Origin of the sequence: Streptomyces sp. NRRL F-5727, assembly GCF_000719555.1 — a bacterium.
GTDB lineage: Bacteria > Actinomycetota > Actinomycetes > Streptomycetales > Streptomycetaceae > Streptomyces.
In genome coordinates, this window is record NZ_JOGX01000051.1 from 1 (window position 1) to 45,521 (window position 45,521).

The following is a 45,521-nucleotide window of genomic DNA, read 5'->3' on the forward strand; positions in this document are numbered from 1 at the left end:
CCCCCCCCCCCCCCGGACTCCGCCTCCGCTTCCGGTACGCCACCTCCTCCCGCACCGTCGGACGCGGGGTGTACGTGACCGGCCTGCGGGTCCTCGACCGCTCGGGCGGCCCGCTCTTCGACGAGTCCCGGCCGGCGGACGGATCCCGCGTGGAGGCGGACGGCTGGCACCGCTCGGCGGACTGAGGGGACCCGGGCGGCCCCACCGAGGGGATGCGGACAGCCCCTACTGCGGCGGGCCGGCGACCCCGACGCACGCCTCGTTCCCCTCGGGGTCGGCGAGGACCACGTTCGACGGCGCGTCGGCGTCGTTCACGATCCGGCCGCCGGCGGCGACGGCCGCCGCGATCCGGGCCTCGGCCTCGTCGTACGGAACCCAGACGTCGACGTGGATCCGGTTGCGCCCGCCCCGGGGCTCGTCCATGCGCTGGAAGTAGAAGGGCGCGCCACGGCGGCGCGGGTCGATCAGGTCCTCGTCGCTGCCCGCCCGGTTCTCGTAGCCGAGCAGCGCCCGCCAGAACGGCAGCACGTCCGCCACCACGAACGCGTCCAGCGTCACCTGGACGGTCCCGGCGGCGGACGGGTCGGCGGTCAGACCACGGGCGCGGGCCAGCGCCGAGATCCGGCGGGCGAGTTCCAGATGCCGCTCGGTCAGTCCGTAGTACGTGTCGGTGACGGTGATCAGCCGGACGAGGACCCCGTCGGGCCGCAGATCGACGTCGGGCGCTTCCCCTTCGCCGTCCACGAGTTCCGCCAGTTCCGCGACGAAGGCGGCCCCGGCCGCGAACGTCCCCGTACGGAAGGCGGCGCAGGCGCCCTCCCCGACGACCCGCCAGTCCTCCAGGCCGGGCGTCTCGTGGAACCGCCGCGGCCTGATCCGATCCGTCTTCTCGTCCGTCTCACCCATGCGGCCAACATAGCCGACGCGTAGGACGATTGACGGAGGTCAGGGGGCTCCCGGGCCGGAGGCGGCGGCCGTGCGGAGGGCGGTCAGGACGGGGGCGATGAGGGGGTGGTCCTCGCCGCCGCGGCGGACGGCCGCGAAGACGCGGCGGGTGGGCGCGACGCCGTCGACGGGGCGGACGGCGACATCCGTCAGGTCCATGCCGCGCAGCGCCGAGCGGGGCACGAGGGCCGCGCCGGCGCCGGCGGCGGCGAGCGCGACGACGGCCCTGAAGTCGTCCGAGACGTGCTCGAAGCGGGGCGCGAAGCCGGCGTACTCGCAGGCCAGGACGGTCACGTCGTGGCACGGATTGCCCGCGGACTGGCCGATCCAGGCGTCCCTGCCCAGGTCGGCGAGGGCGACGCGTTCGCTGCCGCCGAGGGGGTGGCCGGGCGGCAGCACCACATCGAAGGGCTCCGCGTAGAGCGGCACCCGGGTGAGCCGGTCGTCGTCCTCGCCCGGCGCTCCCCGGTACTCGACCGCCACGGCCACGTCGACCTGCCGGTCCAGCACCATCAGCAGGCTCTCGTCGCCCTCGGCGTCCCGCACCCTGACGCGGATGCCCGGTGCCGTGACGGCGAGGTCCGCGATGGCGGGGGCGACGACGAGGCCGATGCCGGTGGCGAACGCGGCGACCGTGACGGTGCCCGCCTCTCCCGAGCCGTACGCGGCGAGCGCCGCCTCCGCCCGCTCCAGCTGGGCCAGGACGGCGTTGGCGTGGCTCAGCAGGATCTCGCCGGCGGGGGTGAGCCTGGCCCCCCGCGCGCTGCGGTCGACGAGCCGGTGGCCCGTCTCCTGCTCCAGCGCGGCGAGCTGCTGGGAGACGGCGGAGGGGGTGAGGTAGAGCGCGGCGGCCGCCGCCGTGACCGTGCGGTGGTCGGCCACCGCGCGGAGGATGTGCAACCGCCGTGCTTCGATCATGCGTCTAGTCTCCCAGGCCGGGGGCGGGGCTCATGCCGACGGCCGAGGAGTTTGGATCCAAGATCCAGCATCCCGGATCCTGGATCCGGGATGCTGGATCCGGGATGCTGGATCCGGGATGCTGGATCCAGGATGTTGGATCCGGGATCCGGGACTCAGCCGCGGAGTTCGGCGCGCGCCGACACGAAGGCGTCGACCGCGCGGTTCACGTCCTCCGTGGAGTGGGCGGCGGAGAGCTGGACGCGGATGCGGGCCTGGCCCTGCGGGACGACCGGGTACGAGAAGCCGATCACGTAGACGCCGCGCTCCAGGAGCAGCTCGGCCATCTTCCCGGCCTCCGCCGCGTCGCCGATCATGACGGGCGCGATGGCGTGGTCGCCGGGGAGGATGTCGAAGCCGGCCTCGGTCATGCGGCTGCGGAACAGCGCCGTGTTGGCGTTCAGCTTGTCGCGCAGGTCGCCCGCGGACTCCAGCAGGTCGAGGACCTTGAGGGAGGCGGCGGCGATGACCGGGGCGAGGGTGTTGGAGAAGAGGTACGGGCGGGAGCGCTGGCGCAGCAGGGCGACGATCTCGGCGCGGGCCGCGACGTAGCCGCCGGAGGCACCGCCGAGCGCCTTGCCGAGGGTGCCGGTGATGATGTCGACGCGGTCCATGACGCCGTGCAGCTCGGGGGTGCCGCGGCCGCCGGCGCCGACGAAGCCGACGGCGTGCGAGTCGTCGACCATGACCATGGCGTCGTAGCGCTCGGCCAGGTCGCAGATGTCGGCGAGCGGGGCGACGTAGCCGTCCATGGAGAAGACGCCGTCGGTGACGATCAGCTTGCGCCGGGCGCCGCCCTCGGTGGCCTCCTTGAGCTGCTGCTCCAGGTCGGCCATGTCGCGGTTGGCGTAGCGGAAGCGGCGGGCCTTGGAGAGGCGGATGCCGTCGATGATGGAGGCGTGGTTGAGGGCGTCGGAGATGACCGCGTCCTCGGCGCCGAGGAGGGTCTCGAAGACGCCGCCGTTGGCGTCGAAGCAGGAGGAGTAGAGGATCGTGTCCTCCTGGCCGAGGAAGGCGGAGAGGCGGGCCTCCAGCTCCTTGTGCACCTCCTGCGTGCCGCAGATGAAGCGGACCGAGGCCATGCCGTAGCCCCAGCGGTCGAGCGCCTCGTGGGCGGCGGCGACGACGTCGGGGTGGTCGGCGAGGCCGAGGTAGTTGTTGGCGCAGAAGTTCAGCACCTCGCCCGGGCGGCCTCCGGCCGTGACCTCGACGGTCGCGGACTGGGGGGTGCCGATGACGCGCTCGGGCTTGAAGAGGCCGTCCGCCCGGATCTCGTCGAGGGTGGCGCGGATGTCGTCGCGTACGGAATCGAACATGGGTCAGGCTCCCGCAGTCCAGTCGAGGATGATCTTGCCGCTCTTGCCGGAGGCCGCGTCGTCGAAGGCGGCCTCGTAGTCGGTGTAGTCGTACCGGCCGGTGATGACCGGGGACAGGTCGAGCCCGCCCTCCAGGAGGACCGACATGGCGTACCAGGTCTCGAACATCTCGCGGCCGTAGATGCCCTTGACGGTGATCATCGAGGTGACGATCTTCGCCCAGTCGACGGCGAAGTCCTCGCTCGGCAGGCCGAGCATGGCGATCTTCCCGCCGTGGGTCATGTTGGCGATCATGTCGCGCATGGCGTGCGGGTTGCCCGACATCTCCAGGCCGACGTCGAAGCCCTCCTTCAGCCCGAGGGTGCGCTGGCCGTCGGCGATGGTCTTCTCGGCCACGTTGAGGGCGAGCGAGACGCCGGTCTTGCGGGCCAGGTCGAGGCGCTCCTCGCTGACGTCGGTGATGACGACGTTGCGGGCGCCGGCGTGCTTGGCGACGGCGGCGGCCATGATGCCGATGGGGCCGGCGCCGGTGACGAGGACGTCCTCGCCGACGAGCGGGAAGGAGAGGGCGGTGTGGACGGCGTTGCCGAACGGGTCGAAGATCGCGGCGACGTCGAGGTCGACGGGGACGCGGTGCACCCACACGTTGGAGGCGGGCAGGGCCACGTACTCGGCGAAGGCGCCGTCCCGGCCGACGCCGAGGCCGACGGTGGCGCGGCAGAGGTGGCGGCGGCCGGCCAGACAGTTGCGGCACTTGCCGCAGACGAGGTGGCCCTCGCCGCTGACCAGGTCGCCGACGGCGATGTCGGAGACGTCACGCCCGACGGAGACGACCTCGCCGACGAACTCGTGGCCGATGGTCATCGGGGTGGCGATGGTCTTCTGCGCCCAGCCGTCCCAGGAGCGGATGTGCAGGTCGGTGCCGCAGATGCCGGTCCGCTTGACCTTGATCAGTACGTCCCCGGGGCCGGTCTCCGGCTCGGGCACGTCCGTGAGCCAGAGTCCCGGCTCCGCCTTCAGCTTGACCAATGCCTTCAATGCCACGGCTCCCGACGTGCGTGTCCTGTGATGTACGGGTCAGGGCACGCGCGCGTGCCCAAGATCCTCGGAGACGAATCTTCCGTACGGGGGGCTCGCGGTCCATCGAGGTTTTCTTAAGCGCGCTCGCAGTTCAGCTTCACGCCGGGGCGTCGCCGCTGCTCAGGCGGGTGCGCCGGGGCTCGCGGCGGCGACGAAGGAGGCCGGAAGCCAACTCGTACGGACGCGTCCCATGGGGCCCTCGACGGCGACGGCCGCCGCGTGTCCGCCGGCGGTGGGCACGCCTTGCACGGCCCAGCCCTCGGGGAGGGCGGCGGGGTCGCGCTCGCCGAGGTAGTCCTTGTCGAGGGAGCGGGCCACGCCGATGCCGATGCCCTTGAGGTACGCCTCCTTGCGGCACCAGACGCGGGCGAACGCCTCGGGGGCGTGCCCGGCGTCGGCGATCTCGGCCCGTTCCGCCGGGTGCAGGGCCGCGGTCACCTCGCGGACCGTGGTGGCCTCGGGGAAGGTCTCGACGTCGACACCGACGCGGCGGGCCGCGATGCCGATGAGGACCACGTCGCCGCTGTGCGACAGGGAGAAGTGCGGGGCGCCGGGCGGCCCGTCGACGGCCGGCCGGCCGTGGGGGGCGCCGCAGCCGGGGCACGGCTCCCTGCGGTACGCGACCTCGGCCGGCGCGACGCCGAGGCGCGGGGCGAGCAGGCGGCGCAGGGCGATGTGGCCGATGCCGTACCGGAGGCGGTCCGCGACCCGGAGGGGCCTGGTGAGCCGGTCGCGCTCCTCGGCGTCGAGTTCGGAGGGGTCCAGGTCGCCCTCGGCGAGGTGGTCCACCCGGAACTGCCACAGGTCGACGTCGACCCCGGCCGGGCCGGGCTCCGTGTCGGGGGTGGGCGTGCGGGGCTCGGGGGCGGCGTCGCCGGGGCGGTCGATGATCACACGGGTCATTAAATCAGCGCGGCCCGGTCCGACTCAGGGCGTGCCGGGGGCAGTTGGACCGGCGGAGCCTCGACCGTCGGCGGCCGCCGCCGTGCCGCGGCGGACGGCGTCGGCCTCGGTGTGGCGGCCGAGCCGGTCGAGGCAGTGGGTGAGGTCGGCGAGGGCGGCGAGGGTGTCCGGGTGCAGGGGCCCGAGGATCCGGCCGCGGGCCTCGGCGAGGGACCGCAGCGGGGCGAGGGCCTCCTCCCAGCGGCCCAGCCGGCCGAGGAGGACGGCGGCCTCGCGGCGGCTGCGCAGGGTGTCGGGGTGGTCCGCGCCGAGGACCCGCCGGCGGGCTGCGTGCACGGACTGGGCGGCGTCGAGCGCCTCCTGCCAGCGGCCGAGCCGGCCGAGGTGGACGGCGAGGGCGTGCCGGACGCGCAGGGTCTCCGGGGCGTCGGCGCCCTGGGTGCGGGTGCGGACCGCGACCAGGTCGCGGCAGACGGCGAGGGCGTCGGCGGCCCGCCCGAGCCGGCCCAGACAGGCGCTGGTCTCGTAGCGGGCGGCGAGCGTGTCCGGATGGTCGGGACCGAGCGAGGAGGCGCGGCCCTCGGCCACCGCGCGGTACTGGTCGAGGGCTTCCTCGGCGCGGCCCAGGCGGCCCAGGGTGTGGGCGAGTTCGTGGCGGGTGACCAGGGTGTCGGGGTGGTCCGCGCCGAGCAGCCGGGTGCGGGTGTCGGCGACGGCGAGGGCGGTGCGGTACGACTCCTCCAGGCGGCCGAGCCGGGCGAGGGTGTACGCGAGGTTGTGGCGGCAGCGCAGGGTGTCGGGGTGGTCGGGGCCCGCGATGCGCTCGCGGACCGCGAGGACGTCGGCGTAGACCGTGTGCGCCTCCGCGTGCCGGCCGAGCCGGCCGAGGGCGTAGGCCCGCTCCTGGCGGGCGGCCAGGGTGTCGGGGTGGTCCGGGCCCAGGACACGGGCGCGGGCGTCGGCGACGCGCTCGAACGCCGCCAGGGCCTCCTCCTTGCGGCCGAGCCGGCCCAGCGCGAAGGCGAGTTCGTAGGCGCTGGCCAGGGTGTCGGGGTGGTCGGCGCCGAGGACCCGGGTCCGGTCGCCGGCGACGGAGCGGTGCAGCTGCTCCGCCTCCGGCCAGCGGCCCAGCCGGCCGAGGCCGAGGCCGGCGCGGTGGCGGGCGGCGAGGACGGCGAGCAGTTCGGGCGTGGCGTCCGTGGTGGGGCGGACCGGGGCGTCGATCCCGGCGGCGCCCGGACGCGCGGTGGTCCACTCGGTGGTGAGGACGGCGGCGGCCGGGTCGTGGCCGGAGACGCGGGGCGCGCCGGGTGCGACGGGGCGGGGCCCGCCGGTGACGGCCCGGGCCCACGCGGGCGTGCGGTCGGGTTCCGGTACGGGGACGGTGCCGGCGCCGGTTCCGTCGCCGGGGCGCGGCGGGCGGGGCGGCAGCGGCGGCGCGAGCGGTCCCCCGCCGCCGACGGTGCGGCCGTCGACGATCCGGCGGCGCAGGTCGGAGGCGTCGCGCGGGCGCTGGTCGGGCACCTTGGCGAGCAGGTCGACGACGAGCCGGTCGAAGTAGTCGGGCAGCTCGGAGCGGAGGGTGCGCGGCGGGCTCGGCACGGTGTCCCGGTGGCCGACGAGCACGGCCCAGGAGTCGTCGAGGTCGAACGGCGGTGCCCCGGTGGCCAGTTCGTACAGCACGCAGCCCAGCGAGTACAGGTCGCTGCGGTGGTCGATGTCGCCGCCGCCGATCTGCTCCGGGGACATGTAGTGGGGGGTGCCCATGGCGATGCCGGTGCCGGTGAGGCGGGAGGTGAAGCCCATGTCGGCGCCGAGGCGCGCTATCCCGAAGTCGCAGATCTTCACCGTGCCGTCGCGCAGTCGCATGATGTTGGCGGGCTTGAGGTCGCGGTGCACGATGCCCATCCGGTGGGTGTACTCGAGCGCGTCGGCGACCTGGTCGGCGATGTCGACGACCTCGTGGACCGGCAGCGGGCTGCGGGCGTTGGAGGCGAGGAGCTGGCTGAGGTTCTGGCCCTCCAGGAGCTCCATGACGAGGAAGAGCACGCCCTCGTACTCGCCGAAGTCGTGGACGACGGTGATGCCCCGGTGCTGGAGCGCCGCGGCGACCCGGGCCTCCCGGCGGAACCGCTCGCGCACCACGGTCTGCACGCCCGCGTCCTGGTGCGGGCCCAGCGGTTTGAGGCACTTGACCGCGACCCCGCGGCCCAGTGCCTCGTCGGTGGACCGCCACACCTCGCCCATGCCACCGCGGCCGATGACCTCGTGCAGGCGGTAGCGCCCCTGGATCAGTCTGATGTCCCCCATCGTGTGCCGTCGCCCCCGTCGTCTTCGTGCACGCTCTCCGGCCCGTCCAGTATGGCCGCAGCCTCGGACAGTGTGTACGGGTCGGGTCGGGTGTCCGGCCCGAGGCGGTCCATGGCGCGCAGGATGTGGCGGGGCGGCAGCCGCCAGCGGAGCGTCGCCGGGATGCGGCGCAGCAGGCCGGCGGTGGCGGTGAGGCGGCGGTCGACGGTGGCGGCGGGCGGCACGGGGCGGCCGTAGAGCTCATGGGCCCAGTCCGGCAGCGTGTCGTACGCCAGTGAGCTGATCCGCCGCCACACCAGCGCCCGCCCCGCGACCAGCGCCGGCGGTACGGGGGGCCTGCGCAGGAAGTCGAGCACGGCGAACGCGTCCTCGCCCGCCGCGAGTTCGCCCCGGACCGAGACGAAGTACGCGTCCAGTCCGGTCTCGGTGGCCGGTACGGTCGCCGGGTCGAGCCCGACCAGCCGCGCGGAGGTGCGCTGCTCGTCCACGTACCGGTCGGCCGTCCTGCCGGTCAGCGGCAGGCCGGAGCGGCGGGCGACGGAGACGTACGAGTCGATCTCGGCGCAGTGCACCCAGCGCAGGAGGTCGGGGTCGTCCACCCCGAGGAGCCGGTGGATCCGCCGCACCCGCGCGCCGGCCCGCTCGGCGGCCTCCCGCGTCCCGTAGCTGAGCGTGCCGACGAAGCTCGCCGTCCGCATCAGCCGGCCCCAGGGGTCCTCCCGGAAGCTGCTGTTGATCATGACGCCGCGGACGGCGACGGGGTGCAGGGCCTGGAGGTACAGGGCGCGCACCCCGGCGATCCACATCACCGGATCGCCGTGCAGCTGCCAGGTCACGGAGCGGGGCCCGAAGAGCCCGGGATCGGCGTCCTGCCTCATGGGTTCAGGCTACGCGCGGCGGGCACGGACGGACCCCCTCCGTCGTCATCCGATCTCCACCACGCGCGCCCACGCCGGCGGCCGCCACAGGAAGTCGTCCTCCTCGTCGTCCTCGTCCGCGCCGGGCGGGCGCGGGAAGAGGCCGACGACGGTGCGGCAGGAGGGGGCGTGCTCGGGCCAGGGGGTCTGGCCGTCGGTGAAGACGACGAGGGCGTCGGGGCGTGGGGTGAGGCGGAGGGCGCGGGCGAAGCCGGCGCGGAGGTCGGTGCTGCCGCCTCCGACGAGGGGGATCTCGGCGTCGGCGCAGAGGCGGCGGGCGGTGTGGGCGGTGGCGTCGCAGGCGACGACGGTGACGAGGTCACGCCGGCCGCCGAGGGCGTCGGTGAGGGCGGCGACCTCCAGGAGGGCGCTGCCGAGTTCGGTGTCGGAGACGGAGCCGGAGGTGTCGATGACGACGGCCACGTGGGGCGGGGTGCGGCGGAGGCTGGGGAGCACGATTCCGGGGAGGGAGGCGGCGCGGCGGGCGGGGCGGCGGTAGGTGTAGTCGCCGCCGGCGCCGGACGAGGAGACGGCGGAGCGGAGGGCCGCGCCGAGGAGTTCGCGCCAGGGCTGGGGCGGGTGGCAGACCTGCTCGGCCCAGCGCTGCCAGCCCTCGGGGGCGGTGCCGGGGCGGCCCTTGATGCCCCGGGCGACGCGGAAGACGACGGCTTCGCGTTCCTGCGGGGTGAGCCCGTCGGCACCGTCGGGGCCGAGTTCCCACGGGCGGTCGCGGCCGTCGGCGCCGCTGCCGCAGTCGAGCCAGGCCATGTCGGCGGTGCGGGGCGTGATGCGTACCGCGCGGAGGTAGTCCTCCATCAGCAGGCCGGGTGCCAGGTCGAGCATGTCGGGGCGGAGGGCGCCGGCCGGGCGCGGAAGGCCGTCGGCGGGGTCGTCGTCGTAGATGTCGTCGTTGATCTCGAAGTCGCCGGCGATGTTCATGCGGAGCCGTTCGGCCGCGCCGTCGCCGTCGGGGCCGAGGTCGCGGGCGAGACGGTCGCCGCGGCCGTGGTGGTCGCGGAGGAGGTGGGCGACCTCGTGGACCCAGACGCCGGCGAGTTCCCGCATCGGGGTGCGGTCGACGAAGGCCGGGGACACGTACATCCGCCAGTGCCGGTCGACGCCCATGGTGGGGACCGCCCGGGTGGGCACGACCCGGAGGGCGAAGAGGGCGGTGGCGAGGTAGGGCCGGACCCGGACGGCGTAGAGCCGGGCGGCGTACAGCTTGTCGTGGTCGAGGGCCTGTTCGGCCGGGACCACCGGAGCGGCGGGGGCGGTCATCGGCGTCCCCGGGCCGCCGCGGCCGGCCGGGCCGCCCGCCGGGAGAGGCCGATGGTGCCGGCGAGGCGTTCGATGTCGGTGGGCACGTCCCAGTCGTCGCGGCGGAGTGCGGCGAGGGTGGTGGCGGGGACGACGACGAGGTCCGGCGGTCCGGTCTCGGCGGCGCGGGCCAGCAGGGCCCAGGCGGCGTCCCAGCGGTCGCGGGCGGGGCGCTCGCGGACGGCGGCGACGACGCCTTCGAGGGCGGCCTGGCGGCGGTCGCCGCGTTCGGGGAGCACCGCGGCGGCCGGGTCGGCGAGGAGCTCCTCGGGGTCGGGGAGGTCCATCCGGTCGAGCCAGGCGAGGAGTTCGAAGCCGGGCCCGTCGCCGACGGTGCCCCGGACCAGGGAGGAGAGGACGTCCCGGGAGGAGCCGGCGACGGTCGCGAAGGCGACCAGACGCAGGGTCATGTCCCAGCTGCGGGGTGAGGGCCAGGGGCCGCCCCGCCGGGTCTCGTCCCCGGGCAGCCGGTGGACGAGCGTGGGCCGGGCGCCGAGCAGCCCGCAGACCGCCCGGCGGGCGTGGTCGACGGCCTCGGGGAGCCGGAGCGGGTCGAGGCGGGGCAGGGTGGCGCGGGGCCAGGTGCCGCCGAGGCCCCGGACGACGACGTCGTGCTCGTGGGTCCAGCGCAGGTGGACGAAGCGGTTGGCGAGCGGGGCGCTCAGCTCCCACCCGTCGGCGGCGGAGGCCCGGGGGTTGGCGGCCGCCACGATCCGTACCCCGGGCGGGAGGGTGAGGGCGCCGACCCGGCGTTCCAGGACGAGCCGGAGGAGGGCGGCCTGGACGGCGGGCGGCGCGGTGGACAGCTCGTCGAGGAAGAGCAGGCCGCGGCCCTCCCGGACGAGCCGGACGGCCCAGTCGGGCGGCGCCATCGCCACCCCGCGGACGGCCGGGTCGTCGCCGAGGACGGGCAGCCCGGAGAAGTCGGTCGGTTCGTGGACGCTGGCGATGACGGTGGTGAGCGGCAGGTCGAGTTCCTCGGCGAGCCGGGTGAGGGCGGCGGTCTTGCCGATGCCGGGCTCGCCCCAGAGGAGGACGGGCAGGTCGGCGGCGACGGCGAGGGTCAGCGCCTCCAGCTGGTCGTCGGCGCGGGGCTCGGTGCGGGTGTCGCCGAGGAGGGCGAGGAGGTCGGCGGCGACCGCCAGGGGGGCGGTGTGCGGGGTGGTCCGGGAAGTCATGGGTGGCATCACCTGGGTGGGGTGTGGGCGTGCCGGAGCACGGAAGTGAACGGGCGAACGGGGACGGCGGGGTGGCCGCCGTGGGCGGCGGGGCGCGCACGCGCGCGTGCCGGGTCAGCGGGCCCAGGGGGCGCCGGTCGGCGCCCCGTGGGCTCGGCGCGCCGCGTGGGCTCAGCGGGCGAGGGCGTGGCGTGGGTGGTCGCGGCGGTCGAGCGAGCGGGGCGTGGGGCCGGTGGACCGCAGGCGGCGGGTGCGCCGGGGGCGGCCGTGGTCGGGGTCGGGGGCGGCGGCGGGCGGGGGTTCGGCGACGGCGTCGGGGCCGGTGGCGCGCAGGCCCGCCCGGTAGAGCCCGTGCAGGACCTTCCGTTCGGCGGCGCGTTCGAGGGCCTGGCGAAGGGGACCGTCCCGCAGGGTGGCGTCGGGGCCGAGGAGGGTCTCGACGACGACGAGCGCGCCCGCCGTGTCGCCGTGGGCGAGCCGTTCGCGGACGCCGGCGAGGCCCTCGGGCACGCGGTGGGCCTCGTCGATCGCCCGCAGACACGGCAGCGGCGTCCCGGAGAGGGCGACGAGCAGCGCCTCGCGGCGGAGTTCGGCCGGGTCGTGGTCGAGCGGCGTGAGGACGCCGCCGACGAGGCCGATGCGGTGCGGGCGCCCCTGGCACTCCACGACCCGCGGCCCGGACTCCCGCGCCTCCCGGCCGGTGCCGAGACCGCCGCGGTGGCCCGGGACCAGCGCCTCGGCGACGAGCGGGTGCAGGTCGTCGGGGGCGACCAGGCCGGCCCGGAGCAGCCCCAGGTCGGGCGGGGTCCAGGTCGCCGCGTCGGGCAGTACGGCCGGCCGGCGCTCCGCCCGGTCCCCGCGCGCGGATCCGGGCCGCCCGCGGCCCGTCGGCGCGGGCTCGGTCCGGACTCCCCCGTCCGGCTCCGGCGTGAGGAGCAGCCGGTGCCGGGCGGCGAGGCGTACGAGGACGGGCCCGGCGGCCGGCCCGTCGGCGGCGAGCAGCAGACGGGCCTCGGCCGCCCAGCGGTCCACGGCCCAGCCGGGCCCGGGCGGTTCGTCGGGTACGGCAGGGAGGGCGGGCCTCCGGTCGGCGCCGGACCGCGTGCGGAGCTCCGGGGCGCGGGTGGCGTCCCACAGGTGCCGGTGGAGGTCGAGCCGGAAGCGGGGGCTGGGATGCGGGTGGGGGTGGGCGGCGGCGGGGTCGTCCGTGTTCCACCGGCGCGGGGGCGCCCCGGCGGGCGGGCCGTCCCAGAGGGCGAGCGAGATCCGCTGTCCGGCGTCGGCCCAGGCGGGCGCGGTACGGGCCACCAGGTGGACGGGGCGCGCCGGCCGGTCCCCGGGGCCCTGGTGGCCGTCGTAGACGGCCAGGGTGACGGTGAGTCCGGGGCGGAGCAGTCCGTCCGGGGCGGTCCTCGGCAGGTGCCAGCGGAGCAGGTCGGGGGCGAGGCGGCGGAGGTCGGCACGCACGCGTGCGGCGAGTTCGGTGCCGTGGGTCCGGGCCAGGGTCCGGGGTGTCAGGTCGAGGTCCACTCCCGCGGCGGCGCAGGCTCCGGCCCAGTCGCCGGCCAGGCGCCGGGCGGTGGCGGTCTCGATCATGGTGGGCGGGACGGCGTAGGCACGCACGCGCCGCCAGAGGGAAAGGCGGGTGTCCTCCCGCGCGGGTGTCCCCATCAGGACACACCGTGCGTGGTGAGGACCCCCGATCGGTGTGAGGAGTGAGTGATCATCGCGTGCACGCTAACGCCCCCGGTCCGGGCGGCGCCAGGGGTTTTCCGCTCCCCTCGACAGCGGTGGAGCGGTTTCACGCGATTTGACGTGATTTCACAGGGATGTCGGAATGGGAAGCGTCGTTCTTCGTCCCCGCCACCGCACGACGGGAGCCGTCATGACCGCTGGACCCGAGCCCATGAGCGAGGCCGCCCGCTCGGCGCTGAACCGCGAACTGTCCGCGCTGCGCACCGAGCGGGCCAACGTCGCCGCCACGCTCGGCGACGCCGAGGAACCGGGCGACCGGGCCGATCAGGCCGACGAGTTGAACCGGGCCACGGAGGCGGAGCGGCTGGACGCGCGGATCGAGGAGATCGAGGGCCGGCTGCGGGAGGCCGCGGCGGCCGGGCCGCCGTCCACCGGGAAGGTCGGCGTGGGCAGCACGGTGAGCGTGCGGTTCGGCGACGGCACCGAGTCGACGGTGCACATCGGCGAGCTGGCGGACGCGGCGGACCCGACGCTGGTCACGGCCGCGAGTCCGCTCGGCCGGGCGCTGCTCGGGCACGCCGCCGGGGACAGCGTGGCGTACGCGACGCCGCTGGGCCGGACCACCGCGGTCGTCCTCTCGGTGGGGTCGCCGGGCGGCGGCTCCTGACCGGGGCCGCCGACACCCGCCCCGGCGCCGACCGGGATCTGGAGGAGGAGCGCCGGGCCGACCGGAAGGGCGGCCCGGGGCACACCGTGCTCCTGGCTCTGGCGCTCGCCGTGCCGGTGGCCAAGGTCGCGTACACGGTGGGCGGCGGGGACGCGGTGCGGGACGTGTTCATGGGCATGGAGCCGGCGAACTGGCCCGATGTGCTGCTCGGCATGGTGATCACCGACCCGCTGCTCGGCTCCGTCCTCGCCGTGGTGATCTCCCGGCTCGTCTTCGCCGTCTTCGCGGGGCGCGGTGTCGTCCCCTCCGGCCGGGGGCGGGCGGCCAGGCTGCGCCGGGCCGGGATCACCGTCCTGAACCCGCTCGCCGTCGGCGTCATCGACGCCTGCCTGTTCGGCCCCTGGTGGGGCCTCGGCACCGCGCTCGCGGCGTACGCGCTCCGCAAGGGCGTGGTCGTGGAGTACCGGACCGGGCGGCGGCGTCCGCACCACGGGCACGGGGACCGCTCGCACGGCGTCTCGCACGACCCGGGGTACCGGCCGCCGCCCTGGCTGCGCCGGGCCTCGGCGGCGGAACAGCTGGTGGCCCTGCTCCTCACCGCCGTGGCCCTGCCCGCGCTGACCTTCGCGTCGGCGCTCGACGGGCAGGCGTGGACCTCGGTCGTGGCCTGCCGGGTCACCGACGGCACCCGCGTCTCGGAGGCGCGGCTGATCGAGCTGAGCCGCGTGGGCGACGGCGTGGTCGGCTGGAACCTCGACGCGGAGGAGATCTCCAACGGCGTGGGCTGTACCAGTACAGACAGCCGTTACGTACGAGAGCCCTGGTGGCGGTCCTGACCACGCGCGCGTGCGGAGGCGGTCCCGGCTCGGCCCGCGGCTGCGCCGCTCACCGCGCCGGCGGGACGAACTCCGACTGGTCGAGCACCCGCAGCCAGCTGCCGTCGGGCTGGCGCCTGACGACCTGCGCCCTGGCTCCGGTGCCGTCCCTCGGCGGGGTGGAGGTGAGGGCGATGTCGCCGTTCACCAGGGTGGGCAGCGGCTCCTCCGGTTCGAAGCGGGGACGGCGGGCCAGCACCTTCTCCCACAGGACGCGGATCGCCTCCCGTCCCACCGTCACGTCGCCGGGCGGGTAGGCCAGCACGGCGTCCTCGGCGTAGAGCGCGGCGACGCCGGCCGCGTCGCCCGCGTTGGACCGCTCGACGAACAGACGGGTGATGTCCTCGGGGCGCATGGCCTTCTCGTACTCCGGCATCGGGGTTCCTCCTCGGGGCGACTTCCTCGTTTCGGCCTCCAGCCTCGCTCCCCCCTGATCAGAAGTCCAACAGATGGTTCTGCTGCCTACTAGAATCTGCAGTCATGGAACTGAGGCAGTTGGAGTACTTCGTCGCGGTCGCCGAGGAGCGGAACTTCACCCGGGCCGCCGAGCGGGTGCACATCAGCCAGTCCGGCGTCAGCGCGCAGATCCGGCGGCTCGAACACGAGCTGGGCGCCGAGCTGTTCGACCGCTCGGCCCGGACGGTGACCCTCACCGTCGCCGGGGAGGCCGCCCTCGCGCACGCGCGCGCGACGCTCGCGTCGGCCGAGGCGGTCGGGCGCGCGGTGGACGAGGTGACGGGCCTGGTGCGCGGCCGGCTGACCGTCGGAATGGTCGTCGGCTGCACGATCACCCCGCTCTTCGACGCCCTCGCCGCCTTCCGCACGGCCCATCCCGGCGTGGACGTCCTGCTCCGGGAGGACAACTCCGACCGGCTCGTCGAGTACGTCCGGAACGGCACCGTCGACCTGGCGCTCGTCGGCACCGCCGCCGCGACCCCCGACGGCCTGGACGCGCTGACGATCATCAGCGAGCGGCTCGTCGCGGCCGTCCCGCCCGACCACCCCCTGGCCGGCCGGAAACACCTCGCCCTGCGCGAGCTGACGGCCCACCCGGTCATCTGCATGCCGCGCGGCACGGGCCTGCGGGCGGTACTCGACGAGGCGTCCGCCGCACAGGACCTCCGGCCCGCGATCGCCCTGGAGGCCGGCGCCGCCGACGCCATCGCCGACCTCGCCGCACGCGGCCTCGGCGTCGCCGTCCTGAGCACCTCCATGGCCGCCGCCCACACCGACCGCCTCACCCCCCTCCCCCTCACCGACGTGAACGTCCCGGCCCTCCTCGCCCTCGTCTGGAAACCCACCCCCCACCCGGCCGTCCACGCCTTCCTCCCCCACGCACGCGAGGCGTTCGGCACGCCCGGCGCTCCTTGACGGAAGCCGCCGAAGGGTGACGGTCTAGCGCCAGGGCGGGCGGAGGCCCAGGTGGTGGAGGGCTGAGGCGGCGGCGCCGGCGCCGGACATGCCGTGGGCGCCGGGGCCGGGTGGGGTGGCGGCCGAGCAGAGGTAGACGCCGGGAAGGCCGGTGGCGTAGGGGTCGAGGGCGGGGCGGGCGCCGAGGACGAGCTGGCGGACGGTCTTGGCACCGGTGAGGATGTCGCCGCCGGCGAAGTTCGGGTTGCCTGCGGCGAAGTCGGCGGGGCGGGTGATCCGCATGCCGACGATCCGGTCGCGGACACCGGGGGCGAACTGTTCGAGGCGGGCCAGGATCGCGTCGGTCGCGTCGCCGTCGTAACCGTGCGGCACGTGCGCGTACGTCCACACGGGGTGGACGTCGCCCACGGAGCGGGAGGGGTCGGCGAGGTACTGCTGACCGACGAGGACGAACGGCCGCTCCGGCATCCGGCCGTCCGTCACGTCCCGCTCGGCGCGGACGACCTCGGCGAGCGGACCGCCCAGGTGGACGGTGCCGGCGCGGCGGGCCGGCTCCGCGCGCCAGGGCACGCCGCCCTCGACGGCGAGGTCCACCTTGAAGGCGCCGGGGCCGCGCCGGAAGCGGCGGTACGCGGCGGCCGTCCGGGCCGGCAGCAGGTCGCCGTAGACCGCGGCGACCTGCGCCGGGTCGAGGTCCAGGAGGGTGAGGTCGGCGGGCGGCAGCTGTCCGCGGTCGGTGACCCGGACGCCGGTCTCGATCCGGCCGCCGTGGGCGCGGAGCGCGGCCGCCAGGGCGTCCGTGATGGCCCGGGAGCCGCCCTCGGCGACGGCCCAGCCGGCCGCGTGCCCCGCCGTGAGGATGCCGAGCCCGATGGCGGAGCTGAGCGGTTCGGTCAGCGGGCGGTACGCGTGGGCCGCGACGCCCGCCCACAGCGCGCGGGCGCCCGGGGTGCGGAAGAGGCGGGCGAGGGCGGTGGCCGGCAGGACGGTCGGCAGGCCGAAGCGGGCCAGCAGCAGCGGGTGCCCGGGGACGCGCAGCAGCGGGCCCATGACGTCCCCGGAGAGCGCCTCCCAGCGGCGTACCGAGGGGGCGAGGAGCGCCCGGTAGCGGGCCGCGTCGGCGCCGAGGCCGGCGGCGGTCTCGGTGACCGAGCGGTGCAGGACGGCGGCGGTGCCGTCGTCGAGGGGGTGGGCGCAGTCGATCTCCGGGAGCCGCCAGTTCAGCCCGTACCGGTCCAGGCGGAGGTGGCGGAGGGCGGGCGAGGCGACGGCGAGGGGGTGGACGGCCGAGCAGTGGTCGTGGAGCAGGCCGGGCAGGATCGCCTCGTCGGTGCGGGTGCCGCCGCCGATCTCGTCGGCGGCCTCCAGGACGGTGACGTCGACGCCGGCCTCGGCGAGCAGGGCGGCGGCGGCGAGCCCGTTGGGGCCCGCGCCGACGACGACGGCGGTCGGGGTGGTCCCGGTGGGGCGGGCGGGGCGCGGACGCGTGCTGCTCATGGGGCGAGTCTGCCGGGGCGGGCGCCGCGCCCGCACACCGGGGCCCGCGACGGCACGCCGGTCAGCCGCTCAGCCGGTGACGACGAAGACGGCGCGCCGGGCCCGCAGGTGGAGCAGCAGGTCGCCGGGGGTGGCGGGGGTCAGGTGCCGGGGTCCCTGGAGGGGGGCGAAGGGGTGGAGGTCGCGCGGGCGGGTGCCGCCGACGAGCCGGTCCCAGGCGTCGGAGGCGAGGCCGGCGACACAGGCGCGAGGGGGTGCCGGGATTGCGCGGATCGTCGAAGGCGGCGTCGGGGCGAGACGACACGGCCCCGACGCGCCGGCGGTTACGCGGCGGGGGCCGCGTCGGCGGGGGTCCCCTTGCGGACGGTGCAGTGGAGGGAGTCGTCGACGACGTCCGCGACGATCGTGTCGCCGGGGTCCGCCTCGCCGCTCAGCAGGAGGGAGGCGACCCGGTTGTCGAGCTCCGTCTGGATGGTGCGGCGCAGCGGGCGGGCGCCGAACTCCGGCTGGTAGCCGTGGGCGACGAGCAGCTTCGTCGCGGCCTCGGTGACCTCCAGGGTCATGCCCTGGGCGTGGACGCGGTGCTTGCTGCGGTCGAGGAGGTGCCCGACGATCTCGGTGAGGTCCTTCTCGGTGAGGCTGTGGAAGACGATGATGTCGTCGATGCGGTTGAGGAACTCGGGCAGGAACCGGCCGCGCAGGTCCTCCGTCAGCTCGTCCTTCAGCTCGGCCGCGTCGCCCTCGTGGGCGAGGATCCGGTGGGCGCCGATGTTGGACGTCATGATGACCACGCAGTGGCGGAAGTCGACGGTGCGGCCCTGGCCGTCCGTCAGGCGCCCGTCGTCGAGGACCTGCAGGAGGGTGCTGAAGACGTCCTGGTGGGCCTTCTCGACCTCGTCGAAGAGGACCACGCTGTACGGCTGGCGGCGGACCTTCTCGGTGAGCTGGCCGGCCTCCTCGTAGCCGACGTATCCGGGCGGGGCGCCGACGAGGCGGGCGACGGTGTGCTTCTCCTGGAACTCGCTCATGTCGAAGCGGATCATCCGGTCCTCGTCGCCGAAGAGCAGCTCGGCGAGGGTCTTGGCGAGTTCCGTCTTGCCGACGCCGGTGGGGCCGAGGAAGAGGAAGGAGCCGACGGGCCGGTCGGGGTCGCCCATGCCGGCGCGGTTGCGGCGGACGGCCTCGGAGACGGCGGTGACGGCCTCGTCCTGGCCGACGATCCGGGCGTGCATCTCCTCCTCCAGCTTGAGCAGGCGCTCCTTCTCGCTGGTGGTGAGCTGGGCGACGGGGATGCCGGTGCGGCGGGAGACGATGTCGGCGATGTCGGCGGCGGTGACGGAGACGACCCCCTCGCGGCGTTCCTCGATGCCGGCGAGCTCGCCCTCGACCTCGGCGATCTCGTCCTTGAGCCGCTTGGCCTTCTCGAACTCCTCGGCGGCGACGGCCTGGTCCTTCTCGCGGCGCAGCTTGGCGAGCCGGTCCTCGCGGCTGATCACCTCGGTGGAGCGGCCGGCGCTGCGCAGCCGGACCCGGGCGCCGGCCTGGTCCATGAGGTCGATGGCCTTGTCGGGGAGGAAGCGGTCGCTGATGTACCGGTCGGAGAGTTCGGCGGCCGCGGCGAGGGCGCCGTCGGCGAACCGGACCTGGTGGTGGGCCTCGTACGCGTCCCGGAGCCCTTCGAGGATCTGGACGGTCTCCTCGACGGTCGGCTCGGGGACGAGGACGGGCTGGAAGCGGCGTTCGAGCGCGGCGTCCTTCTCGATGTACCTGCGGTACTCGTCGATGGTGGTCGCGCCGACGACGTGCAGCTCGCCGCGGGCGAGGGCGGGCTTCAGCATGTTGCCGGCGTCCATGGAGCCCTCGCCGGTGGCGCCCGCGCCGACGACGGTGTGGAGCTCGTCGATGAAGAGGACGATCTCGCCCTCGGACTTCTGGACGTCCTCGATGACCTTCTTGAGGCGTTCCTCGAACTGGCCGCGGTACTGGGCCCCGGCGACCATGCCGGAGAGGTCGAGGGAGACGACCCGCTTGTCCTTGAGGGTGTCGGGGACCTCCCCGGCGACGATCCGCTGGGCGAGGCCCTCGGCGATGGCGGTCTTGCCGACGCCGGGCTCGCCGATGAGGACGGGGTTGTTCTTGGAGCGGCGGGAGAGGATCTCGATGGTCTGCTCGATCTCCTCGGCGCGGCCGACGACCGGGTCGAGCCTCCCGGCCCGCGCCTCCTCGGTGAGGTCGCGGCCGTACTCGTCGAGGGTGGTGGCGGGCTGCTTCGGTGCGGCGGGCGCCGTGGTGTCGCCGCCGCGCGCGGCCTGGTCGGTCACGCCGCGCAGCTTGGAGACGTCGAGGTCCTCGGCGCGCAGGGAGCGGGAGGCGCCGGAGTCGGCGTCGCCGAGGAGGGCGCTGAGGATGTGCTCGGGGCCGATGTACGAGACGCCGGCGGCCTGCGAGGTGGCGTGGGCGAGCGCGAGGGTCCGCTTGGCGGCGGGGGTGAGGCCGGGCTCGGCGGAGGGCTCGGCGGCCTCGTGGGGCAGCACCTTGGCGATCCTGTCGGCGAGTGCGTCCGGGTCGACGCCGGAGCGGGCGAGCAGCCGCCGGGTGGGCTCGACCTGGGTGGCGGCCCACAGCAGGTGTTCGGTGTCGAGGTCGGTGGTGCCGTCCTCGACGGCCTTGCGCGTGGCCGTGTTGAGGAGTGCGTGGGAGGACTCGGTGAGGAGCCGGCCGATGGGGACCCGCTGGACGGCCGGCGGCGACGAGGCGGGCGACATGCCGAAGAAGCGGTTCAGCAGGTCGCCGAAGGGGTCGGAGGGGCCGAAGGAGGAACCGAACGCCATCGACATGATCAGTGCTCCCGGAGGGCGTGGGGGTGTCACCAGAGGTCACCCACACTCAAACCCGGCCGCCAGGGGTCCGCAAACGGAACCGGACGGGCTGACGCGGCACCGTGGACGCCGCACGCGTGCGTGGGGTTGACGGGACGAGCTTCGCACCGGGGGAGGAACGGCACGCCCGCGGACGGCGGTCACCGGGAGCCGCCGGTCCGGGCCTACGATCGGCGGAATGACCGCTCCGGAAGCCCCTGCCCCGCTGATCCGCACCGCGACCGACGGCGACCTCGACGCGGTCGCCGCGATCTACGCGCACTACGTCGAGCACACCGTGGTCACCTTCGACGAGACGCCGCCGCCGGTGTCCTTCTGGCGGGCCCGTCTGGCCGATCTGTCCGCCCGCGGCCTGCCCTTCCTGGTGGCGGAGGACGCGGGGCGGATCGCCGGGTACGCGTACGCCTCGCCGTGGCGTCCGAAGCCGGCGTACCGCCACTCCGTCGAGAACTCGGTCTACCTCTCGCCGGAGCACACGGGCCGGGGCCTGGGCGGTTCCCTGATGGAGGCTCTGCTCGCGTCCTGTGCGGCGGCGGGCGTGCACCAGATGATCGCCGTCGTGGCGGACTCGGGCACGGCCGCGTCGTTCGCCCTCCACCGGCGCCTCGGCTTCACGGAGGCCGGCCGGCTGCGGGCCGTGGGGCACAAGCACGGGCGCCGGCTGGACACGGTCCTCCTGCAGCGGACCCTGCCGGCGGGCGAGGAGGGCGGGGAGTCCGCCCAGTGAGAGGGCCGTCCGCCGGGCGGGCGGCGCGGCTAGGGTGACCCCGCCCGCCGCCGGCAGCCGCGCGGACGGGCGCCTCCTGCCTGCCGATCTTCCCGAGGATGCCCATGTTCACGGTCAACGAGTACTTCGACGGCACCGTCAAGTCCATCGCGTTCACCCAGGAGGAGGGCCGGGCCACCATCGGCGTCATGGCCCCCGGCTCGTACGAGTTCGGCACCGCCGCGCCGGAGACCATGCACGTGGTCAGCGGCGCCCTGACGGTCCTGCTGCCGGGCGCCGACGACTGGCGGACCTTCGCCGCCGGGGAGCGCTTCGAGGTGCCGGGCGAGAGCGCCTTCCAGCTCAGGGTCGAGGTGGAGACGGCGTACCTCTGCGAGTACCGCTGACCTAGAGCGGGACGACCGTCGTCTCGGTCGCCTTCACGCTCGTCCACACCGTCACGCCGTCGGCCAGGCCGAGTTCCGCGGCGGCCTGCGGCGTGATCTCGGCGACCAGGTCCGGCGTCCGCCCGGAGGTGATCAGGACCCGCAGCCGGCTGCCGCTGCCGGTGATCTCGCGTACGGTTCCGGGCCAGACGTTGCGGGGGCTGCCCGCGGGCTTCTCGCGGTGGACCGAGACCGCCTCGGGCGCGACCACCGCCAACGCGCGCGTGCCCGGCGGCGGAGGGTCGGCCGCGACCAGGACACCGCCGGCGTCGAGGGTCAGGCCCTCGGCGGTGGCCGTGCCCGGCCAGGCGTTGCGGCCCAGCATGCGGGCCACCCACGGCGAGCGGGGGTGGCGGGTGACCTCGGCCGGAGCGGCGTCCTGCAGGGCGCGGCCCTCGTCGAGGACGAGCACCCGGTCCGCGAGCGAGACCGCCTCGACGGGGTCGTGGGTGACGATCAGGCACACGCCGCCGAACCCGGCCAGGTGGGTGCGGAGCGTGTGCCGCACCTGCGCCCGGGTCGTCTGGTCGAGGGCGGCGAGCGGTTCGTCGAGGACGAGGAGCCGGGGCCGGGCGGCCAGCGCGCGGGCCAGGGCGACCCGCCCGGCCTGCCCGCCGGACAGCTGGGACGGCCTGCGGTGGGCCAGGTGGCCCACCCCGAGGCGGTCGAGCCAGCCCTGCGCCTCCCGCCGGGCCTCGGCGCGCGCGACGCCCTGGACGCGCAGCCCGTACGCGGTGTTGGCGAGGGCCGTCATGTGGGGGAAGAGGGCGCCGTCCTGCGGTACCCACGCGACCCGCCGCCGGTGCGGGGGCAGCGTGGTGACGTCCTCGTCCCCGAGCCGGAGGTCCGCGTGGGCCCGGGGGGTCAGCCCGAGGAGGGCCCGCAGCAGCGTGGTCTTGCCGGCGCCGTTCGGTCCGACGACGGCGATGGTGGTGCCGGGGTCGGCGTCCAGGGTGAGCCGGGTGTAGCCGGTGACCTCGGCGTGCAGCCCCCAGCGCTCGCCGGAGGGAAGCAGCGGGCGCGTCGGTGCCCGGGGCTCCGTGCCCGGCTCGGCGGTGGCCGTGATCCCGCGGACCCGGCGGTCCGCCGGGGTGCCCGTCCACCGCCCGCGCAGGGCGATCAGCACACCCATCGCGATGGCCAGCAGGAGCAGGGAGACCGAGGTCGCGGCCTCCGGCTCGTCCTGGAGCAGCAGATAGACCTGGAGCGGCAGGGTCTGCGTGGTGCCGGGCAGGTTGCCGGCGAAGGTGATGGTGGCGCCGAACTCGCCGAGGGCCCGCGCCCAGGTCAGCGCCGCGCCCGCGAGGACGCCCGGCGCGACCATCGGCAGGGTCACGGTGAAGAAGACGCGGACCGGTGAGGCGCCGAGGGACGCCGCCGTCTCCTCGTAGCGGGGCCGCAGTCCGCCGAGCGCGCCCTCCAGGCTGATGACGAGGAAGGGCATGGCGACGAAGGTCGCCGCGAGCACGGCCCCCGAGGTGTGGAAGGGGAGCGTGATGCCGAAGGTGTCCCGCAGCCAGGGGCCTAGGAGCCCGCGCCGGCCGAAGGCGAGGAGCAGCGCCACTCCGCCGACGGTCGGCGGCAGCACCATCGGCAGCAGGACCAGCGAGCGTACGAACGCCTTGCCCGGGAAGGGCACCCGGGCCAGCAGCCAGGCCAGCGGGACGCCGAGCAGCAGCGAGAGGCCGAGCGCCCAGAAGGAGACGAGCAGCGAGAGCTTGAGCGCCTGGACGGTGCCGGGTGCGCTCAGGTGGTCCGCGAGCTCCCCCCACTCGGTCCGGACGAGGATGCCGAGCAGCGGCAGGGCCAGGAAGGCCACGGCCGCCAGCGCGGGCAGCGCCAGGGTGAGCGGGGGCCGGGCGCCGGACGTGCGTACGCGCGCGCGTGTCATGGCTTCTGGAAGCCCGCGTCCTGGAGGATCTTCTGGCCTTCCGGCGAGGACAGCCAGGCGACGAACGCGGCGGCGGCCTCGGCGTGCTCCGAGTCCTTCAGCGGGGCGGCGGGGTACTGGGCGACGGCGTTCTGGCCGTCCGGGATCTCCACGGCGTCGACCTTGTCGGCGGCGCTCGCGGCGTCCGTCCGGTAGACGAGACCGGCGTCGGCCTCGCCGAGTTCGACCTTGCTGAGCACGGAGCGCACGTTGGGCTCCTCGGAGACCGGCTTCACCGTGAGGTGCTGCTTGTCGAGGATCTGCCGGCTGTACTTGCCCGCCGGTACCTCGGGGGCGGCGAGGACCACCTTCAGCTTCGGGTCGGCGAGGTCCGCAAGGGCGTCGACCTTGAAGGGGTTGCCCTCGGCGGTGGCGATGACGAGCCGGTTCCTCGCGATGATCGCCGGGGTGCCGGTGTCGGCCTTCACCTTGTCCATGCTCTTGGTGTCGGCGGTGACCAGGACGTCGGCGGGCGAGCCCTGCGACACCTGGGCGACCAGCTCCTGCGAGCCGGCGAAGGAGAAGGTGATCTTCGTGCCGGGGTGGGCCTTCTCGTACGCGGCTCCCGCGGTCTTGAAGACGTCGGTGAGGGACGCTGCGGCGAGGACCGTGAGGTCGGCGCCCTCGGCGCCGGCGTCGTTCTTCGTGTCGTCGCCGGTGCCGCAGGCCGCGAGCGGCACGAGCAGGGCGGCGGTGAGCACGGCGGCGGAGGCGCGGCGTGCGGCGGGGGTGAGGGACATGAGGGTCGGGGCTCCCGGTGTCAGGCGCGGTCGATGTGCACGCTGGTGGACTTCACGCGGGCGGTGGCCCGCATGCCGACCTCCAGTCCCAGCTCCTCCACGGCCTCCCTGGTCAGCAGGGAGACCAGCCGGTGGGGACCGGCCTGGATGGTGACCTGGGCGGCGACGTCCCCGAGCTTGATCGCGGTGACGATCCCCGGGAAGGCGTTGCGGGCCGACGTGTACGACGGGTCGTCGCCCTCGCCCTCGCCCTGCGCGATCTCCACTGCGAACGCGGCGAGCGATCTGCCGTCGATCACGCGCCGGCCGCTCTCGTCGCGGTGGGTGGCGACCCTGCCCGCGTCCGCCCAGCGGCGGGCCGTGTCGGGGCTGACGCCGAGGAGACGTGCGGCCTGTCCGATGGTGTAGGACTGCATGTGCGCCACGTTAGGCCGTTTGGGGTCTCATCTGCAACAAGATCATGCGACCCTCCATCGCTCCTGCGAGGGGAGCCGTAGGAAACGACGAGAGGGCCGCCCGGCCGTCTCTCTCCGCTCCGGCCCCTTATCTCTCCGCTCCGGTCTCTCTCTGCTCCGGCCCTCTCTCTTCCCTCCGGCCCGCCCCGGTCAGTACACGTCCCGGACGTATCGTTTCTCCACCGCCATCTGCTTCACGTACGCGGCCGCCTCCTCCTCGCCCATGCCGCCGTGCCGGGCGACGACCTCGCGGAGCGTGCGGTCGACGTCCTTCGCCATGCGGGCCGCGTCGCCGCACACGGCGAGGTGCGCGCCGTCCTGGAGCCAGGACCAGAGGGCCGCGCCGTGTTCGCGCATGCGGTCCTGGACGTAGACCTTGGCGCGCTGGTCGCGGGAGAAGGCGGTGTCGAGCCGGTCGAGCCGGCCGCTCGCCAGGTGCGCCTCCAGCTCCTCGCGGTAGTAGAAGTCGGTGGCCTCGCGCTGCTCGCCGAAGAAGAGCCAGTTGCGGCCGGTGTGGCCGCGGGCAGCGCGGTCCTCCAGGAAGCCCACGAAGGGGGCCACGCCGGTGCCGGGACCGACCATGACGAGCGGCGCGGTGGGGTCGGCCGGCGGGCGGAAGTGCGGGGAGCGCTGGACGAAGACCTGCACCGGGCCGTCGTCGGCGTGGTCGGCGAGGTACGCGGAGCAGACGCCGGTGCGGTCGCGGCCCCGGTCGTTGGCGTAGCGGACCACGGAGACGGTGAGGCGGACCTCGCCCGGGTGGGCGAGGGGGCTGGAGGAGATCGAGTACAGGCGCGGCTGGAGGCGCCTGAGGACGCCCGCCCAGTCGGCGGCGGAGGCCCGGACCGGGTGGGCGCCGATCAGGTCGGCCGCCTGGAGGCCCCAGCTCCACTTGGCGAGCTCGTCCTGGTTGCCGGGGCGGAGGAGCCGCTTCAGTTCGTGGCTGCCGGTGCGTTCGGCCACGAAGCGGAGCAGGTCGGGGGTGATGCGCGCGAGGTCGAGGCGGGTCCGCAGGGCCTCGGCCAGCGGCAGCGGGCCGGCGCCTCCGGCGTCGACCGGCTCGGCGGGGTCGAGCCCGGTGAGGGCCAGCCATTCGGCGACGAGCGCGGGGCTGTTGGCCGGCCACACGCCGAGGGCGTCGCCCGCCTCGTAGGCCAGTTCGCCGCCCCGCGTGTCGAAGGTGAACTGCCGCACCTCCTTCTCCGACCCGGGCAGGCTCAGCCGCCGGTTGCCGATGAGGAGGGTGGGGAACGGCGCCGCCTTCGTGTACCGCGCCGGGGCGGACGGCCGGGGCGGCGCCGGCGCCGGTGCCGGGGCCGGGACCGGCGCCGGGGCGGGGGCCGGGGCGGTGAGGAGGGGCAGCAGGGCCGCGAGCCAGGCGGCGGAGCTCTCCTCGTGGTCGGGTTCGCAGTCGGTACGGGGGTGCAGGCGGCCGGCCCCGAGCTCGGCCAGCCGCTCGTCCACCCGGCGGCCGTACCCGCAGAAGTCGTCGTAGCTGGAGTCGCCGAAGGCGAGCACGGCGTACCGCACGCCCTCTAGGCGGGGGGCGTCGGGCGCGCTGAGGGCCTGCCAGAACGCGGCGCCGTTGTCCGGGGCGTCGCCGTCGCCGAAGGTGCTGGTGACGACCAGCAGGTCGGTGTCGGTCCCGATGTCCGCGGGGGCGACGCCCTCCATGGCGAGGACGGCCGGTTCCCGCCCCGCCGCGGAGAGGCGGGCGGCGGCGGACGCGGCGAACTCCTCGGCGGTGCCGGTCTGGGAGGCCCACAGGACGAGGAGGCGACGGGCGGCCGGGGCGCCGGGCCCGTCCGCCCGCGCGGCGGGGTGCGCGGGCGCGTCCGCGGGCGGGTCCGCGCGGGAGAACAGCCCGGCCAGGACGCCGTCGACCCAGAGGCCGTGGGCGGGGGCGAGGGGCGCGGAGGCGGGCAGCACCGGCACCCGCCCGTCGGTGGGCCCGCTCGACAGTCCGGTCAGATAGCCGGCGAGGTACCGGCGCTCCGGTTCGGTGAAGGCCGGCGGCACGAGGTCCGCGACGCCGAAGAGCGCGGCGAGGGCGGGCACCGGCCCGGCCGTCGGCGCGAGAGCGGGCACGGGAGCGAGGGCGGGCTCGGGCGCCGCCTCGGCGGGCCGGACCGGTGGCACGGGGGCGATCGTCCTCGTCAGGGCCACCGCGCACGCCTTGAACTCGGGCTGGAAGGAGAGCGGGTCGACGGCGTCGTTGGTGACGGCGTTGACGCTCAGGTACTCGCCGAAGAGGTCGTTCCAGTGGAAGGGGGCGAAGCAGTTCCCCGGCGCGACCCGGTCGGTGACCACCGCGGGCAGGACGGCCCGGCCGCGCCGCGAGGCGATCTCCAGGTGGTCGCCGTCGGCGACCCCGAGCGCGCGGGCGTCCTCGGGGTGGACCTCGACGAAGGGCCCGGGGGCGAGCTTCGTCAGTTTGGCGACCTTCCCGGTCTTGGTGAGGGTGTGCCACTGGTGCTGGAGGCGGCCGGTGTTGAGGACGAACGGATACGCGTCGTCGGGCAGTTCGGCGGCGGGCAGGTGCGGCCGCGCGAAGAAGCGGGCGCGTCCGCTCGGCGTGGGGAAGGCCAGCCGGGGGCGGCTGCCGTCCTCCCGGACGAGGAGGGTCTGGCTGACGCCGTCGTTGAGGTAGCGGACCGGGTGGCGGTCGGCGTCGTCGCCGGGCGGGGCGGGCCACTGCACGGGGTTGACGCGCAGCCGCTCGTACGAGACGCCGCGCAGGTCCCAGCCGGTCTGCGGGTTCCACGCGCGCTTGAGCTCCTCGAAGACCTCCTCGGCGGAGGCGTACGTGAAGGCGTCGGCGAAGCCCATGGCGCAGGCGACGCGGGCGATGAGCTGCCAGTCGGGCAGGGCCTGTCCGGGCGGGTCGACGACGCCCTGGACGAGGGTGAGGTCCCGTTCGGAGTTCACCATGACGCCGTCGGACTCCGCCCACAGCGTGGCGGGGAGTACGACGTCCGCGTAGGCGTTGGTCTCGGTCTCCGCGAACACGTCCTGGGTGATGACGAGTTCGGCCTTCTCGAGGGCGGCGACGACGGTGCCGCGGTGGGCGACGGAGGCGACGGGGTTGGTGCAGATGATCCAGCACGCCTTGACGGCGCCGGCCGCCATCCGCTCGAACATGTCGATCGTGCCGCTGCCCGCGTCGGTGCGCAGCGAGCCCTCCGGGATGCCCCACAGCCCCTCGGTGAAGGAGCGGTCGGCGGCGGAGAGCACCGAGCGCTGTCCGGGCAGTCCGGGCCCCATGTAGCCCATCTCGCGGCCGCCCATGGCGTTGGGCTGGCCGGTCAGCGAGAACGGCCCGGCGCCCGGCCGGCAGATCGCCCCGGTGGCGAGGTGGAGGTTGACCAGCGCGTTGGTGTTCCAGGTGCCGTGGGTGGACTGGTTGAGCCCCATCGTCCAGCAGCTCGTCCACGCGCCGGCCTCGCCGATCCAGCGGGCGGCCCGCCGGATGTCGGCCTCCGGTATGCCGGTGATCTCGGCGACCGCGGCGGGCGGGTAGTCGGCGAGGAAGGCGGGCATGTCCGCCCAGCCCTCGGTGAACTCGGCGACGAAGTCCTCGTCCACGTGCCCGTTCTCGACGAGCAGGTGGAGCAGGCCGTTGAGCAGGGCGAGGTCGGTGCCGGGCCGGATCCGGAGGAAGAGGTCGGCCTTGTCGGCGGTGGCGGTGCGCCGGGGGTCGACGACGATCAGCTTCGCCCCGGCGGTCCTCACCCGCTCCATCATCCGCAGGAAGAGGATCGGGTGGCAGTCGGCCATGTTGGAGCCGATCACCAGGAACACGTCCGCGTGGTCGAGGTCCCGGTAGGAGCCGGGCGGGCCGTCCGCGCCGAGCGACAGTTTGTATCCGGTGCCCGCGGACGCCATGCAGAGCCGGGAGTTGGACTCGATCATGCTCGTGCGCACGAAACCCTTGGCCAGTTTGTTGGCCAGGTACTGCGCCTCCAGCGACATCTGCCCGGAGACGTAGAAGGCCAGGGCGTCGGGCCCGTGCTCGTCCAGGATCGCGCGCAGCCGCCGGGCCACCTCGGCGACGGCGTCGTCGACGTGCGTGGGGACGGGCTCGCCGCCGCGCTCCGCCCGGACCAGGGCCGTCTCGGCCCGGCCGGGGGCGGCCATCATGTCGGCGCTGGTGGCCCCCTTGGTGCACAGCCGCCCGAGGTTCGCGGGGTGGGCCCTGTCGCCCGAGACCCCGGCGGCCCGCCGCCGCCCGGTGGCCTCGTCCCGCGTGACGTCGAGGACGATGCCACAGCCCACCCCGCAGTACGAGCAGGCCGTGCGCACGGCCCCGGTCCCCGTTCCCGGCGCTGCCACCGGCGCCCCCTTCCGATCGACACCCGGTGGGAAATCTCCCACGTCCGTGACGGTAGGAAGACGCGGTTTCCGGACGATCACGCGCCACACGCGCGGGGGGTTACACCGCCCGCACGCGCGCGCGTGGCGGACGGTGAGGTGGCTTGGTCAGCGTCGAAGCGCTTCGTTCGATCGAGGGGACACTCCCCTGCTCACTCTCCGGCGACGCACGACGGTCGGAGACCGGACGGCCTCGCCTCCCCCACCTCATTGACATCACATCCGGAGTGATGGGAGCGTCGAAGCGCTTCGCTCGTGGCTCCCAGGCCCCACCAACCACCGGGTCTCCCCCGCCGGTTCGGCCGGCCGAACGGCAGCAGCGTCTCCGGCCCCGTACTCCAGAAAGGACATTGTCATGTCCCGGTCGTCGAAGAAGAGAAGCGTCAGAGACGTGCTGGTCGCCCTGCTGATGGGGATCGCACCGCTCGTCGCGGCCCTCGGGCTGACCGGCGCCTCGGCCGGCCCCGCGTCGGCCGCGTCACTGACCGAGGTGACCGCCTTCGGCAGCAACCCCGGAAACCTGCGGATGTACGTCTACAAGCCCGACAGCGCTCCGGCGCGAGCGCCGGTGCTCGTGGCGGTGCACTACTGCACCGGCACGGGGCCCGCCTTCCACGCGAACACGGAGTTCGCCCGCCTGGCCGACCAGTACGGCTTCATCGTCGTCTACCCGGACGCGAACGTCAGCGGGCAGTGCTTCGACGTCTCCTCGCCCCAGGCGCTCAGGCACGACGGGGGCAGTGACCCCACGAGCATTGCCCAGATGGTCCGGTACACCGTGCAGAACATGAACGCCGACGCCCGCCGGGTGTACGTCACCGGCGCCTCGTCCGGCGCGATGACGACCAACGTCCTGCTCGGCACCTACCCCGACCTGTTCAAGGCCGGTGCGGCGTTCTCGGGCGTTCCGTTCGGCTGCTTCGCCACCACCAACGGTTCCGGCTGGAACAGCGACTGCGCCACCGGCAAGATCAGCAAGACCCCGCGGGAGTGGGGCGACCTCGTCCGAAACGCCTACCCGGGGTACACCGGCCCCCGGCCGCGGATGCAGCTGTGGCACGGCACCGAGGACGACGTGCTGCGCTACGCGAACTTCGGCGAGGAGATCAAGCAGTGGACCGATGTGCTCGGGGTGAGCCGGACCCCGGCCTCCACCGACTCCCCGGAGTCCGGCTGGACCCGCACCCGCTACGGCGCCACCGGCACGCAGGCTCCGGTCGAGGCGAACAGCTTCCAGGGCGTCGGGCACACGCTGCCCGCCCGCGGCATGGCGGCCCGGGCCATCGCCTTCTTCGGACTCGACGGCTCCGGCGGGACCACCCCGGGTCCGATCCGCGCCGACGCTTCGGGCAAGTGCCTGGACGTGCCCGCCTTCTCGCAGACCAACGGCGTCCAGACGCAGATCTGGGACTGCACCGGCCAGACGAACCAGACCTGGACCGCGACGTCGGCCGGGCAGCTCACCGTCTACGGCGGGGCGAAGTGCCTCGACGCCACCGGGACCGCGGCCGGCGCCGCGGTCGCGATCTGGGACTGCAACGGCGGCACCAACCAGCGGTGGAACCTCAACCCCGACGGCACCGTCACCAGCGTCCGGTCGGGCCTGTGCCTCGATGTGACCGGTGCCTCCACCGCGAACGGCGCACGGGTCGGACTGTGGGGCTGCCACGGCGGCGGCAACCAGCAGTGGCGCCTCGGCTGACACCACCGCTCAGCGGCGGACGCGGGGCATGCCGAGGCCGATCCAGGAGATGATCTCGCGCTGGATCTCGTTGTTGCCGCCGCCGAAGGTGAAGATCACGGCGGAGCGGTAGCCGCGCTCGAGTTCGCCGTGGAGGACGGCGCCGGGGGAGCCTTCCTTGAGGGCGCCGGCGGCGCCGACGACCTCCATGAGGGCGGCGTAGGCGTCGCGGCGGGCCTCGGAGCCGTAGACCTTGACGGCGGAGGCGTCCTGGGGGGTGAGGGTGCCGTGGTGGACGGCGTTGACCATCTGCCAGTTGAGGAGCTTCATCGCGTCGAGGCGGGTGTGGGTGCGGGCGAGGCCGCGGCGGACCCAGGGGAGGTCGATGACCCGGCGGCCGTCGGAGAGGAGGGTGTCGGCGGCCCAGCGGCGCACGTCGTGGAGGGCGCGGATCGCCATGGTGCCGTGGGCGGCGAGGGTGACGCGCTCGTGGTTGAGCTGGTTGGTGATGAGCCGCCACCCCTTGTTCTCCTCGCCGACCCGGCGCGAGACGGGGACGCGGACGTCGTCGTAGTAGCTGGCGGTGGTGTCGTGCGAGGCGAGGGTGTTGATCACCGTGCACGAGTAGCCGGGGTCGGTGGTCGGCACCAGGAGCATGGTGATGCCCTTGTGCGGGGCCGCGTCCGGGTCGGTGCGGACCGCGAGCCAGACCCAGTCGGCGGTGTCGCCGTTGGTCGTCCAGATCTTCTGCCCGTTGACGACGTACGTGTCCCCCTCGCGCACCGCGCGGGTCTTCAGGGCCGCGAGGTCGGTGCCGGCGTCGGGCTCGCTGTAGCCGATGGCGAAGTCGATCTCGCCGGAGAGGACGCGGGGCAGGAAGTACGCCTTCTGCTCGTCGGTGCCGAACTGCATGATCGTCGGTCCGACCGTGTTCAGCGCCATGAGCGGCAGCGGGACGCCCGCCTGCGCGGCCTCGTCGAAGAAGATGAACTGCTCCATCGGCGTGAGGCCGCGCCCGCCGTACTCGGTGGGCCAGCCGACGCCGAGCCAGCCGTCCGCGCCGAGGCGGCGGATCGTCTCGCGGTAGAAGCGCTTCTGGGCCGCCGGGTCCCCGTACCGGCTGTGCACGTCCTCGGGGACGAGCTCCGCGAAGTAGGCCCGCAGCTCGGCGCGCAGGCGGTTCTGTTCCGGCGTGTACTGCAGGTGCATCCCGGCCTCCCGTGGCGGCTCCGTCGTCCCTGGGCACGACGGCCGTCACGGTAGAACGTGTTTCACAAATGTGGAAGGCCCGGGGCGCGGCGCGTGCCGGCCCGGGCCCCGGGGTACGCGCGCGTGCCCGGGCCGGGGGCGCGCGGCTCGGACCTTACGGAAGGAGTTCGTCCAGGGATGCGCGGCCCTTCTCCGCCATCCGGCGCTCGGCCCAGGCCAGGGTCTTCGGCGTCACGTCCCGGCCGGAGGCGAGCACCAGGTCCTCCGCCGTGAACTCGCCCTCGGAACCGGCGTGCAGCAGCCGGTCGGGCGTCGGTACGTCCCCCCGGGACTTCTCGTCGGGCTCAGCGTTCATGCCGTCTCCTCCATGCTTCTGCGGGTGGGTCCCGGCACTCGCCATTCTCGTGTCCGCTCCGCCGCCCCGCATCCGGGCGCCCCGCGCGGGCCCGGGATCCGCCGTCCGCCGCAGCAGGGCGGCCGCCTCCACGACCGCGAGCGCCGCGCCCGCCGCGTACTCCCCGTCGTACGCCTCCGGGGTGAGCGCGGCCCGCAGCACGGCCTCCGCGCGGCGCCGGATCAGGGTCTCCGTCTGCGGGGTGTACGGGCGGAAGCCCCCGCCCCGGCCCCCGCCGGCGTGGGCGTCGTACGCGCCGAGGAGCCGGGCCCCGGTGCGGGCGTCGCCGCTCCGGCCGCGCCCGCCGAGCGCCCACGCGCCCGTCGCGAACTGGGCGACCAGCAGGTACGGCGCCACCAGCCGCGCCAGCGTCTCCAGGTCGTCGACCGCGCGGGCGAGCCGCTCCAGGGCCCGTCCGTACCCGCCGTCCATGCAGTCCACCCAGGCCCGCATGCCGCCGACGCCCTCGGGGCCCGGGGCGCCCCCGGCCCACACCTGGCCGGCGAGGGCGGCCACCGGGACGGGCCGGCCCCCGGCGGCGGCGAGCGCGGCGAAGAGGGCGGCGAGGCGGGCGCCGCGCACCGGGCCCTCCGTGCCGTCGGCGTGCGGGGCACGGCCGGGACCGAGGACGCGGTAACGAGGCTGCACCGCCCCATTCTGCCCCGGCCGCCCGGCCCGCCCCGGCGTCGCTCCGGGGTCGGTACGGGCCGGTACGGGGGCCGCGCCGGCCGACGGCGTGCGGGCGCCACGCCGTGTCGCAGCCATGGCGTCCGCGGGGCGCGGGTTCGACAATGGGGAGGATGACCGACGACGATCCGCGAGGGCGCACGGGCGGGATCGGGCCCGCCGAGTGGCTCGCCATGAACCGGACCGGCAGCTTCGACTGGGACCTCGACACGGGCACCATCGATGTCGACGCGTCCGGGCTGCTGGTCTTCGGCATGTCCCCGGAGGGTTTCGACGGGCGGCCGGAGACCCTGGTGGCGCGGCTCGACCCGGCGGAGCGGACGCGTCTGGACCGGGTGGTGCGGGCCGCGGTGACCGGCGGTGACACCTCGTACAGCGCCCACTTCCCGATCCCGCAGGACGACGGGACACCCCATTGGACGCATGTGCTGGCGCGGATCCTGCGGGACGGAGACGGGTGGGCGCACCGGATCGTGGGGGCGGTGCGGGACACCACGGCGGAGGTGTCGCACGCGGCCTTCGTGCAGCAGCTGGAGAAGCGCCGCGAGATGCAGACGAGCATCGTCGAGCGGACCACGCACGCGCTGTCGCGGGCGGTGACGGTGGACGACGTGACGGCCGCGCTCACGGGGCCGGGCGGCCTGGCCCGGCTGGGCGCGGACGGGCTGGCGCTGGGGCTGGTCGAGAACGGTTCGCTGAACGTGATCGCGCTGAGCGGCGACTCCCTGGAGGTGCTGGACGGGCTGCGGCTGCGGCGGCTCGACGACGGGCTGCCGCTGGCGGACGCGGTGCTGAGCGGCCGGCCTCGGTTCGTGTCCTCGTTCGCCTCGCTGGGGCGGGACTTCCCGGAGCTGGCCCCGTATCTGGGCCGGCTGCCGTTCCAGGCGGCCTGCTATCTGCCGCTGGTGGCGCAGGCGCGTTCGCTGGGCGGGATGGCGCTGTTCTACCGGGGGCGTACGGCGTTCACGGCCGACGAGCGGAACCTGGCCCTCGGACTCGCGGCGATCGTCGCCCAGTCGCTCCAGCGGGCGATCCTCTTCGACGAGGAGCGGGAACTGGCCACCGGCCTCCAGGAGACGATGCTGCCGCGCCGGATCCCGGAGATCTCCGGCGGGGAGATCGCGGTCCGGTACCACGCGGCGTGGAGCGGCCGGCAGGTCGGCGGCGACTGGTACGACGTGATCGCGCTGCCGCGCGGCCGGGTGGGCATCGTCGTCGGCGACGTGCAGGGCCACGACACCCACGCGGCGGCGATCATGGGCCAGTTGCGGATCGCGCTGCGGGCGTACGCGGGCGAGGGCCACGCCCCGTCCACGGTGCTCGCCCGGGCCTCCCGCTTCCTCGCGGAGCTGGACACCAACCGCTTCGCGACCTGCACCTACGCGCAGGTGGACCTGGCGAGCGGGACCGTGCGGGCGGTGCGGGCCGGGCATCTGGGGCCGCTGATCCGGCACACCGACGGGCGGGTGGGACAGCCGAAGCTGCGCGGCGGGATGCCGCTCGGACTCGCCACCGTGTTCGGCGAGGAGGAGTTCCCGGAGACCCGGCTCGACCTGGTGCCGGGAGAGACGCTGGTGCTGTGCACGGACGGTCTGGTGGAGCAGCCCGGCACCGACATCGAGGCGGGGCTGGCGGCCCTGTCGGAGGCGGTGAGCAGCGGGCCTCCGCAGGCGGAGGCGCTGGCCGACCACCTGTCGGAGCGGCTGTGGGAGCGGTGGGGGTCGGGAGACGACGTGGCGCTGCTGGTGCTGCGGCGGAGTCCGGACCCGGGGACGCCGCGGGCGCCGCGCATCCACCAGTACATCCACCAGGCCGATCCGCAGGGGCTCTCGGACGCGCGGGCGGCCGTGGGCCAGGCGCTGCGGGACTGGGGGATGCCGGAACTCGCCGACGACGCGGAGCTGTTGACGGGCGAGCTGCTGGTCAACGTGCTGCTGCACACCGAGGGCGGGGCGGTGCTCACCCTGGAGGTGCTGCCGGAGCCGGTGCGGCGGGTGCGGCTGTCGGTGCAGGACCGGTCGAGCGCCTGGCCCCGCCGGCGTACGCCGGGCGAGGCGGCGACGTCGGGCCGGGGGCTGCTCCTGATGGACGCGCTGGCCTCCCGCTGGGGGGTGGAGCCGCGCGGCGAGGGCAAGGCGGTGTGGTGCGAGATCGGTCCGGCGCCGGTGGGCGCGGACGCGTCGGGCGGCGGCTGAGGAGCCGGTCATGGATCCTGTGGCGGCGTTGAACCGGATCGCGTTCCTGCTGGAGCGCGGCGGCGGCCCGGCCTATCGGGCGCGGGCGTTCCGGACGGCCGCGGCGGCGGTGGAGGCCCTGCCGGCGGGCGAGGCGGAGCGGCGGGCGGCGGCGGGCACGCTGGAGTCCCTGAAGGGGGTGGGCCCGAAGACGGCGGGGGTGGTGCGGGAGGCGCTGGAGGGCCGGGTGCCGGACTATCTGGCCGGCCTGGAGGAGAAGCTGGCGGAGTCGCTGGAGGTGGAGCCGGCCGAGCCGGGCGGGGGGCGGGAGCTGCGGGCGGCGCTGCGCGGCGACTGTCACCTCCACTCGGACTGGTCGGACGGCGGGGCGTCGATCGAGGCGATGGGCCGGGCCGCGATCGAACTGGGGCACGACTGGGCGGTGCTGACGGACCATTCGCCGCGGCTGACCGTGGCCCGGGGCCTGTCGCCCGAGCGGCTGCGGGAGCAACTGGACGTGGTGGCCGCGCTGAACGAGCGGTGGGCGCCCTTCCGGCTGCTCACCGGCATCGAGTGCGACATCCTCGACGACGGCTCGCTCGACCAGGAGCCCGAACTCCTCGACCGGCTCGACCTGGTGGTGGGGTCGGTCCACTCGAAGCTGCGGATGGACGCGCGGGCGATGACCCGGCGGATGGAGACCGCGGTGCGGAACCCGCTGATGGACGTGCTCGGCCACTGCACCGGCCGGCTCGTCGCGGGCGGGCGGCTGCGGCCCGCGTCGGAGTTCGACGCGGAGCGGGTGTTCGCGGCGTGCGCGGAGGCGGGCACGGCGGTGGAGATCAACAGCCGTCCGGAACGGCTCGACCCGCCGCGGCGGCTGCTGCGGCTCGCCGTGGAGACGGGGGCGTACCTGGCGGTCGACACGGACGCGCACGCACCGGGCCAGCTGGCCTGGCAGATCCTCGGCTGCGCGCGGGCGGAGGAGTGCGGCGTCCCCGCCGGGCGCGTGATCAACACGTGGGACGCGGACCGGCTGCTGGCGTGGACGCGGGAGTAGGACGGACCGCGGTTCTTTCCGGGGTTCGGTCCCCAGGGCTCTGGTTCGGGCCCCAGGGCGCTGGTTCGGGCGCGGGGCTCGGGGCCAGGCGCGGGGCCTCGGGGCCAGGCGCGGGGCTCTGGGTCAGGCGCGCTGACGGGGCTCAGGCGCGCTGCCAGACCGTCGTGGCGTTGCAGAACTCCTTGATGCCGTGGCCGGACAGCTCGCGCCCGTAGCCCGAGCGCTTGACGCCGCCGAAGGGGAGCGCCGGGTGGGAGGCGGTCATGCCGTTGACGAAGACGCCGCCGGCCTGGAGGTCGCGGACGAAGAAGTCGACGTCCTCGTCCCGGCGGGTCCACACGTTCGAGCTGAGCCCGAACGGCGAGTCGTTGGCGACCGCCACCGCCTCCTCCGCGTCCCGGACCGCGTAGACGGTCGCCACGGGGCCGAAGGTCTCCTCCTGGTGGATCCGCATCTCGGGGGTGATGCCGGTGAGGACGGTGGGCCGGTAGTACCAGCCGCGGGCCAGCTCCGGCTCCTCGGGACGGTGGCCGCCGCACAGCGCGGTGGCGCCGAGCCGGACGGCGTCGTCGACGAGTTCCTCCAGGTCGGCGCGGCCCTTCTCGGTGGCGAGGGGTCCGACGTCGGTGGACTCGTCGAGGGGGTCGCCGACGGTGAGGGCGTTCATGGCCGCGGTGAACCGCTCGGTGAAGTCCTCGTACACGTCCTCGTGGACGATGAACCGCTTGGCGGCGATGCAGGACTGGCCGTTGTTCTGCACGCGCGCGGTGACGGCGGTCTTCACGGCCCGGACGATGTCCGCGGAGGGCATCACGATGTACGGGTCGCTGCCGCCGAGCTCCAGGACGGTCTTCTTGACGACGTCGCCGGCGACGGAGGCGACGGCCCGGCCGGCCGGTTCGCTGCCGGTGAGCGTGGCGGCGGCGACCCGGGGGTCGCGGAGCACCGCCTCGACGTCGCCGGAGCCGATCAGCAGGGTCTGGAAGCAGCCGTCGGGGTAGCCGGCGCGGCGGAACAGGTCGCCGAGGTAGAGCGCGGTCCTGGGCACGTTGGAGGCGTGCTTGAGGAGTCCGGTGTTGCCGGCCATGAGGGCGGGCGCGGCGAAGCGGATCACCTGCCAGAGGGGGAAGTTCCACGGCATCACGGCGAGGACCGGGCCGAGCGGCCGGTAGTGGACGCGGGCGCGGTCGGCGCCCGAGTCCCGGACGTCGCTCTCGGCCGGGTGCTCGTCGGCGAGCAGTTCCTCGGCGTGCTTGGCGTACCAGCGCATGGCCTTGGCGCACTTGCCGGCCTCGGCACGGGAGGCGGTGAGGGGCTTGCCCATCTCCAGCGTCATGGTGCGGGCGATGTCCTCGGCGTCCTCGTCGAGGAGGGTGGCGGCGGCGCGCAGCAGACGGGCCCGCTCGGCGAACGGCGTGGTGCGCCAGTGGCGGAACGCCTCGTGGGCGGCGGCGATGCGCCGCTCCACCTCGTCCGGCCCGTGCGCGTCGTAGGTGCGCAGCGTCTCGCCGGTGGCGGGGTTCACGGTGGCGATGGCCATGGCCTTCTCCTCCTGCGTCGGCCCCCACCGGAAACCTCCCGCTTCCGGCGCCGTGGCGCAAGGGGGGCGGGTGCGGTGGGGTGACGCACGCGCGCGTGGGTCACCCGAGGAGCCAGGCCAGGGCCCCGTCGAGATGGGCCTGGAAGACGGGGTCGCGGTACGCCTCCGGGGTGTGGCCGAGGGCCGTGAAGAGGAAGCGGCCCGCGTCCACGGTCCGGCACCAGGCGATCGGGTGGTCGTCGCCGAGCGTGCCGCCCTCGTACGCGGTCTCGTCGGCGCGCAGCAGCACGCGGACGCCCGCGGCGCGCGGGTGGGAGGCGTACTCGTACCACTCGTCCGTCCACTCCCAGCGGCCCGGCAGCGGCGCGCAGGCGGGGTGGCCGGCGTCCTCGACGAGGACGGCGCCGGGCTGGAGCGGGGGGTGGCCGGCGAAGCGGGTGCCGAGGAGGTCGCCGTAGAAGGGCCAGTCGGGTTCGGCGTTGGCGGCGGCGTGGACGGCGAGCAGCGCGCCGCCGCCGCGCAGGTACGCCTCCAGGGCGGTGCGGCCCTCGGGGGTGAGGACGGTGCCGGTGGTGGAGAGCAGGACGACGAGGGCGCGGCCGGCGAGTCCGCCGGCGGTGAACGCGGCGGGGTTCTCGGTGGTCTCGGCGGTGAGCCCCCGGGCGGCGGCGAGGGCGGTGAGGGCGGCGGCGCCGTCGGGGATGGAGTCGTGCCGGTACCCGGCGGTGCGGGTGTAGACGAGGACGTCGGGGGTGGGCACGGGGGGCTCCTGGGGTGCGGGACGGACGAGCGGGGAGAGCCGCGGCCGAGGGGCCGCCGGGGCCGGCAGGGTGGGCAAGCGCTTTCCCCTCCCCTTCGCCGTGACCGTAGCCAGCGAAATCCGCGTGCCGCAAGCCCGTCGGCTCGGGCAGACTCCCCGCATGACGACGACCTCCGCCTCCCGCCCGTCCCCCTCCCCGCTCCACGACACGGCCCTGCGGGCGCTGGCGCACGTGGAGGCCCGGTCGTCGGGGGCGCCGCTGGACCCGGCCCTGCGGGTCACCCTCAACTTCCACCCGCACTTCCTGGACGCGCTGGCCGACGACGGCGTCTATCGCTCGCAGTTCGTGACCGGCACCAGCAACGGCGGGCTCACCGCCCGGCCCGGCGGCGACCGGTGGCGCTGGGAGAGCCGGATCTTCGGCGGCGCGTACGACGAGGCGCCGGCCCACGAGCGCCCGGTCTACGGCGCCCTGGACTTCCGCCGCCGCCCCTACGGCGCCGCGCCCCGCTTCGGCTCCGCCCATCTGCGTCTGACGCCGGAGGCCACCGCCCGGACGAGCTTCTGCTACCCCGACAGCTTCCTGGAGCCGGCCGACTTCGGGGTGGCGTCCCGGATGGGCCTGGTGGCGCTGGCGGAGGCGGACGCGGCCGATCCGCTGGACGACTACGTCGAGGCGCAGGTCCACGGCCCGGTCGAGATCGCGCGGGACGTGGAGGCGCTGGTCCTGGACCCGAGCCACCGCGGCACCGCCGTGGAGGCGGCGGCCCGCAGGCTGCCGTGCCCCGTCGAGTGGCACGCCGGCTTCCGCCTCACCGTCGCCGAACTCCGCCGCCACCCCGACTTCCGCGGCCCCGAGTACGTCGACCTGGGCGCCCGCATCGCCGTCGACGGCCTGCTGGACCCGCGCATCGTCCAGGACGCGTCACTGTCCGGCGCGTACGACCCCCAGGACGTCAAGAAGGTCTGGCACTACCTGGCCCGCTTCGGCGCCCCCTCCTCCTGACCCGGGGTCAGAGCGAGGTGTCCGGCCCGGAGGTGTCCGGCTGGGGCGGTGGGGCCGGGCGGGTCGAGGCTTCGAGGAGTGGGGGGAGGAACTGGCGTTCCAGGGTGCCCGGGGGCAGCGCGTCCGGTTCCACGTAGCTCTGTGCCAGGCCGCCCTCGCGGAGGGCGATGAGGAGGCGGGCGAAACGGTCGGCGTCCACGGTCAGTTCGCGGCCCGCCCGGTGCAGGACGAGGGTGAGGCCGCGGGCGATCTCGGCCCGCAGCCGCTCGTCGTGCCGGGCCAGCACCCACGCCGCCTGCGGGTCGCGGATGGCGTGCAGGGTGAACTCGGTGGTGACCAGGTACCAGTCGCGCTCGTCCGGCTCGATGGTCGCGGCCAGCTCCGCGAGCCGCCCGAGGGTGTACTCCTCGGCGGTGAGGGCGTCGATGGACGCCGCGAGCCGGCGCACGGTCCGCTCGCTGTGCTCGTCGAAGAGGGCGAGGAAGAGCTCTTCCTTGCTGGCGAAGTTCGAGTAGTACGCGCCCCGCGTGTACCCGGCGCGCTCGCAGATCTGCTCGATGGTGGTGGCGTGGAAACCGTGCTCGGCGAAGGTCTCCAGCGCGGCCTTCAGCAGCGCCGCCCGGGTGCGCGGCCGCCGCCTCGTGACACCTTTCGGCACGTCCGCGTCCTCCCGTCGCTCCGGCGCCGCTCCCCGCGGCCCGGCGCCCACCCTACCCGCGCGCCGCACCCCGCCCGAGGCCCGGTGCCCGGGCGGGCGCGGGCCCCGGCGGATAGGATTCACGCATGGGAGAGCGGCCGGTCGCGCCCGCCGCACCGGGCCTGGTCCTGCTCGTCGACGGGGTCTCGACGCGCATGGACCCGGGCCGCGTCTACCGCGTCGGGCGTGACCCCACCAGCGACATCGTGCTCTCGGACGCCCGGGCGTCCTGGCACCACGCGGTGCTCCGCGCCGCCGGCGGCCAGTGGACGCTCGCCGACGAGGACAGCACCAACGGCACCTACGCCGACGGCGTGCGGGTGCGGCTCCCCCGGGTCGTCGGCCCGGGCACGGTGGTCCGCTTCGGCCACCCGCAGGACGGGCCCCGCGCGGTCCTCACCGCACCCCCGGGCGAGCCTCCTCCCCCGCCGCCCCGCGAGCCCCGGCCCGCGGCCGACCGGGACGCCGGCGCCCCACCCGGCTCCTCCGCGATCGCCGCCGACGCGGAGCCCGTACGAGAAGCCGCGGCGCGGCCCGCGCGGGTGTCGCGGCCGGGGGCCACGGGGACCTTCCGGCGGCCGACGGCGGTGCGGCCGCTGCCGGAGCACACCGTGCGGATCGGGCGGGCGCCGGACAACGACGTCGTCGTCGCCGACCTGGTGGTCTCCCGGCACCACGCCGAACTCCTCGCCCGCCCCGACGGCACCTACTGGATCCACGACCTCGGCAGCCACAACGGCACCTTCCTCAACGGGCGCCCCGTCGTCGAACCGGTACGGGTCACGGCGGACGACATCGTCGGCATCGGCCGCAGCGCGTTCTGCCTGGCGGGCGGGCAGCTCGTCGAGTTCACCGACACCGGCGAGATCTCCCTCGACGTGCAGGAACTCGCCGTCACCGTCGACCACGGCCGCAAGACCCTCCTCGACGGGGTGTCCTTCCCGGTCGGCGAGAAGACGCTGCTCGCGGTCGTCGGCCCGTCCGGCGCCGGCAAGTCCACCCTGCTCGGCGCGCTCACCGGCCAGCGGCCCGCCGACCGGGGCACGGTCCTCTACGACGGCCGCGACCTCTACCGGGACTACGCCGAGCTGCGCCAGCGCATCGGGCTCGTCCCGCAGGACGACATCCTGCACCTCCAGCTGACCGTCCGGCGCGCCCTGTCGTACGCCGCCGAACTCCGCTTCCCCGGCGACACCGCCGCCTCCGAGCGGCACGCGCGCGTGGCGGAGGTCATCGGCGAACTGGGGCTCACCGAACGGGCCGACCAGCCGATCCACAGCCTCTCCGGCGGGCAGCGCAAGCGGGTCAGCGTCGCCCTCGAACTGCTGACGAAGCCGTCCCTGCTCTTCCTCGACGAGCCGACCTCCGGCCTCGACCCGGGCATGGACCGCTCGGTGATGCACATGCTGCGCGGGCTCGCCGACGACGGCCGCACGGTCGTCGTGGTCACCCACAGCGTGCTCAGCCTGGACGTCTGCGACCGGCTCCTCGTGCTCGCCCCCGGCGGCCGGGTGGCCTACTACGGACCGCCCGACGACACCCTGTCGTTCTTCGGCTTCGACCAGTGGCCGGAGGCGTTCGAGGCGTTCGAGACCGACCGGGACCGGGACTGGGCCGGGCAGTACCGGGACTCGCGCTTCCACCGGCGGTACATCGAGGACGCGACGGTCCGGCCGTACGCGCCCGTGGCCGACGGCGACGGAACCGCCGGAGCGCCCGCCGCCGCCCACGCGCCGCCGCCGAAGCCGCAGAGCTGGGGCGGGCAGCTGCGCACCCTGGTGCGCCGCTACACGGCCGCGCTCGCCGCCGACCGCACCTTCCTCGCCATCATGGTCGCCCTGCCGTTCGTGATGGGCGCCATGGCCCGGGCCCTCTCCGAGGGCAGCCTCAACCCCGAGTCCACCCTCAACGTGCTGCTCATCCTGTGCGTCGGCGGTGTCCTCACCGGCGCGGCCAACGCGGTCCGCGAGCTGGTGAAGGAGCGCACGATCTACCGCCGGGAGAGAGCCGTCGGCCTGTCCCGCTCCGCCTACCTCGCCTCCAAGGTCGTCGTCCTCGGCACGGTGACCGTCGTCCAGGCGGTGGTGCTGACCCTGGTCGCCCTGGTCGGGGTGCCGCTGAACGTGCCCGACGGCAAGGGCGTGCTGATGCCCCCGCTGATCGAGATCACGCTCGCCGTCGCCCTGCTGGCCTTCACCGCGATGATGCTCGGGCTGCTGGTGTCGGCGCTGGTCCGCAAGGAGGAGGTGACGATGCCGCTGCTCGTCCTCCTCGCGATCGTCCAGGTGGTGTTCTGCGGCGCGCTGCTGAGCGTGCGCGGGACCCCGGTGCTGGAGCAGCTGGCCTGGCTGGTGCCGTCGCGGTGGGCGTTCGCCGCCATGGGCGCGACCATCGACATCGGGGCGGTGGCGCCGAGCGAGAAGACGGCCGATCCGCTGATGGACCACACGGCGTCGGCCTGGCTCTTCGACATGGGCATGCTGGTCGTGCTCTGTCTGGCGCTCGGGCTGGCCGTGGCCCGGCTGCTGCGCCGGCACGAACCCGTCGTCATGCGCCGCTGACCGCCATCTGATCAGGAGGTGGGGCTGTGACCGTTCCCGACCCCGTATCGGATATCGGATCCGATTCCTATGACGCGGCCGGTTTCCGGCCGACCCATGTCGTGCCGCGCGGCGGGCTGTCCGCCTGGCAGGCGCCCGACCCCGGTTTCCCGACGTTCCCGCTGGACGCCTTCCTGCCGGTGCGGCTGGTGGAGCGGACGGGTGACTGGGGGCGGGTGCTGTGCTCCAACGGCTGGCAGGCGTGGGTGGACGCCCGCCTGCTCGTCACGGTCCCCGACGATCCGCCGGCGGCCGGCTCGTCGCTCGCCCGGACGGCCGACCCGCGCCCCCTCATCGCGCGCGCGGAGGACGCCCTGGGCCGGTACCGGCGGGCGGTGGAGGAGCTGGCGGCGGGCCGGGCGGACGGCGAGACCTTCCGGCGGCGCACCCGCGGGCTGCGGGTCGGGATGGTCGTGGACGGCGAGTCGGTCTGGCTGTACGACGCGGAGCACGAGCGCTGGGTGTACTGCGACGGGGTGGGCCTGACGACGTACGCGGCGTCGTCGGGGCCCTCCCGGACGGCGGAGGAGGCCGGCGCCCCGCAGGCCGCGGCGGCGGAGCCCGTACCGAAGGCGGCGGAGCCCGTACCGGAGGCTGAGGAGGTGCCGCCGGCCGGGCCCGAGCCGGAGACCGAGCCCGTGCCGGAGGTGCGGCCGGCGCCGGTCGGGTACGAGCCGACGCAGGTGGTGCCGCAGATCGATGAGGCGGTGGCGGCCGGGCCGCCGCCGACCCGGGTCGTCAGCCGGCCGCCCGACGCGGAGGACGAGCGCTGATGGCGGGCGCGGGCGCCGGCGGGGCGCGGGACACCGGTCTTCCGGCGGGGCGGCCGTCGGGGCTCGTCGGCAGGGAGATCGCGGGCTACCGGGTGGAGGCCGAGATCGGGCGCGGCGGGATGGCGGTCGTGTACCGGGCGCGGGACCTGCGGCTCGACCGGACGGTGGCGCTGAAGCTGCTGGCGCCGGAGCTGGCGCGCAACGACACCTTCCGGAAGCGGTTCGCGCACGAGTCGCGGGTGGCGGCGTCGATCGACCACCCGCACATCGTGCCGGTCTTCGAGGCGGGCGAGACGGAGGGGGTCCTGTACATCGCGATGCGGTACGTGGCGGGGCAGGACCTGGTGGCGCTGCTGGCCCGGGAGGGGCCGCTGCCGCCGGCGACGGCGGGCCGGATCGCGGCGCAGGTGGCGTCGGCGCTGGACGCGGCGCACGCGCACGACCTGGTGCACCGGGACGTGAAGCCGGGGAACATCCTGGTCGCCGAGGGCACCGACCGGGAGCACCCGGAGCACGTCTACCTCACCGACTTCGGGCTGACGAAGAAGTCGCTGTCGCTGACCGGGTTCACGACGGTGGGCGAGTTCGTGGGCACGCTGGACTACGTGGCGCCGGAGCAGATCTCGGGGAAGCCGGTGGACGGGCGCTGCGACGTGTACAGCCTGGCGTGCGTGGTCTTCGAGACCCTGTGCGGCGTGCCGCCGTTCCGCCGGGACACCGACTGGGCGGTGCTGTGGGCGCAGCAGTACGACCCCCCGCCGGCGCTGGCCGAGCACCGGCCGGGGCTGCCGGAGGCGGCGGACGCGGTGTTCGCGCGGGCGCTGGCGAAGACGCCGGAGGAGCGGTACGGGACGTGCCTGGAGTTCGTCGCGGAGCTGCGGGCGGCCCTCGCGCGCGTGCCGGGCGGCGGTCCGGTCGCCGCGACCGGGGCGGGGCGGCGCGCTCCGGGTCCGCCGCCGGAGCCGCCCGGGTGGGCCCGGCCGGTGTTCCGGCGGCTCGGCGCGTGACCGTGGGCTCCCGTCGGGCAGCGTCCTGGCTGCCTAGGGTGCCTCGGGTGCCTTGGATGCCTCGGGGTGCGGCGGGAGCTGGCCGTGGTGGCGGGTGCGGGTGGCGAGGAGGCCGCCCAGGAAGCCGGCGACGAGGCCCCAGAGGAGGGCCAGGCCGGCCGTCCGCCACACCTCGGGCCGCAGCACGACCTCGCCGCCGAGCGCTCCGAGGTCGCCGATGCCGAGGATGGAGAGGCCGAAGCGCGCCTCCACGAGGGTGAGGGGCGCGACGGCCAGCATGGTGAGGGCGAAGGCGACGCCGACGTGCAGGGCGTGCTGCCAGGGCCGGACCCGGGCCGGGGAGCGTACGGCGGCGAGGAAGGCCGTGGCGAGGACGAGGACGGCGGCGATGGGCAGCAGCCACCAGGCACGTCCGTCCTCGGCGGCGAGCGAGGACAGGTCCACCGTGGACAGGCCGGTGCCGTCGCCGCCGCGCAGGACCGCGTCGAGGATCTGGGGCATGGGGAGGCCGAAGGGGCCGTCGACCGTGCCCTCCCAGGAGCCGCCGATGCCGACGCCGAGGGCGAGCCAGCTGACGTTGGGCAGGCCGAGGAGGAGGACGGCGAGGGTCTCGGCGGCGTGTCCCCTGGTGGCGGCGACGACCAGGCCGATGACGAGGCCGACGGCGACGTAGGCGAGGAGCAGCAGGAGCATCGCCGAGGCGGCGGGCCGGACGGCCTCCTGATGGCGGAGCACGCGCGCGGGGAGGGCGCTGCGGCGGGAGACGAGGAGGGCGACCAGCAGGACGCCCAGGATCCACAGGAGGCCGTAGCCGAGGGTCGCCCCGACGACGGCGCGGAAGCCGACGGTGGGGTCGGTCGCGTCGAGGAGTTCGCCGAAGAGGTCGGCGAGGGGTTCCTGCGGGTCGCCGACGCCGAGGGTGAGCGGGAAGTCGTGGCGGGCGGCGGCGCAGAGCCCGGCGAGCGCGGCCAGCCACAGCACGACGACGGCCGCGGCCCGGGCCGCGAGCTCACCGCCCCGGGCCACCGCGTGGTGGCGGAGCGGGCGGAGGAAGACGGCGCCGGTGACGAGCGCGCCGACGAGGGTGACGGTGAGGGGCATCGCGGTCAGTTCGCCCTCGGTGCCGGCGAAGGCGCCGGCCGAGCCGGTGATCTCGACCTGGCCGCCGGCGGCCATGACCACGACGGCGGCGAGGACGGCGGCGAAGCCTCCGGGGAGGTCGGCGGCGCCGGCGGCCCAGAGGCCGAGGGCGGCGGTGACGCCCATGGCGACATAGCCGGCGACGACGGCGGCGAGGGCCTGGACGGCGACGCGGAGCCCCGTCCGGGCGGGGTCGCCGCCCGGGGCGCCGGGGGTGCCCGGTCCGGCGGCGGGGGGC

At 75.3% G+C, this 45,521-nt stretch carries 36 protein-coding genes and 1 pseudogene; 13 read left to right on the forward strand and 24 right to left on the reverse strand.

Features of this window, described 5'->3' with window-relative positions; genetic code table 11:
• A pseudogene (locus tag IF73_RS42245) lies at window positions 1–185 on the forward strand (serine hydrolase); the annotation flags it as partial.
• Between the two features lie 40 nt (window positions 186–225).
• Here the strand turns inward: IF73_RS42245 and IF73_RS0127705 are convergent.
• The 10 genes from IF73_RS0127705 to IF73_RS0127750 form a co-directional block, all read right to left on the reverse strand.
• Window positions 226–906, reverse strand: coding sequence for a VOC family protein (locus IF73_RS0127705; RefSeq protein ID WP_031012842.1), 681 nt, complete (start codon window positions 904–906; stop codon window positions 226–228).
• Window positions 907–945: 39 nt separating this feature from the next.
• Complete coding sequence (locus IF73_RS0127710; RefSeq protein ID WP_031012844.1) at window positions 946–1,863, reverse strand: LysR family transcriptional regulator; 918 nt, start codon at window positions 1,861–1,863, stop codon at window positions 946–948.
• Between the two features lie 155 nt (window positions 1,864–2,018).
• Window positions 2,019–3,218: a glycine C-acetyltransferase gene (locus IF73_RS0127715; protein ID WP_031012846.1), complete on the reverse strand. Its 1,200-nt coding sequence runs from the start codon at window positions 3,216–3,218 to the stop codon at window positions 2,019–2,021.
• Between the two features lie 3 nt (window positions 3,219–3,221).
• A complete protein-coding gene (tdh, locus tag IF73_RS0127720; RefSeq protein ID WP_031012848.1) occupies window positions 3,222–4,256 on the reverse strand; it encodes an L-threonine 3-dehydrogenase in 1,035 nt (344 codons plus the stop codon).
• Between the two features lie 162 nt (window positions 4,257–4,418).
• Entirely contained in the window at window positions 4,419–5,201 is a 783-nt protein-coding gene (locus IF73_RS38060) for a 4'-phosphopantetheinyl transferase family protein (protein ID WP_078868290.1), read from the reverse strand.
• A 24-nt stretch (window positions 5,202–5,225) separates the two neighbouring features.
• Window positions 5,226–7,511, reverse strand: a complete 2,286-nt coding sequence (locus IF73_RS0127730) for a serine/threonine-protein kinase (protein WP_031012850.1) — start codon at window positions 7,509–7,511, stop codon at window positions 5,226–5,228.
• Window positions 7,493–8,389 (reverse strand): oxygenase MpaB family protein, encoded by an 897-nt coding sequence (locus IF73_RS0127735; protein WP_031012852.1) that lies wholly within the window; start codon window positions 8,387–8,389, stop codon window positions 7,493–7,495. The genes IF73_RS0127730 and IF73_RS0127735 overlap by 19 nt, the downstream gene beginning before the upstream one ends.
• 45 nt (window positions 8,390–8,434) lie before the next feature.
• A complete protein-coding gene (locus tag IF73_RS0127740; RefSeq protein ID WP_031012854.1) occupies window positions 8,435–9,706 on the reverse strand; it encodes a DUF2201 family putative metallopeptidase in 1,272 nt (423 codons plus the stop codon).
• Complete coding sequence (locus tag IF73_RS0127745) at window positions 9,703–10,923, reverse strand: AAA family ATPase (protein WP_031012856.1); 1,221 nt, start codon at window positions 10,921–10,923, stop codon at window positions 9,703–9,705. The genes IF73_RS0127740 and IF73_RS0127745 overlap by 4 nt, the downstream gene beginning before the upstream one ends.
• 171 nt (window positions 10,924–11,094) lie before the next feature.
• A complete protein-coding gene (locus IF73_RS0127750; protein WP_158822161.1) occupies window positions 11,095–12,594 on the reverse strand; it encodes a hypothetical protein in 1,500 nt (499 codons plus the stop codon).
• 214 nt (window positions 12,595–12,808) lie between these two features.
• Here IF73_RS0127750 and IF73_RS0127755 point away from each other — a divergent pair, with 214 nt between their 5' ends.
• Both IF73_RS0127755 and IF73_RS0127760 read left to right on the forward strand, forming a co-directional pair.
• Window positions 12,809–13,285 (forward strand): GreA/GreB family elongation factor, encoded by a 477-nt coding sequence (locus IF73_RS0127755; protein WP_031012861.1) that lies wholly within the window; start codon window positions 12,809–12,811, stop codon window positions 13,283–13,285.
• Complete coding sequence (locus tag IF73_RS0127760; protein ID WP_031012899.1) at window positions 13,282–14,121, forward strand: hypothetical protein; 840 nt, start codon at window positions 13,282–13,284, stop codon at window positions 14,119–14,121. Before IF73_RS0127755 ends, IF73_RS0127760 begins: the two co-directional genes overlap by 4 nt.
• Before the next feature lie 49 nt (window positions 14,122–14,170).
• On the opposite strand, the gene IF73_RS0127765 is transcribed toward IF73_RS0127760, so the two are convergent.
• Entirely contained in the window at window positions 14,171–14,536 is a 366-nt protein-coding gene (locus IF73_RS0127765; RefSeq protein WP_031012863.1) for a YybH family protein, read from the reverse strand.
• Between the two features lie 104 nt (window positions 14,537–14,640).
• Between IF73_RS0127765 and IF73_RS0127770 the strand changes: the two genes are divergently transcribed.
• Window positions 14,641–15,531, forward strand: coding sequence for a LysR family transcriptional regulator (locus tag IF73_RS0127770; RefSeq protein WP_031012865.1), 891 nt, complete (start codon window positions 14,641–14,643; stop codon window positions 15,529–15,531).
• Between the two features lie 24 nt (window positions 15,532–15,555).
• Here IF73_RS0127770 and IF73_RS0127775 read toward each other — a convergent pair whose 3' ends face one another.
• The 3 genes from IF73_RS0127775 to IF73_RS0127780 form a co-directional block, all read right to left on the reverse strand.
• On the reverse strand, window positions 15,556–17,028 hold the full coding sequence (locus IF73_RS0127775; RefSeq protein ID WP_037880687.1) for a phytoene desaturase family protein: 1,473 nt from the start codon (window positions 17,026–17,028) through the stop codon (window positions 15,556–15,558).
• Between the two features lie 69 nt (window positions 17,029–17,097).
• Window positions 17,098–17,400, reverse strand: a complete 303-nt coding sequence (locus IF73_RS42880) for a Dyp-type peroxidase domain-containing protein (protein ID WP_107049344.1) — start codon at window positions 17,398–17,400, stop codon at window positions 17,098–17,100.
• Window positions 17,352–19,865 (reverse strand): ATP-dependent Clp protease ATP-binding subunit, encoded by a 2,514-nt coding sequence (locus tag IF73_RS0127780; protein WP_031012869.1) that lies wholly within the window; start codon window positions 19,863–19,865, stop codon window positions 17,352–17,354. The genes IF73_RS42880 and IF73_RS0127780 overlap by 49 nt, the downstream gene beginning before the upstream one ends.
• A 220-nt stretch (window positions 19,866–20,085) precedes the next feature.
• Between IF73_RS0127780 and IF73_RS0127785 the strand changes: the two genes are divergently transcribed.
• On the forward strand, window positions 20,086–20,634 hold the full coding sequence (locus tag IF73_RS0127785) for a GNAT family N-acetyltransferase (RefSeq protein ID WP_031012870.1): 549 nt from the start codon (window positions 20,086–20,088) through the stop codon (window positions 20,632–20,634).
• 104 nt (window positions 20,635–20,738) lie between these two features.
• Window positions 20,739–21,020 carry a pyrimidine/purine nucleoside phosphorylase gene (locus IF73_RS0127790; protein WP_031012872.1) on the forward strand — a complete coding sequence of 94 codons (282 nt, stop codon included), beginning with the start codon at window positions 20,739–20,741 and terminating at the stop codon, window positions 21,018–21,020.
• 1 nt (window position 21,021) lies between these two features.
• Here the strand turns inward: IF73_RS0127790 and IF73_RS0127795 are convergent, their stop codons facing one another.
• The 4 genes from IF73_RS0127795 to IF73_RS0127810 form a co-directional block, all read right to left on the reverse strand.
• Complete coding sequence (locus tag IF73_RS0127795) at window positions 21,022–22,950, reverse strand: ABC transporter permease (protein ID WP_031012874.1); 1,929 nt, start codon at window positions 22,948–22,950, stop codon at window positions 21,022–21,024.
• Window positions 22,947–23,729 (reverse strand): molybdate ABC transporter substrate-binding protein, encoded by a 783-nt coding sequence (gene modA, locus IF73_RS0127800; RefSeq protein ID WP_031012875.1) that lies wholly within the window; start codon window positions 23,727–23,729, stop codon window positions 22,947–22,949. The genes IF73_RS0127795 and modA overlap by 4 nt, the downstream gene beginning before the upstream one ends.
• Window positions 23,730–23,749: 20 nt before the next feature.
• Window positions 23,750–24,145, reverse strand: coding sequence for a TOBE domain-containing protein (locus IF73_RS0127805; RefSeq protein WP_031012877.1), 396 nt, complete (start codon window positions 24,143–24,145; stop codon window positions 23,750–23,752).
• Window positions 24,146–24,334: 189 nt separating this feature from the next.
• Window positions 24,335–28,486, reverse strand: coding sequence for a bifunctional nitrate reductase/sulfite reductase flavoprotein subunit alpha (locus tag IF73_RS0127810; RefSeq protein WP_234338364.1), 4,152 nt, complete (start codon window positions 28,484–28,486; stop codon window positions 24,335–24,337).
• Window positions 28,487–28,910: 424 nt separating this feature from the next.
• Between IF73_RS0127810 and IF73_RS0127815 the strand changes: the two genes are divergently transcribed.
• Window positions 28,911–30,257 (forward strand): PHB depolymerase family esterase, encoded by a 1,347-nt coding sequence (locus tag IF73_RS0127815; protein WP_031012882.1) that lies wholly within the window; start codon window positions 28,911–28,913, stop codon window positions 30,255–30,257.
• Between the two features lie 9 nt (window positions 30,258–30,266).
• Here the strand turns inward: IF73_RS0127815 and IF73_RS0127820 are convergent, their stop codons facing one another.
• Together IF73_RS0127820 and IF73_RS0127825 are read right to left on the reverse strand one after the other, a co-directional pair.
• Window positions 30,267–31,445, reverse strand: a complete 1,179-nt coding sequence (locus IF73_RS0127820; RefSeq protein ID WP_031012884.1) for an acyl-CoA dehydrogenase family protein — start codon at window positions 31,443–31,445, stop codon at window positions 30,267–30,269.
• 154 nt (window positions 31,446–31,599) lie between these two features.
• On the reverse strand, window positions 31,600–31,800 hold the full coding sequence (locus IF73_RS0127825; RefSeq protein WP_031012886.1) for a hypothetical protein: 201 nt from the start codon (window positions 31,798–31,800) through the stop codon (window positions 31,600–31,602).
• Between the two features lie 839 nt (window positions 31,801–32,639).
• On the opposite strand from IF73_RS0127825, the gene IF73_RS0127830 reads away from it, so the two are divergent.
• Both IF73_RS0127830 and IF73_RS0127835 read left to right on the forward strand, forming a co-directional pair.
• A complete protein-coding gene (locus IF73_RS0127830) occupies window positions 32,640–34,721 on the forward strand; it encodes a SpoIIE family protein phosphatase (RefSeq protein ID WP_031012887.1) in 2,082 nt (693 codons plus the stop codon).
• Window positions 34,722–34,731: 10 nt separating this feature from the next.
• Window positions 34,732–35,760 carry a PHP domain-containing protein gene (locus IF73_RS0127835; protein ID WP_031012888.1) on the forward strand — a complete coding sequence of 343 codons (1,029 nt, stop codon included), beginning with the start codon at window positions 34,732–34,734 and terminating at the stop codon, window positions 35,758–35,760.
• Window positions 35,761–35,902: 142 nt separating this feature from the next.
• On the opposite strand, the gene IF73_RS0127840 is transcribed toward IF73_RS0127835, so the two are convergent.
• Together IF73_RS0127840 and IF73_RS0127845 are read right to left on the reverse strand one after the other, a co-directional pair.
• The gene (locus tag IF73_RS0127840) at window positions 35,903–37,300 is read right to left on the reverse strand and encodes an NADP-dependent succinic semialdehyde dehydrogenase (protein ID WP_031012890.1); all 1,398 of its coding nucleotides are present in this window, start codon (window positions 37,298–37,300) and stop codon (window positions 35,903–35,905) included.
• Window positions 37,301–37,400: 100 nt separating this feature from the next.
• On the reverse strand, window positions 37,401–38,060 hold the full coding sequence (locus tag IF73_RS0127845; protein ID WP_031012892.1) for a ThuA domain-containing protein: 660 nt from the start codon (window positions 38,058–38,060) through the stop codon (window positions 37,401–37,403).
• Between the two features lie 160 nt (window positions 38,061–38,220).
• Between IF73_RS0127845 and IF73_RS0127850 the strand changes: the two genes are divergently transcribed.
• A complete protein-coding gene (locus IF73_RS0127850; RefSeq protein WP_051717380.1) occupies window positions 38,221–39,066 on the forward strand; it encodes a DUF3626 domain-containing protein in 846 nt (281 codons plus the stop codon).
• A gap of 7 nt (window positions 39,067–39,073) precedes the next feature.
• Here the strand turns inward: IF73_RS0127850 and IF73_RS0127855 are convergent, their stop codons facing one another.
• On the reverse strand, window positions 39,074–39,724 hold the full coding sequence (locus IF73_RS0127855) for a TetR/AcrR family transcriptional regulator (protein WP_031012894.1): 651 nt from the start codon (window positions 39,722–39,724) through the stop codon (window positions 39,074–39,076).
• 125 nt (window positions 39,725–39,849) lie between these two features.
• Between IF73_RS0127855 and IF73_RS0127860 the strand changes: the two genes are divergently transcribed.
• The 3 genes from IF73_RS0127860 to IF73_RS0127870 are packed head-to-tail and all read left to right on the forward strand — an operon-like array spanning window position 39,850 to window position 44,143.
• Window positions 39,850–42,324, forward strand: a complete 2,475-nt coding sequence (locus IF73_RS0127860) for an FHA domain-containing protein (RefSeq protein WP_031012895.1) — start codon at window positions 39,850–39,852, stop codon at window positions 42,322–42,324.
• A gap of 26 nt (window positions 42,325–42,350) precedes the next feature.
• Entirely contained in the window at window positions 42,351–43,136 is a 786-nt protein-coding gene (locus tag IF73_RS0127865) for a hypothetical protein (RefSeq protein ID WP_234338365.1), read from the forward strand.
• Window positions 43,136–44,143 (forward strand): serine/threonine-protein kinase, encoded by a 1,008-nt coding sequence (locus tag IF73_RS0127870; RefSeq protein WP_031012897.1) that lies wholly within the window; start codon window positions 43,136–43,138, stop codon window positions 44,141–44,143. Before IF73_RS0127865 ends, IF73_RS0127870 begins: the two co-directional genes overlap by 1 nt.
• 33 nt (window positions 44,144–44,176) lie before the next feature.
• On the opposite strand, the gene IF73_RS0127875 is transcribed toward IF73_RS0127870, so the two are convergent.
• Window positions 44,177–45,409, reverse strand: coding sequence for a streptophobe family protein (locus tag IF73_RS0127875; RefSeq protein ID WP_051717385.1), 1,233 nt, complete (start codon window positions 45,407–45,409; stop codon window positions 44,177–44,179).
• Between the last annotated feature and the right edge of the window lie 112 nt (window positions 45,410–45,521).

Bases quoted from the DNA above. Each gene is read 5' to 3' on its own strand.
- IF73_RS0127715 (WP_031012846.1), bottom strand. From the start codon at position 3,218: ATGTTCGATTCCGTACGCGACGACATCCGCGCCACCCTCGACGAGATC.
- IF73_RS0127835 (WP_031012888.1), top strand. From the start codon at position 34,732: ATGGATCCTGTGGCGGCGTTGAACCGGATCGCGTTCCTGCTGGAGCGC.
- IF73_RS0127745 (WP_031012856.1), bottom strand. From the start codon at position 10,923: ATGACTTCCCGGACCACCCCGCACACCGCCCCCCTGGCGGTCGCCGCC.
- modA (WP_031012875.1), bottom strand. From the start codon at position 23,729: ATGTCCCTCACCCCCGCCGCACGCCGCGCCTCCGCCGCCGTGCTCACC.
- IF73_RS0127770 (WP_031012865.1), top strand. From the start codon at position 14,641: ATGGAACTGAGGCAGTTGGAGTACTTCGTCGCGGTCGCCGAGGAGCGG.
- IF73_RS0127755 (WP_031012861.1), top strand. From the start codon at position 12,809: ATGACCGCTGGACCCGAGCCCATGAGCGAGGCCGCCCGCTCGGCGCTG.
- IF73_RS0127780 (WP_031012869.1), bottom strand. From the start codon at position 19,865: ATGTCGATGGCGTTCGGTTCCTCCTTCGGCCCCTCCGACCCCTTCGGC.
- IF73_RS0127815 (WP_031012882.1), top strand. From the start codon at position 28,911: ATGTCCCGGTCGTCGAAGAAGAGAAGCGTCAGAGACGTGCTGGTCGCC.
- IF73_RS0127820 (WP_031012884.1), bottom strand. From the start codon at position 31,445: ATGCACCTGCAGTACACGCCGGAACAGAACCGCCTGCGCGCCGAGCTG.
- IF73_RS0127790 (WP_031012872.1), top strand. From the start codon at position 20,739: ATGTTCACGGTCAACGAGTACTTCGACGGCACCGTCAAGTCCATCGCG.
- IF73_RS0127750 (WP_158822161.1), bottom strand. From the start codon at position 12,594: ATGGGGACACCCGCGCGGGAGGACACCCGCCTTTCCCTCTGGCGGCGC.
- IF73_RS0127740 (WP_031012854.1), bottom strand. From the start codon at position 9,706: ATGACCGCCCCCGCCGCTCCGGTGGTCCCGGCCGAACAGGCCCTCGAC.
- IF73_RS0127860 (WP_031012895.1), top strand. From the start codon at position 39,850: ATGGGAGAGCGGCCGGTCGCGCCCGCCGCACCGGGCCTGGTCCTGCTC.
- IF73_RS0127795 (WP_031012874.1), bottom strand. From the start codon at position 22,950: ATGACACGCGCGCGCGTACGCACGTCCGGCGCCCGGCCCCCGCTCACC.
- IF73_RS0127870 (WP_031012897.1), top strand. From the start codon at position 43,136: ATGGCGGGCGCGGGCGCCGGCGGGGCGCGGGACACCGGTCTTCCGGCG.
- IF73_RS0127710 (WP_031012844.1), bottom strand. From the start codon at position 1,863: ATGATCGAAGCACGGCGGTTGCACATCCTCCGCGCGGTGGCCGACCAC.
- IF73_RS0127735 (WP_031012852.1), bottom strand. From the start codon at position 8,389: ATGAGGCAGGACGCCGATCCCGGGCTCTTCGGGCCCCGCTCCGTGACC.
- IF73_RS0127705 (WP_031012842.1), bottom strand. From the start codon at position 906: ATGGGTGAGACGGACGAGAAGACGGATCGGATCAGGCCGCGGCGGTTC.
- IF73_RS0127840 (WP_031012890.1), bottom strand. From the start codon at position 37,300: ATGGCCATCGCCACCGTGAACCCCGCCACCGGCGAGACGCTGCGCACC.
- IF73_RS0127775 (WP_037880687.1), bottom strand. From the start codon at position 17,028: ATGAGCAGCACGCGTCCGCGCCCCGCCCGCCCCACCGGGACCACCCCG.
- IF73_RS0127830 (WP_031012887.1), top strand. From the start codon at position 32,640: ATGACCGACGACGATCCGCGAGGGCGCACGGGCGGGATCGGGCCCGCC.
- IF73_RS38060 (WP_078868290.1), bottom strand. From the start codon at position 5,201: ATGACCCGTGTGATCATCGACCGCCCCGGCGACGCCGCCCCCGAGCCC.
- IF73_RS0127805 (WP_031012877.1), bottom strand. From the start codon at position 24,145: ATGCAGTCCTACACCATCGGACAGGCCGCACGTCTCCTCGGCGTCAGC.
- IF73_RS0127785 (WP_031012870.1), top strand. From the start codon at position 20,086: ATGACCGCTCCGGAAGCCCCTGCCCCGCTGATCCGCACCGCGACCGAC.
- IF73_RS0127875 (WP_051717385.1), bottom strand. From the start codon at position 45,409: ATGGGCGTCACCGCCGCCCTCGGCCTCTGGGCCGCCGGCGCCGCCGAC.
- IF73_RS0127850 (WP_051717380.1), top strand. From the start codon at position 38,221: ATGACGACGACCTCCGCCTCCCGCCCGTCCCCCTCCCCGCTCCACGAC.
- IF73_RS0127730 (WP_031012850.1), bottom strand. From the start codon at position 7,511: ATGGGGGACATCAGACTGATCCAGGGGCGCTACCGCCTGCACGAGGTC.
- IF73_RS0127825 (WP_031012886.1), bottom strand. From the start codon at position 31,800: ATGAACGCTGAGCCCGACGAGAAGTCCCGGGGGGACGTACCGACGCCC.
- IF73_RS0127765 (WP_031012863.1), bottom strand. From the start codon at position 14,536: ATGCCGGAGTACGAGAAGGCCATGCGCCCCGAGGACATCACCCGTCTG.